This window comes from Pigmentiphaga sp. GD03639, from assembly GCF_029845405.1.
In the GTDB taxonomy this organism is placed as follows: domain Bacteria; phylum Pseudomonadota; class Gammaproteobacteria; order Burkholderiales; family Burkholderiaceae_B; genus Pigmentiphaga; species Pigmentiphaga daeguensis.
Window position 1 is genome coordinate 1 of the sequence record NZ_JAOCLR010000034.1, and the last position, 50,698, is coordinate 50,698.

Below are 50,698 nucleotides of genomic sequence, written 5' to 3' on the forward strand. Positions count from 1 at the left end.
ATCTTTCGGGTCGTCATGTAATCGACGATTGGCGATCATCTCGAAAGGAACGGTCATGGCCGCCCTCTTACTTACCTTTGCCAATCTCCAAGCCGTCAAAACTGCGGCACAACGAGCGTGGCCTGATGTGAAATCATCACACATCACTGAGGCCCTTGCCGCTGCGTATGGCTATCGTACTCATGCCGCGGCTCTGGCTGACTTAAATCGATCAGCCCACCCACCTCTAGTCCGAGCCAATCCTTCGGCTTTTTCTGAACGTCTATCCGATCTCGGGTACCCAGATCGAGGTAGCACCCCCCTAGTCCAGGCTGTCGACGAAGGCATTCCGGACGCAATCTGGAGCGTATGCACTAGTGGCGATATCAATGCGGCCAATCGCTGGTATGACCAGTGCCGCCGGCGGAACATCCCTCGCGTTCTGATCCAAACACGGCAGAAGTACTGCCTCTTGGAGTGGGACAGCATTACGATGGACGATAGCGTACTCCACCCGAAGATACGCTCGCCGGACACCCGTGACATGTTTCGCCGCTTTCAGGAAAAGATGCAACTTGGTGCGGGCGAGGGCAACCCCGAGTTTTACGGCAACGGGTTCGTTGGCTCAATTGATGGACTGCTGTTAAGCCCTGCCAGGGAACTGGCGGATGATTTCTTCGAAATGCTCTATGGCCCTCTTCGATCTGCAAACCTATAAAGCCGATTCAGACCATGTACAGGGGCTGTCGCTTTCGGTCGCAACTGACATGCTCAATGAGAGCGCCGAACTCAATCTCTGGAGTCAATACCGTACCAGACGGCTGGGCAAACACGCTCACACACGACAGGCGCTGAAGAGAGCTGGCCAGCAGTTGAATGTCATTGGCACGCCAAGCCGAGATACGAGCACCAAGCTTTACCGCCGGTGCAGGGTATCGTCCAGGCCTAACGCCAGCGTACCAAGTTGCCCGGGACATCGGGATAATTTGAAGAGCCTGCTTCAAGCGCGGGAAGTTGTCGAAAGCGTGCATTGCACAGCCTCCCTAAGAAAGAATCTTCTTCAGGTATCGGCTATGTCCCAAACATCGATGAGTAGATCGCTATCGGCCACACTCGAAGAAGTGCTCGCGAGTGACTCAAGCCATCATCCGGCAACGGCTCAGTAAGTATAGGAAGAACCCGGCAGAATGTAAGCAGCTATCTGCGTACACCTGCGGGAGTGGCAGGAAGGGATGACTGACCGCGCCTGGGCGGCCCTCCAAACCGGCGAGTCAGTTGCCCCACCGGGCAAACGGATTCATACCCTGACCGGGTACAGCTTTCCGTACCACTGGAAATCAAGCCGTAAGAAGATGCCTGATTTCATTGAGAATCTTTGGTGGGCGGTACTGGGTTCGAACCAGTGACCCCTGCCGTGTGAAGGCAGTGCTCTACCACTGAGCTAACCGCCCGAAGAGAACCTTCGGTTTGACTGCCGCATCCGCGACAGCCCATAACTATAGCATATCTTTTTTATGCAGTGGGAAGCGGTTCCCACTTCCTCCACAGGGTCTGCCCCTTGGATTCCTTGTCCAGGCCCGCCAGATAGGCCTGGTGGGCGGCCAGGTCGGCTTCGTCCACCGGCACCACCTGCAGGACCGAGGTATCGAAGGCGCCGAAGCTGGTCGTGGCCTGCCCGCCGGTATCGCCCAGGTCGATCACCAGGCTGTCCTGGCCGCGCGTCATGGCCAGCCAGACTTCGGCCAGCAGTTCCGAGTCCAGCAAGGCGCCGTGCAGCACCCGGTGGGCGTTGGAAATGCCGTAGCGGTCGCACAGGGAGTCGAGCGAATTGCGCTTGCCCGGATGCAGTTCGCGCGCATGCATCAGTGAGTCGACGACGCCCAGGCATTTGTCGCGGAAGCTGCCGCGCTGCAGCCGCGCCAGTTCGGCGTTCAGGAAGCGGATGTCGAATTCGGCGTTGTGGATGATGACGTGGCCGTCCTGGATGAAGTCCAGGAATTCGTCGACCTTGTCCTCGAACCGGGGTTTGTCGGACAGGAACTCGGTGGTCAGCCCGTGCACTTCCAGGGCGCCCGGGTCGCTGTCGCGGTCGGGATTCAGGTAGGTGTGGAAGTGGCGCTGCGTGACCCGGCGGTTGACGATCTCCACGCAGCCGATTTCGATGACGCGGTGCCCTTGGAGCGGATCGAGGCCGGTGGTTTCAGTATCCAGGACGACATAACGCATGCGGGGGCACCAGAGAGAAAATTGCGGAGGCCCCCAAGTTTAGGATATTTGGCCGAGCGAGTCGTCGGTAACCGCTTGCGGCCGGCGGGGCCCCACCCCCTCAGGGGCTGACGTAGCCGGTTTCGGCTGCGCCGAAACTTCCCGCGCCAGGCAGGCAAAACGGGGCGGGCGTGAACTCGCGCGGGGACAGTCCCCCGGACTGTCCCTACTGCCGCGCTCACACATGCACGCCCTTGCTTCCCCGTTTTGCCCGCCTGGCGCGGCGGCTCCGAACAGCCCCTGAGGGGGTGGGGCCCCGCCGGCCGCAAGCGGTTACCGACGACTCTTGCTTCCCTAACCCACCGATTCCGGGGCCGGCGCAACCGGGGCGGCGTGGGGATCGGGTTCCAGCGGGTGTTCGCCCACCGGCAGCGGGCGCTTGCGCTTGCCGGCCACCAGCGCGTACACGCAGGGCACGACGAACAGGGTCAGGAGCGTGCCCAGGCTCATGCCGCCCACGATCACCCAGCCGATCTGCACGCGGGACTCGGCGCCCGCGCCCGTGGCCACCGCCAGCGGGACGGCGCCCAGCACCATCGCGCCGGTCGTCATCAGGATGGGGCGCAGCCGCAGCACGCTGGCCTCGGACACCGCCTCGATCAGCTCCTTGCCCTGGTCGCGCAGCTGGTTGGCGAATTCGACGATCAGGATCCCGTGCTTGGTGATCAGGCCCACCAGCGTGATCAGGCCGATCTGGCTGTAGATGGACAGGGTTCCGCCCGAGAACCACAGTGCCAGCAGCGCGCCCGTCATCGACAGCGGCACCGACAGCATGATGATGAACGGATTGCGCCAGCTCTCGAACTGCGCCGCCAGCACCAGGTAGATGAACGCCACCGCCATCGCGAACACGAGGTAGATGCTGCCCGACGAATCGCGGAACTCGCGCGACTGGCCGTTCAGGTCGGTCTGCGCGGTGGCGGGCAGCACGCGCGCGGCGATGCCGTTCATCACGTCCAGCGCCTCGCCCAGCGCGTAGCCGGGCGCGAGCGACGCCGAGATCGTGACGGCGCGCATGCGGTTGAAGTGGTTCAGGGTCTGTGGCGACACGCCCTCGCGGACCGACAGCAGGTTGGCAAGCTGCACCATCTCGCCACTACGGGGCCGCACGTAGATGTCGGAGATGTCGGCCGGATTGGAGCGGTCGCGCGGGATCACCTGCACCAGCACGTCGTATTGTTCGCCGTTGTCCTTGAAGCGCGTCACCTGCCGGCCGCCCAGCATGGATTCGAGCGTGCGGCCGACGCGGTCCACGTCGACGCCGATGTCGGCCAGCTTGTCGCGATTGACCTGCACCCGCAGCTCGGGCGTGTTCAGGCGCAGGTCGGTCTGCACGTTCTGCACGCCGGGGTACTTCGACAGCTCGGCCAGGAAAGCGTCGGTCATCGTGGCCAGTTCGGGATAGGACACCTGGCTCATGATGACGAATTCGATGGGCGAGGAACGCGGCGACTGGCCCAGCGACGGGGGATTGGTGGGGAAGGCCTGCACGCCGGGCAGCGCGGCGAACTTCGGCTGGAGCGAGCGGGCGACCTCCTGCTGGCTGCGGGTGCGCTCCTCCCAGGGCTTGAGCCGCAGCACGGCGTTGCCCTCGGTCACCACCGGGAAGCCGGCCACCGCCTGGTAGGCGGCCATCTCCGGGATGTCCTTGTAGATTTCTTCCATGCGCTCGAGGTAGCTGGTGGTGTAGCCGACCGTGGCGCCCTGCGGCGCGACGATCCGGCCATAGATGACCCCTCGATCCTCGACCGGAGACAGCTCGCTCTTGATGATCTTGAACAGGGGCACGCTGCAGGCGCCCACGGCCAGGCCCAGCGCGATCACCCACCCGCGATGGGACAGCGCGAAGGACAGCGCGCGGCGATAGCCGCGCGTGAGCGCGTTCAAGCCGCTCTCGATGAAGTTGTACAGCCAGCCGTGCGACTCCTGGTGGCGCAGCATGAGCGAGCACATCATGGGCGTGAGCGTCAGCGCGACGAAGCCGGACACCAGCACGGCGCCCGCCAGGGCCAGCGCGAACTCGATGAACAGGCGGCCCGTGCGCCCGGTGGCGAAGGCCAGCGGCGCGTACACGGTGACCAGCGTCAGCGTCATGGCGATGACGGCGAAGCCGATTTCGCGCGAGCCCAGCAGCGCGGCCTGCATGCGCGACTTGCCTTCCTCGATGTGGCGGAAGATGTTCTCGAGCACGACGATGGCGTCGTCCACCACCAGGCCGATGGCCAGCACCATGGCCAGCAGCGTGAGCGTGTTGATGGAGAAGCCGAACGCATACATGAGCGTGCAGGCGCCGATCAGGGACACGGGAATGGTGACGATGGGGATCAGGCTGGCGCGCAGGTTGCGCAGGAACAGGAAGATCACCAGCACCACCAGCACGATGGCCTCGCCGATGGTGTGGAACACCGACTCGATGGACTTCTCGATGAAGACCGAGGTGTCGTACGCCATGTTCAGCTTCATGCCGCTGGGCAGCGTGGCGTTCATTTCCTCGATCTCGGCCCGCACCGCCTTGGACAGGTCCAGCGGGTTGGCCGTGGACTGCTTGACCACGCCGATGTTCAGCGCCGGCTTGCCGTTGAAGCGCGAGGTGACGCGCTCGTCCACCGGCCCCAGGCCGACCGAGGCGACGTCGCCGACCCGCACGCTGTAGCCGCCGACGTTGGCGATGATGACGTTCTCGAACTGTTCCCTGGTGCGCAGGTTGGTGGCGGCGACGATGGAGAACTCGCGCGCCATGGACTCGATCCGTCCCGAGGGGATCTCGACGTTCTGCTTGCGCAGCGCGTCCTCGACGTCCTGGACGGTCAGGCGGTAGGCGGCCAGTTTCCCGCGATCGACGTTGATGCGCATGGCCGGCAGGCGCTCGCCGAACACCCGCACCTCGGCCGCGCCCGGCAGCACGGACAGCCGGGGCTTGATGAAGCGGTTGATGTAGTCCGAGGTTTCCATCGCCGACAGCGACCCGGATTCCACGGCCAGGTACATGACCGGCTGGGAGTCGGCCTCGACCTTGGCGATGATGGGCTCGTCGATCTCGTCGGGCAGGCGGCCGCGCACGCGCGCGACCTTGTCCCGCACGTCGGCCGCCGCCGCGTCGGGAGATATCGACAGGCGGAAGCGGACGTTGATGTTGCTGCGCTCGGACCGGCTGGTGGAGGTCATGACCTCCACGCCCTCGATGCCCGACAGGGAATCCTCCAGCGGCTTGGTGATCTGGGACTCGATCACCTCGGCCGACGCGCCCTTGTAGACGGTGCTGACGGACACGACCGGCTCGTCGATCTGCGGATATTCGCGCACGGTCAGGCGGGAATACGAGATCAGGCCCACCAGCAGGACCAGCAGCGACAGCACCGTCGCGAACACGGGCCGCTTGATGCAGACTTCGGACAGGACCATGTGCCGGGCCTCAGAGCGCGGACGCCGTGGCGCCGGCGAGCTTCACCGGCACGCCGTCGCGCAGCTTCTGCGCGCCGGCCACCACGATCACGTCGTCCTCGGCCAGGCCGGAGACGATCTCGACCATGGCTTCGCGCCGCTGGCCGACCTCGACCTGCACCCGCTCGGCACGCCCGTTCTGCACGCGGTAGACGAACTGGTCGTCGCCCACCGGAACCAGCGCCGCCTCGGGTACCGCCAGCGCCTGGGCAGGCGTATCCAGCAGCAGCTTCACGCGCGCGAACATGCCGGGACGCAACTGGCCGCCGGGGTTCTTGACCTGGGCGCGCATGACGATGGAACGGCCGCCCGTGTCGATGAGCGGGCTGATGGCGTAGACGGTGCCGCCGAAGGACTTGTCCGGCATGGCGTCGAGCGATATCTGCAGGGTCTGGCCGGTACGGATCTGCGACAGGTAGATTTCCGGGATGCGGAAATCCACCTTGAGCGGATCGATGGCCTCGAGCGCCACCAGGTCCTGGCCGGCGCCGATGTAGTCGCCCACCGAGACGTTGCGCAGCCCGATCACGCCGCCGAACGGGGCGCGGATGTCGTTCTTGTCGAGCCGGACCTGGGCCAGCACCATGGCGGCCTGCTGCACCTTCATGGCGTTGTCGGCCTCGTCCTTGGCCTGCTTGCTGATGAAGCCCTTCTGCTGCAGCTCGATGGAGCGGTCGTAGTTGCTCTTGGCCAGCGTGAAGTTGGCGCGGGCCTGCTCGAACTCGGCGCGCGGCACGGAGTCGTCCAGGCGGATCAGCACCTGGCCCTTCTCGACCCGCTGGCCCTCGGTGAAGCGGATCTCGCTGATGCGGCCCGCCACTTCGGGACGCAAGGTCACGGACTCGTTGGACCGCAGGCTGCCGACGGCGGTGATGCCGCGCTCGAACGGCTTGCGCGAGACCTTCTGGGCTTCGACCAGGATGGCTTGCGGCCCCTTGGCCTTGGCTTCGTCGGGCGCCGCCGCGCCCGCGGGGGCGCCGGCATGGAACAGGCGCGGGGAGAAATAGCCGACTCCCGCCCCGACGGCGAGGGCAACCACCACGGCGGGAACTAAGGAACTCTTCTGCATACTGGCGAGCGGCAAACGCAACAAGGTGTATCGCTCACTGTAGCATCGGACCATGACGATTGCGCGGGATCCTGCGCATTTCCAGCCCCGCGAAAACCCTCGCTTTCCTTCGCTACTCGACCTTGCCTATCCGGCGGACGGCCTCGGCCAGCACCTGGGCGTCGGCCTGCCAGTAGGCGGCGAATTCCGGCGCGTCCATGTACATGACCGGGCTGCCCGCGCCCTGGATGGTCTTCAATACCTTGGGATCGGCAGCCGCGGCCTTGGCGGCGGCGCGCAGGCGATCGACCACCGGCGCCGGCGTGCCGGCCGGGGCGAACACGCCGGACCACTGGGCGAACTGTACCGGGTGCCCCAGTTCCGTCAGGCTGGGCACGTCGGGCAGGGACTCCAGGCGCCCGGTGCCCCAATGCGCCAGCGCCCGGACCTTGCCGCCCTTGATGTGCTGGAGCACCGAGGCCGGCCCCGTCGACAGGGCCTGGACCTGGCCGGCAAGCAGCGCCACGATGGCCGGCCCGGCGCCGGTATAGGGCACGTGCAGCAGGCGCAGGTTCGACTCGTTGCGCAGCATTTCCATCGGCACGTGCATGGTGCCGTAATTGCCCGAGGAGCCGTAGGCCACGTCGCGGTCGCCCTTCTTCTGCGCCGCGATGAACTCCTGCGCCGTCTTCCACGGACTGTCGGACCGCACCACCAGCACGGTCGGGTCGGCGGTGAAGCGCGCGATGGGGGTGAACTGGGACAACTGGTACATCGGCTCCCTGCCGAGCAGCTTGTCGGCCTCGGGCAGGATGGAGATGGACGACAGCGCCATCATGATGGTGTAGCCATCGGCCGCCGATTTGGCGACATGCCCCATGCCGACGCCGCCGCCGGCCCCTCCCCGGTTCTCGACCACCACGGCCTGGCCCAGGAAGCGGCTCATGGACTCGGCCACCGGCCGGGCAACGGTATCGGCCACGCCCCCCGGCGGGAAAGGCACGATCATGGTGATGGGCCGGGTCGGCCAGGATTCCTGCGCGGCGGCCGGCGCGCCGCCCAGGACGGCGCAGCAGGCCGCCCAGACCAGCAAGGTGCGTTTCATGTCGTCTCCTCGTTTCCCTTCGGGTTGCGCCCGCCCCCGTGTAGCCGGGGATGCCGGGCGGCGCGCGGCCTGCGCCCCGCGCCTTCAATCGACGGCGTTCTCCAGCACGCCTATGCCTTGCACTTCGATGCGGATCACGTCGCCGCGCTTGACGAAGCGGGGCGGATTGAAGCCTATGCCCACGCCCGCCGGCGTCCCAGTGGCGATCACGTCCCCGGGTTCCAGCGTGATGCCGGCCGAGATGGTCGCGATCAACGTCGGGATGTCGAAGATCAACTGCCGGGTATTGGCATTCTGGCGCAGCTCGCCGTTGACCCAGCAGCGGATGTCGAGATTGGCGGCATCCAGTTCGTCGGCGGTGACCAGCGCCGGCCCCATGGGGCAGAAACCGTCCAGCGACTTGCCCAGGAACCACTGGCGATGCAGCTTCTGCAGGTCGCGCGCCGTGAAGTCGTTGACGATGGTGTAGCCGAATACATGCTCGAGCGCGCGCTCGCGCGGGATGTTCCGGCCCGGCTTGCCGATGACCACGGCCAGTTCGGCCTCGTAGTCGAGCTGGGAAGTGACGCCCTCGTGCGAGGGAATGGCCGCGCCCGGCCCGATCACGGTGTTGTACGCCTTGGTGAACACCACGGGGGCTTCGGGCGCGTGCTCGCCCTCTTTCGCGCTGGAGTCGAAGCCCGATTTGCTGAATTCCGCGGCGTGTTCGAAATAATTCTTGCCCACGCAGAAGATGTTGCGCCGGGGGCGATCGATGGGCGCCAGCAATCGCGCGCCGGCCAACGGCCGGCCGGTGCCGCGCGGGGCGAGGCTGGAACGGAACTTCCCAAAATCCTGCACCAGTTGGATCATGTCGCCGGAGAACCCGGGGACCAGGTCGGCCAACGGCCAATAGTGCCGCATGTCGGCATCGACGAGAACGATGGCGGGTTTGCCGTCGGCAATCAGGTGAGCGAATTTCATGGTGCTTGCACAGGTCCAATTGGTAAATTCATATACCAATATAAAACCAAAATGGATCTCCATCAAGCATATGGCGCTTCGATATTTGACCAATTGGTACCATTGGATTAAGGTAGCGGCAGAACGAGGGACAGCCACCATGGACGAATCCGCAGCGCACAGCCCCATTTCGCGCGCCCCTGGAGCCAAGGAGCTCATGCATCACCTGCTGGGGGAAATATCGAGCGGCCGACTGCACGTCGGCGTCAAGCTGCCGCCAGAGCGGGAACTGAGCCAGCGCTTCGCGATTTCGCGCGGATCGGTACGCCGGGTGCTGGCCGACCTGCGCACCCGCGGCCTGATCGTCCAGTCGGTGGGCAGCGGCACCTTCGTCGCCGAGGGCGCGCAGGCGCTGGCCGGCGGCCCGGCGCCCGCGCCCGAGGTCAGCACCAGTCCGGCGGAACTCATGGAAGCACGGCTGCTGATCGAACCCCTGATGCCGGCCCTGATCGCGCGCAACGCCAATGCCGCCGACTTCGCCCGCATGCAGCAATGCGTGGAGGAATCCGAGCTCGCCGCCAGCATCGAGGCTTTCGAGCACTGGGACGGCGAACTCCACAAGTCATTCGCCGAAGCCACCCACAACTCGTTCTTCCTCCAGATCCTGGAGCTGACCAACCGCGTCCGCGAGCAAGGCGAGTGGGGCCGCCTCAAGCGCCGCTCGCTCACGCCGGAGCGGCGGGCGCAGTACCAGCGGCAGCACCGCGCCATCGTCGAGGCATTGAAGGACCGCGACGCCGCCCAGGCGCGGGATCTCCTGCTGGGCCACCTGCAGCAGATCCGGCAGAACCTGTTCGACGCCTGACGCCCGCGGGCGGCTTATCGCGAAGGTTCGCGCCCGGTCCGCAGCGGATGGACCTCCCGGGCCGTGGCCACCGCGGCCCGGCGCGGCGCCTTCTGCTTTTTCCAGGCGGGGCCGATCAGCCGCATGCCCACCGTGCGCTTGACCGCGGACACCACGTACAGCCCGCCGCATACCGGCCACCAGCGCTCGCCAGCGCTTTCCATGAAGGCGTAGCGGCGCAGCCATTTCTCGGTGCGGCAGGCCGGCGCATAGATGCCGAAGCGGCCGCCCTCGACCTCGAACGACAGCAGCTTGAGCCAGTCCTTGAGCCGCGCGGGGGACAGGGGCTGGATGCCCGGCGGCAGGAAGGACCGGCGGCGGCCCAGCAGGCGGCCGGCGCCCCACAGGCTCCAGGGATTGAAGCCGGTGATCACCAGCCGCCCTTCGGGAATCAGCACCCGCTCGGCCTCGCGCAGGACCTGGTGGGGATCGTCCGAGCATTCCAGGGTGTGGGGCAGGACCAGCAGGTCCAGGCTCTGCGAATCGAACGGCAGCGCCTCCAGGTCGGCCACCACGAACACGTTCCAGCGCGCCCGCTGCGGCTCGGACGGCATCGCGCCGGCGACATAGCCCTTGAAGGGCATGCGGTTGGCGCGCAGCGCGTCCAGTTCGGCCAGGCCGGCCTGCATGGCGTGGAAGCCGAATACGTCGGAGACCGCCTCGTCCAGCCGCGCCTGCTCCCAGGCGAGCGCGTGGCGGCCGGGATCGGACGCCAGCCACGCGGCAAGCTCTACAATCGGAGAATCCTGGACGTCAGACGGCAGCATCGGAATGAAAGACTCGAAAGGAAGCAAGCGATCGGCCGGCCCGCAAGATACCGGTCCGACGGCCGGCATAACCGGCATTCCCGCCTTCAATGACAACTACCTGTGGTTGATCCGGCAGGGCACGCTGGCAGCCGTGGTGGACCCCGGCGACGCCGCGCCGGTCCTGGCCTCGCTGCAGCAGCAGCGTCTCCAGCTTCGTGCCATTCTACTGACTCACCACCACAAGGACCATGTCGGCGGCGTCCTGGCGCTGGTCGAACGCACCGGCGCCACGGTGTTCGGCCCCGCGGGCGAGAAACTGCCCCATTGCGACCGCCGCCTCGCCCAGGGCGACCGGGTCACCCTGCCCGAGCTGGACCTGGACCTGGAAGTGCTGGACGTGCCGGGGCATACCGCCGGCCACATCGCGTACGCCGGCCGCGCGGCGGGCGTCGAACCGCTGGTGTTCTGCGGCGACACGCTGTTCGCCTCGGGCTGCGGCCGCCTGTTCGAGGGCACGCCGCAGCAGATGAAGGCCTCGCTGGACAAGCTGGCCGCCCTGCCGGCCAAGACGCGCGTGTATTGCGCGCACGAATACACCTTGTCCAACCTGGCCTGGGCCGCCGCGGTCGAACCCGACAACGCCGCGCTCCAGGTGTGGCACCAGCAGGCGCGCCACCTGCGCGAACAATCCCAGCCCACCGTGCCGACCACGCTGGACCTGGAGCGCCAGGTCAACCCGTTCCTGCGCACCGCCGTTCCCGAGGTGGCGGCCGCCGCGTCGGCCCACGCCGGCAGGCCACTGGCCGACGCCGTCGAGGTGTTTGCCGCGCTGCGCGAATGGAAGAACGATTTCCGGTAGAGCACGCCGCATCTTGCCTCGATTTCCGTTCAATGCCCGCCAAAAGCTTCGAATTTGTAAAAGCGGGTTGACGGAAACCATTCTCGATTCGTACTATGCCGCGCTAAATGCACCGTGAGCCGCGCCGGTCCCCCGAGCCGGGGCCCCGCCCCTTCCCGGGATCCCCCGCGGCTCCAAATTGAAACTGCCTCGCTGGGCCCCGTCCTCCGGGACGAGGCCCAGCGAGGCATGTGGTCAAGGACACGAAACATGCTATTGCGCCCCCGCGGCGTCTGGAATCTGCGGGCGGGCGTCCGCGATGGTCGTCCAGCCTCCCTGTACAAAATCCTGATCGCCGGGTGCGTGATGGTCCTGGCGGGCTGCGCTTCGATGGAACGCCCCGCGGCAACCGGCCAGGACATGCAAGGTGTGGCGTCCGCCGCCTCCACCGGCACCGACAACCCCGCCGGCTTCTCTTCCTCCCCGCGAATCGCCCAGTCCCCCCGTACCGCCGGCCGACGCATCGACGCCCCGCTGAGCCTGCAAACGCCCGATGATGGCCTGGAGCCGCGCATGGTCGACCTGACCGTGCAGCCGGCGGATATCTGGACCCGCATCCGGCGCGGCTACGCGGTGCCCAACATCGACACGCCGCTGGTCAAGGAGTGGGAGAACTTCTACGCCTCGCGCCCGGACTATATCCAGCGCACGGCCGAACGCGCCGGCAAGTATCTGTACTACATCGTCGAGGAAATCGACCAGCGCGGCATGCCGACCGAACTGGCGCTCCTGCCCTTCGTGGAAAGCTCGTACGACCCGTGGGCGCTGTCGCGCTCGCAGGCGTCGGGCCTGTGGCAGTTCATTCCCGCCACCGGCCGCGGCTTCAACCTGAAGCAGGACTGGTGGCGCGACGAACGGCGCGACCCCATCGCCTCGACCCGCGCCGCGCTGGACTACCTGCAATACCTGTTCGACTTCCACGGCGACTGGCACCTGGCGCTGGCCTCCTACAACTGGGGCGAAGGCTCGGTCAAGCGCGCCATCGACAAGAACACGGCCCGCAGCCTGCCGACCGACTACCTGTCGCTCGACATGCCGGACGAGACGCGCAACTACATCCCCAAGCTGCAGGCGATCAAGAACATCATCTCCAACCCGGCCGCCTACAACATCGCGCTGCCGTCGATCGACAACCAGCCCTATTTCGTCACCATCACCAAGAGCCGCAACATCGACGTGAAGCTGGCCGCCCAGCTGGCCGAGATGCCGCTCGAGGAATTCAAGGCGCTCAACCCGTCGTTCAACCGCGGCGTGATCCTGGGCAGCCACGAACCCACATTGTTGCTGCCGGCCGACCGCATCAGCATTTTCGAGGCCAACCTGCGCGCCTACAGCGGCTCGCTGTCGTCGTGGCACACGCATGAGCTGGCCCATGGCGAGACCCTGACCACCGTCGCCCGCAAGTACGGCACCTCGGTGGCGACGCTGCGCAAGGCGAACGGCCTGGGCACCCGCTCGCGCATCGGCTCCGGCGACATCCTCATGGTGCCCACCAGCCGCCAGGCCGAACCCACCCTGGTCGCCAGCGCCGGCATCACCCCCGTGCGCGCCACCGTCCAGAGCAACGGCCGCGCGAAAAAGACCGTCCAGGTCCGCACGTACAAGGTGCGCAAGGGCGACACCCTGAGCTCCATCGCCCGCCAGTACGATGTCTCGGTCGATCACCTGCGCGCCCTGAACCGCATCAAAGGCTCCGCCATCCCTGTCGGCCGCACGCTGAAGATCCAGTAAACTCGCACCTCCCACGCCCCCATCAGCCCCAGGCAGTTGCCCGGGCACCGTGGATCCGGCTCCGCCGGTCCACCAGTGCCGCCCCCTGGGGGCGCGCGCAGCGCGTAGGGGGGTACATTCTTTTTACAGGGACCCTCGACATGGGCTTTCTCGCCGGTAAACGCATCCTGGTCACCGGGGTGCTGTCCAATCGCTCCATCGCCTATGGCATCGCCAAGGCCTGCCGCCGCGAAGGCGCGGAGCTTGCCTTCACCTATGTGGGCGACCGCTTCAAGGATCGCATCACCGAATTCGCCGCCGAATTCGACAGCCAGCTCGTGTTCCCGTGCGACGTGGCCGACGACGCGCAGATCGAGGCCGTGTTCGCCGACCTGGGCAAGACCTGGACCAAGCTCGACGGCCTGGTGCACGCGATCGGCTTCGCGCCGCGCGAAGCCATCGCCGGCGACTTCCTGGACGGCCTGTCGCGCGAAGGCTTCCGCATCGCGCACGACATCTCTGCCTACAGCTTCCCCGCCATGGCCAAGGCCGCCCTGCCCCTGCTGCAAGGGCCGGAAGGCAACGGCACGGGCGCCGTGCTGACGCTCAGCTACCTGGGCGCCGAGCGAGTGGTCGACAACTACAACACCATGGGCGTGGCCAAGGCCGCGCTGGAAGCCGCCACCCGCTACCTGGCGACCTCGCTGGGCCCCAAGGGCATCCGCGCCAACGCCATCTCGGCCGGCCCCATCAAGACACTGGCCGCCGCCGGTATCAAGGATTTCTCGAAGATCCTGAACTTCGTCGAAACCTTCGCGCCGCTGCGCCGCAACGTCACCATCGACGACGTCGGCAATGTCGCCGCCTTCCTGCTGTCTGACCTGGCCGCCGGCGTAACCGGCGAAGTCACCCACGTGGACGCCGGCTTCTCCACGGTCGTCCCCGGTATAGGATAACCCCCCCTACGCGCTGAGGGGAAGCCCACCCCCTACGCCCTTCGGGCGCCCCCTCAAGGGGGCGGCGCTGGCGGACCGGCAAAGCCGGATCCGCGGCGCCCAGGATCAAAGCAAGAACGTGGTGCTCCGCACCGAGAACGACGATACAGACCACGACACGGTGGATCCGGCTCCGCCGGTCCACCGCCGTCGGCCCCCTGGGGGGCGCGCGTTAGCGCGTAGGGGGGGGCACATACCCCCCCCTGTCTATGCCGTGGCGTTGCAGCTTGTCGTAGAAAGTCTTGCGCGGGATGCCCAGGGTTTGCAGGGTGGCCTTGATGTCGCCCTGGTGGCGCGCCAGCGCTTCCCGGATCAGGTCGGCCTCGTAGCGCTCCACGCGCTGCGGCAGGGTCGCTTCGGTCTCGGGCGCCTCGGGCGCCGTCTCCTCCACCCCCAGCACCACGCGTTCGGCGTAGTGCATCAATTCCCTGACATTGCCGGGCCAGGCGTGGGACCGCAGGTGCTGGCGCACAGCCGGCGTGATCGCGGGCGGGTCGAGCTTGAAGCGGGCCGCCGCGCGGGAAACGAAGTACGAAAACAGCAGCGGGATATCGTCGCGGCGTTCGCGCAGGGGCGGGATGCGGACGGTCACCACGTTCAGCCGGTGGAACAGGTCTGCGCGGAACTGGCCGCGCTGCGCCGGGTCGCTCAGGTCGGTCTTGGTGGCCGCCACGACGCGCAGGTCCACCGGACGGACCTCGTTGGTGCCCAGGGGCGAGACCTCGCGCGTCTCCAGCACCCGCAGCAGCTTGATCTGCGCCGCCAGCGGCATGCTTTCGATCTCGTCCAGGAACAGCGTCCCGCCGCTGGAATGTTCGATGCGCCCGACGCGGCGGCGCTGTGCGCCGGTGAACGCGCCGGCCTCGTGGCCGAACAGCTCGCTCTCGATGACCGTATCCGGCAAAGCGCCGCAATTGAGTCCGACGAACGGCTGTCCATGCCGCGCCCCCCAGGCATGCAGGGCCTGGGCCACGACCTCCTTGCCCGCCCCGGTTTCGCCCAGCACCAGGACGTCGACGTCGGCGCTGGCCAGATGGCCCAGCGTCTTGCGCAGGCGCTGCATGACCGGCGTCTCGCCGATCAGCGGCAGGCTTTCGCCGGCGTCGCGGGCCAGCCGCTTCAGCCACCGGTTGTCCAGCACCAGGCGCCGCTTGTCCAGGGCGTTGCGGGCAGCGGTGGCCAACCGCTCTGCCGGATACGGCTTGGCAAGGAAGTCATAGGCGCCCTCGTGCATGGCGGCCACCGCCATCTCGACATCGCCGTGGCCCGTGATCAGGATGACGGGCAGGTCCGGATCCCGTTCGCGCAGCCGCCGGAACAGTTCCAGCCCGTCGACCACCGGCATGCGCACGTCGGTGACGACCACGCCTTCGAAATCGGCCGGGACCCGCTCCAGCGCCTCGGCGGCCGAGGCGGCGGTCTCGACGCGGAAGCCGGCCAGTTCCAGGGTCTGCTGATTGGACTCCCGCATGGCGGGATCGTCGTCGACGAACAGCACGCGGTCGACGGCGGTGTCGGTGCCCGCGGTCGCGCGGGCGATGGGGAAGGAAGCGTTCACGAAACAGCCTCGGGAAGACGGATGGTGAAGCACGCCCCGCGCCCCGGCCCGGTCTGCACGGACAACGTGCCGCCGAAGTCGGCGACGATGTCGCGGCTGATGACCAGCCCCAGGCCGAGGCCGCGCGGCTTGGTGGTGACGAAGGGCGTGTAGAGGGCCGCCATGACGCTGTCGGGCAGGCCGGGGCCGTTGTCGCCGACCTCGATGGCGACCTGGTCCGCGTCGCGCACGGCGCGTATCCATATCCGGGGGCCGGGCGTCTGCTCGAGCGCCTCGATGGCGTTCTGCAGCAGGTTGACCAGCACCTGCTCCAGGCGCACGCGCTCGGCGCGCACCGCCAGGCCGTCGCCGATGCCGGCGCGTTCCAGCGCGATGCCGTGCCGGCGCATCTGCGCACCGACCAGCGTCAGCGCGCCGTCGACCACGGCGGCCACCGGCACGGGACCGGAGGAAGCGCCGGAGGATTTGCGCGAGAAGGTTCGCAACTCGTCGGTGATGACGCCTATGCGCTGGGTCAGCGCGGCGATCGACGCCATGTTGCCGCGCGCCCGTTCGACGTTGCCGCGGTCCAGGTAGGCCGCCGAGTTGTCGGCATAGCTGCGGATGGCCGCGACCGGCTGGTTGATCTCATGCGCCACGCCGGCGGTGATCTGGCCCAGGAAGGCCAGCTTGTTGGCTTGCACCAGTTCTTCCTGCAATTTGTGCAGCTCGGCTTCGGCACGGCGCCGGTCTTCCATCTCGGCCCGCAGTTGATCGTTGGCGGCGCGCAGCTCGCCCGTGCGCGCCGCCACGCGCGACTCCAGTTCCTGGCGCGCGGCCGCCTGGGCAAGCACGAGATCGTGGGCACGGTGCCGGCGATGCAGCCAGATCCCCGCCACGAATAGGGCGCACAGCACCAGCAGCGCGGCGGCCACGCGGGCCGATGCGGCCGCCCGCGCCATGGCCTCGCGGGTCGCGCCCAACAGGTGGAACTGCCACGGCGTGCCCGGAACGGGCTCCTGGACGTGCACGAACTCCTGGACGGCCTGTCCGGGCAGGCTCGCCACCACCTGCCCCGGGCGGTCCGGGGCCGCCTGCACCGGCAGGGATGCAAGCGGCGCATCGCCGAACTGCAGGCTGGTCCGCAGCGCGTCCCGCTGCGCCGCCGACAGCGTGCCGTAGACCTGGAAGCGCCAGTCGTCCCTGGACGACAGCAGCACGACGCCGTGCTCGTCGGTCACGAACACCGGATCCGGGAAGCGCCGCCAACCGGCCTCGACGCCGTCGAACTCCACTTTCACGACCACCACCCCCAGTGTCCGGCCGTCCTGCTCCAGTTGCCGGCTCAGGTACAGGCCAGGGTGATTGCTGACATTGCCGAGCGCGAAATATTCCGCCTGGCCGGCATGCGCCGCCCCCTGGAAATAGGGCCTGAAGGCATAGTCCGAGCCCACGAAACTGGTGGGCTGGTTCCAGTTGCTGGCCGCCATGCTCACGCCGCGAGGATCGAGCAGGTAGATGACGGCGGCGCCGGTATCCCGGCTCAGCGCCTCGAACTTGAGATTCAGGGCGCCATAGCGCGCCGGGTCGCCGGTGGCGAGCGCTGCCCGGACCTCGGAATCCTGCGCCAGCACGAATGGCAGCGAACGCTGCTTGTCGAGTTCGGCAGTCAGCAGCGCGACCTTCAGCGCCGCCGCGTTGCGGGCCGCCGCCGCGACCTCCGCGTAGGCCTGCTCGCGGCCTATGCCTCCGGCCGCCCACAGCGCGGCCGCCAGCAGCGCGGCGCCGATCAGGACGAAACAGGCCCATGCGCGGCCATGACCGGGAACCCGGAAGGAAGGCGACGCGGAGGGCGCGTCCGGGCGCGGCGCGAAAGACGAGGACATGGCGACGGACGGGAAGGCAATGTGCGGATTTTCACACACCAAAACCATGAATGGGCGAAAAACCGCACAACCATCCCGGCAATAGGTGTTCAGCGGGAAAAAATATTCTATTGAATCAATGAGTTACGGATGCAAGACCGGCACCATGGGCCAGGCATGCCGATTGCATAACGAGCGTCAACGAAGCTCCAACGAGCTCGGCATCCGTTGAAAACGAGGCTGCGCGCGCCACGACACCCGGCGGGCAGGCAGCCACTGGAAGGGGACATCCCGATGATCGACATACCCGGCACGGAGCAGGCGCCCGTGCGCAAGAAGAAGTTCTACCAGATCCTGTACGTGCAGGTGCTGTTCGCCATCACGGTGGGCATCCTGCTCGGCCACTTCTACCCACAGATCGGGGAATCGATGAAACCCCTGGGCGATGCCTTCATCAAGCTGGTGAAGATGATCATCGCGCCGGTCATCTTCCTGACGGTCACGACCGGCATCGCCGGCATGCGGGACCTGCAGAAAGTGGGCCGCGTCGTGGGCAAGGCCATGATCTATTTCCTGACCTTTTCCACGCTGGCCCTCATCATCGGCATGGTCGTGGCCAACGTCGTCCACCCTGGCACCGGCCTGCACATCGATCCCGCCACGCTGGACTCGAAGGCGGTGGCCTCGTACTCGGCCAAGGCCCATGACCAGACCCTAGTCGGGTTCCTGATGAACATCATCCCGGACACGGTGGTCAGTGCCTTCGCCAGCGGCGACATCCTGCAGGTGCTGTTCTTCTCCGTGCTGTTCGGCATCTCGCTGGGCGCCGTGGGCGACAAGGGCGCGCCGGTCCTGAATTTCCTGCAATCCATCTCGTCCGCCTTCTTCAGGCTGGTCGCCATCCTGATGAAGGCCGCCCCCATAGGCGCCTTCGGGGCCATGGCGTTCACCATCGGCAAGTACGGCATAGGCTCCATCGCCAACCTGGCGCTGCTGGTCGGAACCTTCTACCTGACCTCGCTGCTGTTCGTGCTTGTGGTGCTAGGCGCGGTGGCCCGGTACAACGGCTTCTCCATCCTGAAGCTGATCCGCTACATCCGCGAGGAACTGCTGCTCGTGCTGGGTACCAGCTCGTCCGAGGCGGCCCTGCCCACGCTGATGGAGAAGATGGAACGCGCCGGCTGCTCCAAGCCCGTGGTCGGCCTGGTCATCCCCACCGGCTATTCCTTCAACCTGGACGGCACCAACATCTACATGACCCTGGCGGCGCTGTTCATCGCCCAGGCGACGGACATCCACCTGTCGCTGGTGGACCAGGTCCTTCTGCTGCTCGTGGCGATGCTCAGTTCCAAGGGCGCGGCGGGCATCACCGGCGCGGGCTTCATCACCCTGGCGGCGACGCTGTCGGTCGTGCCTGCGGTCCCGGTGGCCGGCATGGCGCTGATCCTGGGCATCGACCGCTTCATGTCCGAGTGCCGCGCGCTGACCAACCTGGTGGGCAACGCGGTGGCCAGCATCGTCGTGGCCCGCTGGGAAGGCGAGTTGGACAAGGAGCGCCTGGACCGGGCCCTGAGCGCCTCAGGCGCCCGCCAGATCGAAACCGACCTGGAAGGCGGCGACGCCCTGGTGGCCACGCACCGCTGATCGTATCGCCCCGCGGCCAGCCCGGCCGCGCCACGCAAAAGGCATGCGCGAGCATGCCTTTTTCTTTGTCCGTGACCGCCACCCGAATAATTAACGAATGAAACAATAAATACTCACCACCCCTGAATAATTCTAGGGTTTACACCTGATTCTGATTCATTTTTATTTAACTATATTAAATAAATGGCGATGAATTCCGCCATCCGCCGCGCCCCGAAGAAGCCCATCGACATTCCGCGCGGCCGCCCACGAGGAGGAGACAAGCATGAAGAAACGCTATCTGGCCGGCGGTATGCTCGCCGCCCTGGGAACGCTGCACGGCTGTGGCGGTTCCGACGATCCGGGGCCATCCGTTCAGGAACCCTCCGATCCGCCCCGCCTGGCCTGCGCCAAGATCACGGCGGCCGCGCTGGGGATCCCCCGCCTGGAACTGGACGCCCCCGAAACCGTCGCCGCGGCCGCCGCCGACAATCCCGCGCAGTCCGTTCCCGCCCACTGCCGCCTGAAAGGCCGGCTGAACCTGCGCAACAGCGACGTCGACGGCAAGACCTACGCCATCGGTTTCGAACTGCGCATGCCGGACACCTGGAACGGCCGCTTCTTCTTCCAGGGCGGAGGCGGCACGGATGGTGCCGTCAATCCGGCCCTGGGCGCGCTGACGGGGGCGGGCGCTTCCACCAACGCGCTGTCCATGGGATTCGCCGTCGCCAGCACCGACGGCGGCCATACCAGCGAAAGCGAACCCATCGTCGGCGGCTCGCTGTTCGGCCTCGACCCGCAGGCCCGCGTGGACTACGGCTATAACGCGGTCGGCACCGTCACCCCGACCGCGAAGGCCATCCTCAAGCGCTTCTACGGACGCGGCGCCGAGCACTCCTATTTCGTCGGCTGCTCGAACGGCGGCAGGCAGGCCATGGTGGCCGCCTCGCGCTTCGCCGACCAGTTCGACGGCATCGTCGCCGGCAACCCGGGCTTCAACCTGCCCCAGGCCGCCGTGCAGCACGCCTGGGACAACCAGGCCTTCGCCGCGGCCGCGCCGCGCACCGGCGAAGGCCGCCCCATCATCAGCCAGGCATTCTCGTTCCAGGACATGCAATTGGTGGCGGACCGGACGGTAGCCGCCTGCGACGCGCTGGACGGCGCGGCCGACGGCATGATCGACGATCCGGTGGCCTGCAAGGCCGTCTTCAAGCCCGAGACCCTGACCTGCGCCGGCGCCAAGACCGACGCCTGCCTCAGCGCGCCGCAGGTGGATGCGTTGAAGAAGGTATTCGGCGGCCCGAAGAACAGCAAGGGCGAGGCCTTGTACGCCGACTGGCCGTACGACGCCGGCGTGGCCACGATGGGCTGGCGTTTCTGGAAACTGGGCACGTCGACCACCGAAGTTCCCAATTCACTGATCGCGACCCTGGGCGGCGGCTCCCTGCCCTATGTGTTCACCACCCCGCCCACCCAGGTGCGCGGCACCGGCACGCAGGTCATCGACTACCTGTTGGGCTTCGACTTCGATACCGACGCGCCGAAGATCTTCGCGACCACCCCGGTCTACACCGAATCGCCGATGAGCTTCATGACGCCGCCCGATCCGACAAACCTGGGCACCCTGAAAGCCCGGGGCGGCAAGATGATCGTCTACCACGGCAACAGCGATCCGGTGTTCTCGGTGAACGACACCATCGCCTGGTACCAGGGCCTGCGCCGCGCCCATGCCGATGCCCCGGACTTCGCCCGCCTGTTCACGATACCGGGCATGAACCACTGCAGCGGCGGCCCGGCCACCGACAAATTCGACATGGTGGCGGCCATCGTGGACTGGGTCGAAAAGGGTGTCGCCCCGGCCTCGATCCCGGCCTCCGCCCGCGCAAGCTCCGACGCCCCCTGGCCCGGCCGCACCCGCCCCCTGTGCCCCTACCCCCAGCAGGCCCGCTACACCGGCAGCGGCTCGCTGGAAGACGCCAAGAACTTCCGCTGCACTACCCCCGCCTCCTGAAACATATCCGCTCTGTTGACCCCTAACGGGGCCGAGGCAAAAAAAAGCCCCCACGCAAGTGGAGGCTTTCAGACCATGGGCACGGTGGATCCGGCTCCGCCGGTCCACCAGTGCCGCCCGGGGGACCCGGCGCCGGGCCATCCCAAGGCGGGTCCCCGCCCCCTCGGGGGGCTGCCGCGTAGCGGCTGGGGGCTCACCATGCCGGGCGCGCGTAAGCGCGTAGGGGGACTAAACCATCAAGCCCGCTTAACTTTCTCGAGCATCTTGAAAATACCCTTCGGCGCCCCAACAAAAAGACGTTTGAAGGGCTTGCCCAGGCAACGGCGCTCAAGGGTGTTGCGGCGCGTGCGTTTCTTTTCCGCCATGTCGATCTCCAGTCATTGAATCCGGCTAACCCGCTATTCTAGCGGATTTTCTTGCATTTCCGTCAAGCCGTTCAATGCTGGACCGCGCCGCCGGCGACACCGCCGACGACTTCCGTCGTTTTCTGCTCGGCCTTGCCCAGAACCCGCCCCAGGGCCTTTTCGGTCTGGTGCGAAACGACCCGCCAGGTATGGCCGACTTCGGGAATGGTATGGACGGCGATGGTGCCGACCGTCAGGGCAAGCGCGATGGCGACCAGCACCGCCACGCGCAGGCTGCGCGGCGGAGGCGGGACGTCGCCGAGCGTGGGCGGCGGGATGTACATCCCGGCCTCGGCTCCCAACAGGTCCAGAGGTGAGGATTTGCGCTTGCTCATAAGCAATATCGTAACCCGGCCGCCCTTTTGCCGCCGTACCTTCCTGTTACCCAATCTTGTCAAACGTTGCGATTTTCGCAGCATCCGCTAAACGGCTACGATTGAAGAATCGCCGGCCTTCTTCCGGCACGTGAAACGAACGATGTCCTCCGCCCCCAACTCCCCCGATGCCCCCCAGGAAACCGCCGCCGAACCCGAGATCCGGGTGGTTGGCGCGCGCCAGAACAACCTGAAGAACCTGAGCCTGACCATCCCCACCAACGAACTCGTGGTGGTGACCGGTGTTTCCGGCTCGGGCAAGAGTTCGCTGGTCTTCGACACGCTGTACGCCGAAGGCCAGCGCCGCTACGTCGAGACCTTCTCGCCGTACGCGCGCCAGTTCCTGGATCGCATGGACAAGCCGCAGGTCGACCGCATCGAGGGCATCCCGCCGGCCATCGCGATCGACCAGACCAATCCGGTGCGCACGTCGCGCAGCACGGTCGGCACCATGACCGAGCTGAACGACCACCTGAAGCTGCTGTACGCGCGGGCCGGCCGGCTGTTCTGCCGCCAGTGCGCACGGCCGGTGCAAAAGGACACGCCCGATTCCATCCACGCGTCGCTGGCCCGCCGCTCGGCCGAAGCCGGCGACCCGCGTCTGGTCGTGACCTTCCCGGTCCAGGTGCCGGCCAACTACAGCGAGGACGAGATCCGCGGCTTCCTGGAACGCCAGGGCTACACGCGGGTGCACGCCAAGCGCAAGGTCGGCACCGGCAAGAACGCGGTGCAACTGCTGGACGTGGTCCAGGACCGGTTCCGTTTCGGCAATGCCGAGCGGGCGCGGGTGATGGAGGCGCTGGACGCCGGCCTGCGGCTGGGAGCCGGCCGGGTGGACGTGCGCGTGGTGGACGAGGAAGGCCAGGAAACCGCGCTGTGGAAGTTCAGCGACGAAATCCATTGCGCCGACTGCGACATCGCCTATTCCACCCCGACCCCCAGCTCGTTCTCGTTCAATTCGCCGCTGGGTGCCTGCGAGGCCTGCCGCGGCTTCGGCCGGGTGATAGGCGTGGACTACGGCCTGATCATCCCCGACGAGAGCAAGACCCTGCGCGGGGGCGCCATCCGCCCCTGGCAGACCGCCAGCTACAAGGAATGCCAGGACGACCTGGTGAAATACGCCGCCCGCGCAGGCATCCCCCTGGACGTACCCTGGCGCAAGCTGACCGAGGCCCAGCGGGAGTGGGTGCTGCAGGGCACGCCCGACTGGAAGGGCGGCAACGACGCCTGGAAACACCAGTGGTACGGCGTGAAGCGCTTCTTCGACTGGCTGGAGACCAAGGCCTACAAGATGCACATCCGCGTGCTGCTGTCGAAGTATCGCGCGTACACGCCGTGCACGGCCTGCAACGGCGCCCGCCTCAAGCCCGACTCGCTGCTGTGGCGGGTGGGCACCAAGGCCGAGGCCGACCAGGTGCTGCCCGAGTCCGACGGGCGCTATACCCGCTTCCGGCCGGTGAACGTGTCCTGGAGCAACGCCACCCTGGCGGCCCTGCCGGGACTGTCCATCCATGACCTGATGCTGCTGCCCATCGAGCGGGTGCGCGCCTTCTGCGACGCCCTGCACTTCGAGGGCGTGATGGATGCGGCCACCGAACTGCTGCTGCAGGAAGTGCGCGCGCGGCTGAAGTTCCTGTGCGACGTGGGCCTGGGCTACCTGACGCTGGACCGCCAGAGCCGCACCCTGTCGGGCGGCGAAGTGCAGCGGATCAACCTGACCACCGCGCTGGGAACGTCCCTGGTCAACACCCTGTTCGTGCTGGACGAGCCGTCCATCGGCCTGCATCCGCGCGACATGAACCGCATCGTCGAGGTCATGCACCGGCTGCGCGACGCGGGCAACTCGCTGGTGGTGGTGGAACACGATCCGCAGGTCATGCTGGCGGCCGACCGCGTCATCGACATCGGCCCGGGGCCGGGCGAGCGCGGCGGCAACATCGTCTTCAACGGTTCGCCGGCGCAATTGCGCAAGGCGCAGACGCTGACCGGCGACTACCTGTCGGGCCGCCGCCACGTGGCGGCCCCGCGTCCCATGCCGGTCAACGCCAACACGCCCCGGCTGATCGTCGAGGGCGCGCGCGAACACAACCTGAAGAACGTGACGGTGGAGTTCCCGCTGGGGCGCCTGGTGTGCGTGACGGGCGTGTCGGGATCGGGCAAGTCGACGCTGATCCAGGACGTGCTCTACCCCGCCCTGCTCAAGCTCAAGGGCAAGCCCACCGAGGCCGCCGGCGCGCACGACCGCATCCTGGGCGACGACTGGATCACCGAGGTGGTCATGGTCGACCAGTCCCCCATCGGCAAGACGGCCCGCTCCAACCCGGCCAGCTACGTGGGCGCGTTCGACGGCGTGCGCAAGCTGTTCGCGCAGGCGCGGCTGTCCAAGGAGCGCGACTACACGGCCGGCATGTTCAGCTTCAACGCCGGCGACGGCCGCTGCCCGACCTGCGGCGGCACCGGCTTCGAGCACGTCGAGATGCAGTTCCTGTCCGACGTGTACCTGCGCTGCCCCGACTGCGACGGCACCCGTTTCCGGCCCGAGATCCGCGAGGTCACCATCGAGCGCAAGGGCCGGGCGGCCTCGATCTCCGACGTGCTGGAAATGACCGTGACCGAGGCCCTGGACTTCTTCGAGGGCGAGCGCGACATCCAGTACGGCCTGGCGCCGCTGGCCGACGTGGGCCTGGAATACGTGCGCCTGGGCCAGCCGGTGCCGACCCTGTCGGGCGGCGAGGCCCAGCGCCTGAAGCTGGCCGGCCACCTGGCCGAGGCGGCGCGCTCGGGCATTTCCACCATCGGCGCCAAACTGTCGAAGAAAGGCAGCCTGTTCCTGTTCGACGAGCCCACGACCGGCCTGCACTTCGACGACATCTCGCGCCTGATGGGCGCCTTCCGCAAGCTGCTGGCGGCCGGCCACACGCTGGTCGTGATCGAACACAACCTGGACGTGATCCGGGCCTCGGACTGGCTGATCGACCTGGGTCCGGAAGGCGGCGACGCCGGCGGGGAAATCCTGGCCACCGGCACGCCGCAGGCCATCATGGACCACCCGGCCTCGCACACCGGCCGCGCGCTGCGGGAATACGAAGCCGAGATCGGCAGCCTGGCCGACGCCCAGGCCGCGGCCGCCGCGCCGGCAACCGCCGTGGCCGAGCGCTTCGAACCCTATGTGGTGGCGCGCAACGACGAGCCCGCGGGCGTGCCGCTGCAGAACCTGCTGTCCCGCCGCCGCCACGCCGCGCGCGCGATCGAGATCAAGAATGCCCGCGAGCACAACCTGAAGAACGTCGACGTCGAGATCCCGCGCAACACCTTCACGGTCATCACCGGCGTGTCGGGCTCGGGCAAGTCGACGCTGGCCTTCGACATCCTGTTCAACGAGGGGCAGCGCCGCTACCTGGAATCGCTGAACGCGTACGCGCGCTCCATCGTCCAGCCGGCGGGCAAGCCGGACGTGGACGCCATCTTCGGCATCCCGCCCACCGTGGCGATCGAGCAGCGCACCAGCCGCGGCGGCCGCAAGTCGACCGTGGCCACGATGACCGAGACCCATCACTTCATGCGCCTGCTGTACATGAAGCTGGGTACCCAGTACTGCCCCAATTGCGACATCCCGGTCGAGCCCCAGACCTTCGATCTGATCGTCAGCCGCATCATGCGCGAGCTCAAGGGCCAGCACATAGGCGTGCTGGCGCCGCTGGTCAGCGCGCGCAAGGGCTATTACACCGACCTGGCCAAGTGGGCGTCGAACAAGGGCTACACCCACCTGCGCGTGGACGGCGCCTTCATCCCGACCGCGAAGTGGCCCCGGCTGGACCGCTTCAAGGAACACGACATCGACCTGCCGGTGGCCGACCTGGTGGTCGATCCGGCCAACGAGGCCGCGCTGCGGGCCGCCGTGCACGAGGCGCTGGAACACGGCCATGGCGTGATGAGCGTGGCCTGGCCACTGCAGAAGCTGCGCGTGGAGATGGCCAGCGGCGTCGAGGCGCCGGCGCCCGACCTGGAACAACGCGTGTTCTCGGTCAAGCGCGCCTGCCCCTCGTGCGGCCTGAGCTTCCCCGAGCCCGATCCGCGCATGTTCTCGTACAACTCCAAGCACGGCTGGTGCCCGTCCTGCTTCGGCACCGGCGTCAAGCTGCAGGGCTTCGACGCCGAGCAGACCGGCGAGGAAACCGCCTGGAACGCCTGGTACGAAGGCGAGGTCCAGCCCTGCGGCGATTGCCACGGGCAGCGCCTGAACCGCAACGCGCTGGCGGTGCGCTGGCGCGATCGCTCCATCGCGCAATTGTCGTCGCTGGCCGTGCGCGATGCCGGCGCCTTCTTCCGCGACCTGGAAACCTCGGGCCGCGAGGCCGACATCGCGCGGGACATCCTGGCCGAGCTGCGCAGCCGGCTGGAGTTCCTGGAAGAAGTCGGCCTGGGCTACCTGGCGCTGGACCGCGCCGCGCCCACGCTGTCCGGCGGCGAGGCCCAGCGCATCCGCCTGGCCGCGCAGCTGGGCTCCAACCTGCAGGGCGTGTGCTACGTGCTGGACGAACCGACCATCGGCCTGCACCCGCGCGACAACCGCATCCTGCTGAACGCGCTGTCGCGGCTGGAAGGCAAGGGCAACACGCTGGTGGTGGTCGAGCACGACGAGGACACCATCCGGCGCGCCGCCCACGTGATCGACATCGGCCCGGGCGCCGGGGTGCGGGGCGGCACCGTGGTCGCCCAGGGCCGGGTGCAGGACATCATCGCCAATCCCGCATCGCTAACGGGCAAGTACCTGGCCCATCCCCTGCAGCATCCGCTCCAGCCCCGGCGCCCGGTGGGCGACGACACGCCGCGCATCGCGGTGCGCAAGGCGCGCCTGCACAACCTGCGCGACGTCGACGCCAGCTTCCCCGTCGGCCGGCTGACCGTCGTGACCGGCGTGTCGGGCTCGGGCAAGTCGACGCTGGCGCGCGACGTGCTGCTGGACAACCTGCAACGCCGCGTGGGCAAGGACGCCGCCGGGCAGAGCGGCTGGACCGGCTGCGCCGGCATCGATGGCTGGAAAGGCATCGACCGCGTGCTGGAGGTCGACCAGACCCCCATCGGCAAGACGCCGCGCTCCTGCCCCGCCACCTACGTGGGCTTCTGGGACACCATCCGCAAGCAGTTCGCCGACACGATGGAGGCGCGCATGCGCGGCTGGACCGCCGGGCGCTTCAGCTTCAACACCGGCGAGGGACGTTGCCCGGTCTGCGAAGGCCAGGGCATGCGCACCATCGAGATGAACTTCCTGCCGGACGTGAAAGTGCCCTGCGACGCCTGCAACGGCGCGCGCTTCAACCGCGAGACCCTGGCCGTGCACCTGCGCGGCAAGAGCGTGGGCGAGGTGCTGGCGATGGAAATCGACGATGCCGTCGAATACTTCGCCGCCCATCCGTCCATCCTGAACCCGCTGCAACTGCTGCAGAGCGTGGGGCTGGGCTACCTGACGCTGGGCCAGCCCTCGCCCACGCTGTCGGGCGGCGAGGCGCAGCGCATCAAGCTGGTGACCGAGCTGGCCAAGGCCAGGCTGGACGAAGGCACGATGCGCACCGGCCGCGCCTACAAGGCGCCGCACACGCTGTACGTGCTGGACGAACCCACCGTGGGCCTGTCCATGGCGGACGTGGAAAAGCTGATACGCGTGCTGCACCGGCTGGTGGACGCCGGCAACACGGTGGTGGTGATCGAGCACAATCTCGACGTCATCGCCGAGGCCGACTGGCTGCTGGACATGGGTCCCGAGGGCGGCAACGAGGGCGGCCAGGTGGTCGTGCAGGGCACGCCCGAACACGTCATGGCGCAGCGCGCGCGCTCGCATACCGGCCGGGTGCTGGCCGAGTTCATGGTGCCGCAGGAAGCGGCCGCCAAGGCGTCCTGAGCATGCGGCCGCAGTTGATCGAAACCATCCGGGTCGAGGACGACGGCCGCATGCCGCTGCTGCCCTGGCACCTGGAGCGGCTCGGCGCCTCGTGCTCCGAACTGGCCTACCACTGGTCGGTGGACGCGGTGCAGCGGGCCATCGCCCGGGCCGCCGCCGGGCTGCCCGAAGGCGTCGGGCATCGCATGCGCGTGCTGGTCGCGGACAACGGCAGCGTCGAGGTCGAGACCTCGGCGCTGCCGCCGCTGCCGCCCCGCCCCCGCGTGGCGCTTGCCCCCGAACGCCTGGACTCGGGCACGGCGCTCCTGCGCCACAAGACCACGTGGCGGCCCTGGTACGAAAGCGCGGCGGCCTGGCTGGCCGGCCACCCCGACCACTTCGACCTGCTGTACCTGAATGAACGCGACGAGCTGTGCGAAGGCAGCCGCACCAACGTCCATCTGCTGCTGGACGGCCGCTGGGTCACGCCGCCGGTATCCTGCGGCCTCTTGCCCGGCGTGCAGCGCGCCGCGCTGCTGGACGAGGAAAAGGTGGAAGAAGCCGTGGTGACGCGCGCCGACCTGGGCCGGGCGCAGGGGCTGCGGCTGTCCAACGCCCTGCGCGGCTGGTTCGACGTGATCCTGGATTAGCGCGCCGCCGGAAACACCACCCGCAGCACCTCATGCGCCGCCGCCAGCCCCATGGCGGCGGTCACGGTGACCGCCGAGCCGTAGCCCGCGCAGGACAGGCCCTGCGGCGCCCCGGCCGGCGCGTCCACGTCCTGGGACCAGGCCGCCGGAAGCCGCGCGGGCTGGTCCACCCACAGGGAACGCACCTTCATCTTCGGCACCCGGCGCGCCGGTTTGCCCGCGGCGGTCGATGCCTTGGGATAGCCGTGCTGGCGCCGGAGCTGGTTGCGGATCTTGGCCAGCAGCGCGTCGTTGACCGCTTCCGACAGGTCGCCCGCGCGCAGCGCCAGGGGATCCGTCTTGCCGCCCGCCCCGCCGCACACCACCAGCGGCGCGCCGCTGCGCCGGACATGCAGGATCATGGCGATCTTGGCCGACACCTGGTCAGTGCAATCCAGCACCACGCTGGCCTCGTCCGCCAGCAGCCGCGCGACATTGCCGGGATCGAGGAAATCGTCGACCAGGTTCAGCACGCACTGCGGGGAGATGTCGCGGATGCGGTCGGCCATGGCCTCGACCTTGGACTGCCCCAGCGTGCGGCCCAGGGCATGGACCTGGCGGTTGATGTTGGATTCGGCGATGTGGTCCAGGTCGATCAGCGTCAGCGTGCCGATACCGCTGCGGGCCAGCGCCTCGGCCGCCCACGATCCCACCCCGCCCAGCCCCACCACGGTGGCGCGCGCGGCGCGCAGCGCGTCCAGGGCGCCCGCCCCGTACAGGCGGTCCAGCCCGCCGAAGCGGCGCTCGCTGTCGATGTCGCAGCTCATGACGGAAACTCCGGAAGGGGAAGGCGAGAAGGCATGGGAACGGCGCGCGCGGCCGGAACGAAGACGGCTCCGATGTTAGCAGCCCGCCGGACCGCCCTCTTCGCGGGCCCCGGGGGTTAGAATGGACCCACCACAAGAAACCGCCGCGAGACCACGGCGACATTTTTCCCGCCCCCTCCCATCTTGCCTGCACCCACGCCGCGCCAGGACGCCCCCGCCCCCGAGCCGCACGCCGCGCCGCTCGACGACCGCGGTGTCGCCGTCTTCTGCACGCTGGCGATCCTGAGCCACATGGCGCTGACCGGCGGCCGGGTGACGGTCTCGCTGGGCGCGCTGGCGCAGGGCGCCTCCAGTTTCACCGTGGGCGTGCTGATGGCGCTGTTCGCGCTGGTCCCCATGCTGTTGTCGGTCCACACCGGCCGCTGGGTCGACCACATCGGCGCGCGGCGCCCGCTGCGCATGGGCGTGGGCCTGCTGATCGCGGGCAGTCTGCTGCCCTTCCTCCTGCCCCGCACGCAGGTGCTGTTCCTGTCCAGCTGCCTGACCGGCATAGGCTGCATGGTGTGCCAGATCGCGGTGCAGAACGTCATGGGCATCCATGCCACGCCCGACCGGCGCATCCTGAATTTCTCGCGCCTGTCCCTGTCGCTGTCGATTTCCGGCTTCGGCGGCCCGCTGGTGGCCGGCCTGTCCATCGACCACCTGGGCGTGCGCTGGGCCTTCGGCGTGCTGCTGCTGTGCCAGCTGGGCGCGCTGGGATTGCTGCTGCGGCAGCAGCACCGGCTGCCGCGCGCCGCCGGCAACACCCGGCCGGCCTCGCGCGAACAGGTTAGCGACCTGCTGGCCAGTCCCACGCTGCGCCGCGTGTTGATCGCCACGGCCCTGTTGTCGGGCGCCTGGGACCTGAACTCCTTCATGGTGCCGATCTTCGGCGCCTCGATCGGCCTGTCGGCCACGACCATAGGCGTCATCCTGTCCGCCTTCGCCGTGGCCACCTTCGTCATCCGCATGCTGCTGCCGTGGATACAGCGGCGCATGGCGCCCTGGACCCTGCTGCGCACCGCCATGTTCACCGCCAGCGCGGTCTACGTGCTGTACCCGTTCTTCCGCGACGTTCCCATCCTGATCATGCTGGCCTTCCTGCTGGGCCTGGCGCTGGGCAGCGGCCAGCCCAGCCTGCTGGCGCTGCTGCACACGCATGCGCCGCCCGGCCGCGCCGCCGAGGCGCTGGGGCTGCGCATGGCGACCATCAACGGCGGCCAGTTCGTGCTGCCGCTGGCCTTCGGCAGCCTGAGCGCGCTGGCCGGCCTGGGACTGCCCTTCTGGACCGTCGCCGCCTGCCTGCTGGCGGGCGGCATCTTCAACCGCTCGCCCAAGCGCCCCGTGGCCACGCGGCGCGGCCCGGCCAACTGAGGCGCCAGGCCCGCGCCTAGGCCTGCTGGGCCCGTTGCACCATGCGCAGGGCACGCTGCCGCAGTTCGCGCGCCGCCGGCTCGATCCTGGGATCGACCATGCGGCCGCCGGTCTTCACCACGCGGCCGTCGACGATGACCGTATCGATATCGGCGGGCGTCGCCTGCAGCACCAGGGTGCCGACCGGATCCAGCATGGGGGCGGTCGCGACGCTGTCGCTGCGGATCAGCAGCAGGTCGGCCCGCTTGCCCGGGGTGATGGAGCCCGTCACGTCGCCCAGCCCCAGCGCCTTTGCGCCATCGGCCGTCGCCAGGCCCAGCATGTCGCGCGCCGACACCGCCTTGGCGGCCGGCGCCTTGCCCGTCTCGGCGAAGGACTGCGCGTTCAGGCGCGCGATCTCGGCGGCCAGGGCGGTGCGCATCTGCGTCATCATGCCGCCGCCGAAGGCCGACGGGATGTCCGTTCCCAGGCTGACGGGCATGCGGCCGCGCGCGGCCTTCCAGATTGCCGGATGCCCGTGGCCGCAGTGCAGTTCTGCCTCGGGGGTGCTGACCAGGCAGGCGCCCTGGTCCGCCGCCAGCCTGAACTCGCCGGCATCCAGGTCGTTGGCGTGCACCAGTTGCAGCCTGCCGTCCAGGAGGCCTTGCTGCGCCAGCGTGGCGATCAGCCCCTTCTTGCGCTGCGCGTAGATGGGCGCCGCGCAATGGAAGGACGTCAGTACCTGCAGGTCGCGCAGCATGCGCATGTCGGCGAAGGCGGGCTCCAGCGGCATGAAGTCGGGCCCGGGCAGGCAGGCTCCCAGCATCACGCGCCCCTGGTCGGACGACAGCCGCCCCACGCGCAGCGAACGGGCGTGCTCCAGCATGCGGCGCAGCGGCGCGTCCGAGCCCTGCGGCGTACGGGCGGCGATGCTGTAGGCGAAGATAGCCCGCACGCCGGAATCCAGCAGGCCGTCCACCGCCGCTTCCGCATGCTCGGGCGTCATGGCCTCGCGGTTCCAGTCCATCAACGTGGTGGTGCCCAGCGACATCTGCTCCAGCGCGCCCACGTACTCCGCCAGCCGCACGTCGTCCGGGCTCATGCGGTTGGAATACTTGAGCACCAGCGTGCTGTAGTAGTCCGCGAAGGTATGTTCCGTGGATACGCCGCGCTGCATGGTCTGGGCAAGGTGGATATGGCCGTTCACGAATCCGGGCGACACGATCATGCCGGTGCCGTCGATGACCGCGGCGCCCGACGGCGCGGACAGGTTGCGGCCGACCTCGGCGATGCGGCCATCCACGACCAGGACGTCGGCCATCGGCATGTCGCCCAGGCGGGCGTCCATGGAAACCACATACCCGCCGCGCACCAGGAAATCGCGCCGGGCGGGGCGATCCGCCGCAGGGGCGGCTGCCGCCCAGGCCGGCCAGACGGTGGCCGCGCCGGCGGCGGCCTTCATGAAGCTCCTGCGTTCCATCTCCTCTCCTTTTTTGGTCTATAAGAATAATTTGCAATCGATAGCATTTATAATGCTATCGATTGCAAATGGAAATCCTATCGTTTCCACCAGCCCGCCGCCGGGCCGGCGCGGGCGGCCCTAAAATGAAGGCGTCTGCCGCCTTTTCGAACACCGCGTGTCCCCCGAGACGTTTCCCCCCGAATACCACCCGTTGCTGCTTACCGAAGCCCAGCGCCAGGCTTCCATGGACGCGGCCCTGAGCGCCTGGCGCCCGGGCGACGACGTCTGGCTGTACGCCTATGGCTCGCTCATCTGGAACGCCGGCTTCCCCCTGCAGGAACGGCGCCAGGCGGTCGTGCGCGGCTACCACCGTTCGCTGTGCCTGTGGTCGCGCATCAACCGGGGAACGGTGTCCGCGCCGGGCCTGGTATTCGGCCTGAACCGGGGCGGCAGTTGCCGGGGCTTCGTGCTGCGCATCGCCGCCGCCGACGTCCGGCCCGTCTTCGCGGTCTTGTGGGAACGCGAGATGATGATGGGTTCCTACCTGCCCCGCTGGCTGCGTTGCGAGACCGCCCAGGGGCCCGTCGACGCGCTGGCCTTCGTGATCGACCGGCGCGGCACGGGCTATGCCGGCGGCCTGCAGGAAACGGAGCTGCTGGCTGCCATCCGCCGGGGCCACGGGCGCTACGGCGCCTGCGTGGACTACGTGCTGGACACCGCGCGGGCGCTGCGCACCCACGGGATACGCGATCGCGCGCTGGAACGCCTGGCGCGCCGCCTGGCCGCCACGGGCGAGGACGGCGGCGGCGACCCGGTATAGTGAGGGCTGTAGTCTTTTCTTTCCGCCGACCATGTCCATCGCCGACATCCGCCAGAACTACCAGCAGGGCGCCTTGCTGGAAGCCGACGCTCCCGCCTCGCCGTTCGAATTGTTCGGAGCCTGGTTCGGCCGCGCCGTCACCGACCAGTTGCCCGACCCCAATGCCATGACGCTGGCCACCGTGGACGAACGCGGCCGCCCGGCCGCGCGCACCGTGCTGCTCAAGGGCTACGACGAACGCGGCTTCGTGTTCTATACCAACTACCAGTCGCGCAAGGGCCGGGACCTGGCCCACCTGCCCTATGCCAGCCTGCTGTTCTTCTGGCCCGTCCACGAACGGCAGATCCGTATCGAGGGCCGGGTGGAACGGACCTCGGACCAGGAGTCGGACACCTATTTCCACAGCCGGCCGCTGGCCTCGCGCATCGGCGCCTGGGCCTCGGACCAGAGCACCGAAATCCCCGACCGCGACGTGCTGCGCGCGCGGGAGACGCAATTGCGGGCCGAGCTGGGCGAGCATCCTCCGCGCCCCGCCCATTGGGGCGGATACCGCGTGGTGCCGGACTCCATCGAGTTCTGGCAGGGCCGGCCGTCGCGCCTGCACGACCGGCTGGTCTATCGTCCCCTGGCCGCAGGGGGCTGGCGCATCGTGCGCCTGGCGCCTTGATCGCCGCATGACCCCGCAGGACCAGTCTCCCGGTCCGGACGAGGCGGCGGACGACGAGAACGGCGCACAGCGCTCGTTCTTCGACGACGCGCCCGCCAGGCCGCCCGCCAAGGCCAGGGGCCGGGCCAGGACGATTCCCGCCGCCGAGCATCCCGACGCGCTGCGCCAGCTCGGCGCCGCGATGCCCGCACAGTTGCACCTGGGAACCTCGTCCTGGGCCTTCGCCGGCTGGAATGGCATCGTCTACGGCGCCAAGGCCAGCGAATCGCTGCTGTCGCGCGAAGGCCTGCCGGCCTACTCGTCCCATCCGCTGCTCAATAGCGTCAGCCTGGACCGCACCTTCTACGCGCCGCTGACCGCCGAACAGTACGCCCACTACGCGAACCAGGTGCCCACGGGTTTTCGCTTCGTCGTCAAGGCGCCCAACCTGGTGACCGACGCCGTCCTGCGCGACGATCGCGGCGCGCCGGCCGGCCCCAATCCCAGCTTCCTGGACCCGGTGCTGGCCACCGACCATTTCGTGACGCCCTGCCTGGAGGGCCTGGGCACGAAGGCGGGTCCGCTGGTGTTCCAGTTCTCGCCGCTGCCCCCCGAGATCCTGGGCGATCCCGCCGGCTGGGTCGCCCGCCTGTCGGCGTTCCTGGCCGCGCTGCCTGCGCTGCCCGCCTCGCAGGGCCACGAACGCCCGTTCTACGCGGTGGAGTTCCGCGACCCGCAGGCGGTCACGCCGCGCATGATGAAGATGCTGGCGGAGCGCGGCGTGCGCTACTGCGTCGCCATCCATGCGCGGATGCCGTCGGCGGCGCGCCAGATGCAGGCCGTGGCGGCGACCGGCCCCGGCCCGCTGGTGGTGCGCTGGAGCCTGCTGGCGGGCCAGCGCTACGAAGCGGCCAAGGCGCGCTTCTCGCCCTTCGACAAGATCCAGGTCCAGGATCCCGAAACGCGGCGGGTCCTGGCCGAAGCCGCGCTGGCCGCCCACGCCGCGGGCCAGCCGGCCTGGATCGTGGCCAACAACAAGGCCGAGGGCAGCGCGCCCCTGACGCTCGAGCTGCTGGCAAGGGAAATCGCGACACGCTCCGCGCCGCCCGGATAGAATGAGGGATTACAGCAACATCAGCCACGCAACCCGCGACCTGGGTGCGTCAGCCCTCCCCCCTGGATGCCCGCAGCTCTTCCGGACTTCGACTCCACCGCCTTCCGCTCCGCCCTGGGCCGCTTCGCCACCGGTGTGACGGTCGTCACCGCCATGGGCCCCGACGGCCATCCTGTCGGCCTGACGGTCAGTTCATTCAATTCGGTGTCGCTATCGCCGCCGCTGGTGCTGTGGAGCCTGTCGCTCACCTCCGGATCCCTGCAGGCGCTCGAAGCGGCCAGCCATTACGCGGTGAACGTGCTGGCGGCCGACCAGATCGACGTCGCCCGGCGCTTCGCCACGCGCGGCCATGCCGCCGACCGCTACGCGCACGTCACCTGGCGGCCCGGCAGGCATGGCGCCCCGCTGATAGACGGTTGCACGGCGTGGTTCGAATGCTATAACCGCAGCAGGTACCGCGAAGGCGATCACTGCATCTTCGTCGGCGAAGTCGAGCATTGCGGTCACACCGATGCCATGCCGCTGGTGTTCCATGCCGGAGGCTTCGACCTGACGCCGCAGCGCACGCGCAAGACTCCTTGACCCCATGACCGCCAGGCTTTCCATGCATCGTCGCACCGTCCTCGCCCTGCTCTGCGCCCTGTCCCTGACCGCCTGCAACGGCTATTTCGGCTCGTCCGACGATGACAGCGGCGGCGGCGGTGGAGGCGGCGGGGGCAACAGCGACGCCCAGGGCATCTGGACCGGCAACCTCACCAGCGACACCTTGTCGCTGAGCATGCTGGTCACGCCCAGCAACGAACTGTGGGCCATGTCCTGGAGCGAGGGCTTCAGCCAGGTGCGGCGCATGACCCGCGGCACCGGGTCCCTGAACGGCAAGGCCTTCACCGGCACGGGCAAGACCTTCGGCACCGGCGACACCACGGTCGAGACGGCTAACCTGACCGGGACGGTCACCAGCGCGTCCAGCTTCGACGGCAACCTGGGCCAGAACGTGACCTTCACGTCCAGCTTCAACAGCCAGTACAACGATGCCTTCGACCTGGCCAACTACGCCGGAACGTGGACGGGCCGCGACAGCACCAGTTCCGCCGTCACGATCACCGTGCAGTCCAATGGCGATTTCTCGGCCCGCTCGTCCATCAGCGGCCGGCCGGACACCTGCAACATCAACGGCGCGCTGGCCAGGGCTTCCTCGGGCAAGAACTACGCGACCACGACCTTCTCGTTCGGCAGCGCCACGAACTGCCTGAGCCAGCACGCGGGCGCCAGCATGCAGGGCGTGGCGATACGGTTGACGGAAAAGGACAAGCAGCCGCTGCTGCTGATCATGGCGACCAACAGCGGCCAGTCGGCGGGCTGGTTCGCCTACGCGCGCAAGCAGTAGATCAGGCCTCGCCCGACCCCACGGCCGCCCGTCCCAGGCGGTCGCGCACCGCCGTCCAGGCGGGCGCCGCGGGCGGCTGCTCGAACAGCAGGACATCCACTCCCTTGCCGTCCAGTTCGCGCAGGGTCGCGTACAGCGCCTGCGCATAGCGTTCGGGATCGGCGGGCGCCTCTAGCCAGCAGGCCGCGCCGCCCGGATCCTGGCGGGACCAGACCCCCGCCGAGCGGCCACGCGCCGCCTCGGCGGCGATCTCGTCCGCGAGCCGGCCGGCGTCGACCAGCCTGAGCGGCGTGCGCGGCGCATAGTGCGCCGACAGCGATCCCGATACGCGCGGCACCGGGCGTTGCGCGTCCATCTGGGCGCGGGTCAGCACGGGGCTGCCCAGCACCTCGGACAGGGCCAGGGCCGAGACATGGCCCGGACGCAGCAGGATGGGGATCTGGGTGGAGACGTCGACGATGGTCGACTCGATGCCGACTTCGCAGGGCCCGCCGTCCAGCACCAGCGGCACCGCGTCGCCGAACTCGTCGGCCACGTGAGCCGCCGTGGTCGGGCTGACCCGGCCGAAGCGGTTGGCCGACGGCGCGGCCAGGCCGCCGCCGAACGCGGCCAGGAGGGCCTGCGCGGCCGGATGCGAGGGACAGCGCAGCCCGACCGTGTCCTGCCCGCCCGTGACGGCATCCAGCACCCCGGCGGCGCGCGGCAGGATCAGCGTCAGCGGCCCGGGCCAGAATGCGTCCATCAGCCGGCGGGCGGCCTCCGGAATGCTGGCGGCCCAGCGCGACAGGTCGGCGCCGGCCGCGACGTGCACGATGACGGGATGGTCGTTGGGCCGGCCCTTGGCGGCGAAGATGCGCGCCACCGCCTCGGCGTCCGAGGCATCGGCGGCCAGGCCGTAGACCGTCTCGGTGGGCATGCCCACCAGTTGTCCGGCCTGGAGCAGCGCCACCGCTTGCGCGATGGCTTCCGGCGTGGGCGGCAGGATGCGCGCGCTCATGCGGCTACGGATAGGCGATGCCCAGCGCCGCCGCCACCTGCGCGGCACTGCGCTCGGCCTGCGCGCGGTCCGCGCCCAGGCAGGTCACGTGGCCCATCTTGCGGCCGCGCCGTGCCTCGGTCTTGCCGTACAGGTGCAGCTTGGCGGTGGGTGCCTGCAGGGCCCGGCCCCAGGCCGGTTCGGCGGCCTGTTCGCCCGCCTGGAACCAGATGTCGCCCAGGATGTTGAGCATGACCGACGCGGCCAGCGCATCGGACGACCCCAGCGGCTGGCCCGCCAGCACCCGTACCTGCTGCTCGAACTGGCTGGTGACGCAGGCATCGATGCTGTAGTGGCCGCTGTTGTGGGGCCGTGGCGCGATCTCGTTGACGATCAGGCGATCGCCCGGCAGCACGAAGAACTCCACGCACAGCACGCCGCAATACTCCAGCCCGGCCGCGACCTGCAGCGCCGCGGCGCGGGCGCGGCGCACGATGTCCTCGGAAGCGCGCGGCGACGGCACGGTCGAGATCGCCAGGATGCCGTCGCGATGCACGTTCTCGGAGACCGGATAGGTCACCACTTCGCCGTCGAAGCCGCGCGCGACCACGACGGAGATTTCGAACTCCAGCGGCAGCCTGGCCTCGAGCACGCAGGGCACGTTGCCGAACGAGGCGAACGCGGCGCGCGCCTGCTCGGCCGACTCGACCCGGGCCTGGCCCTTGCCGTCGTAGCCCAGGCGCGCGGCCTTCAGGATGCCCGGATACAGCGAGGCGGGCGCCGCGGCGATGTCGGCCTCAGCGCGGATCTCGGCATAGGGCGCCACGGGCACGCCTATCGAGGCGATGTAGCCCTTCTCGGCGATGCGGTCCTGGGCGATGGCCACCGCGCCGGCAGCCGGACTGACCTGGCAGCGCAGGGCCAACTTCTCGAGGCTGGCGGCCGGGACGTTCTCGAATTCGGTGGTAACGGCGGCGCAGCGCTCGGCCAGTTGCGCCAGGCCGGCCTCGTCGTCGTAGCCGGCACGGATGTGCAGGTCGGCCACCGCGCCGGCGGGACAATCGGCGATCGGATCCAGCACCGCCACGCGGTACCCCATGCTTTGCGCGGCATGGCAGAACATCCGGCCCAGCTGGCCGCCGCCCAGCAGCCCCAGCCAGCCGCCCGGCTGCACCACGCGCGCCTTCGCCTTGCCTTCGCTCATGCCTGTGCCCCCGGAGGCAGCGCCATCGCGCGCGCGGCCTCGGTCTGGCGGGCACGAAAGGCCTCGAGCTTCTTGCGCAGCGCTGGATCGGTACAGGCCAGGTTGGCCACCGCATGCAGCGCCGCGTTGGCGGCCCCGGCTTCGCCGATGGCGAAGGTGGCCACCGGCACGCCCTTGGGCATCTGCACGATGGAAAGCAGGGAGTCCTCGCCGCGCAGGTACTTGGACGGCACCGGCACGCCGAACACCGGCACCGGCGTCAGCGCCGCCAGCATGCCCGGCAGGTGGGCCGCGCCGCCGGCGCCCGCGATGATGGCGCGCAGGCCCCGGCGGGTGGCCTCGGCGCCGTACTCGACCATGTCGAGCGGCATGCGGTGGGCCGACACCACGCGGGCTTCATGCGCCACGCCGAACTCGTCGAGCACGGCGACGGCATGCTTCATGATCTCCCAGTCGCTGGAAGACCCCATGACGATGCCGATCTGCACCGCCTCGGGGGAAGAAGAGGAAGAAGGGGAACTGGACATGTGGGACCTTGCGGGCACCCGGCGTGCCGGGGCAGCGGGCGAGCGTCGAAAAGCGCGATTTTAACCCGCCACGGCATCGCCGCAGCGGGATGCCCGCCCCCTTGGGCGATCCCGCAACAGGACCTAGCCGATCAACGCATTGACCAGCGCGCCGCCGCCCACCAGCCAGACGAACAGCAGCCCGGCCAGCAGCAGCGGGCGCAAGCCGGCGCGGCGGATCGCGCCGACGTGGGTGGTCAGCCCCAGCGCGGCCATGGCGATGGCCAGCAGCAGGGTATCGAAGTCGATCGCGGCCGACATCAGCCAGTCGGGAATCGACACCAGCGAATTGAATACCACCATGGCGATGAAGCCCACGGCGAACCAGGGAATGCACAGGCCGCTGCCCTCGCCCTTGCCGTCGGCCTTGCCGCGCGCGCACTCCCAGGCCAGCCAGGCGGACAGCCCCAGCAGGAACGGAGCCAGCATCATGACGCGCACCATCTTGGCGATCACGGCGGTGTCGGCCGCTTCGGTTCCCACCGCGCGGGCCGCGGCGATGACCTGGGCCACCTCGTGCACCGTGGAGCCGACGTAGACGCCGAAGCCGTGCGTGCCGCCCGGGATCAGGCCCCACTGCTGGTTCAGTTCGTACAGGAAAGGATAGAGGAACATCGACACCGTGCCGAACACCACCACGGTCGCGACCGCCACCGCGACCTGGTCGGCCTTGGCGCGCAGGACCGGCGCGGTCGCCATGACCGCGGCCGCGCCGCAGATGGAGCCGCCGGCGCCGATCAGCCAGGCCGACGTCCGGTCGAGCTTGAACACCCGCGTGCCCACCAGCCATGCCAGGCCGAAGGTCGACAGCAGCATGACCGCGTCGATGGCCACGCCCGCGGCGCCGACGCCGCCTATGTCCTGCCACGTCAGGCGCAGGCCATACAGGATGACGCCCGCACGCAACAGGGTCTGCTTGGCCACCCCCACCCCGGCCGCGCTGGGCGCGGCGATGCGCGGATAGACGGTGTTGCCCACCAGCATGCCCAGCACGATGGCCAGCGTCAGCGCGCTGAACCCTCGGCTGGCGAAGAATTCCCAGCCCGCCAGCCTCATCGCGGCCACCCCGATGGCCGTGGCCAGGAGGAGGCCGGGGCCCGCCTGCCGGAAGAATCCGGCCTTGCCCTGAGACGGGCGGCCGGCGGCGGCGATGGAGGTAGCAGACGAATTCGACATAAGCTAATAACTTCTGGAATGAACGCCCTCCACTCTAAGCACGCTCTTCGATCCGTCAAAACGGTTTATTTTTGTATATTCAAGCTGGAAAACCGGTAATTCGAGTTATATGGAAGCCCTGCGCCTGACCCTGCGCCAATTGCAGATATTCGCCGCCGTCGCCGACACCGGCAGCACCAGCGCCGCCGCCGCGGCCGTGGCGCTGTCCCAGTCCGCCACCAGTGCGGCGCTGAACGACCTGGAGCGGGCCCTGGACATGGCGTTGTTCGACCGGGTGGGCAAGCGCCTGGTGCTCAACGACAACGGCCGGGAACTGCTGCCCCAGGCGCGCGAGCTGCTGGACCGCGCCACCGCGATCGAACGCTGGGCCCGCGACGGCCAGGGCCACGTGGGCGTGCTGCGCATCGGCGCCAGCACCACCATCGGCAACTACGTGCTGCCCACCCTGCTGGCGGGCTTCCAACGCGACCTGGCGGACAGCGGCCAGCCGCAATGGACGGCTCATGTCGCCATCGCCAACACGCTGGCCATCGCCACCCAGGTGGTGAATTTCGAGCTGGACCTGGCCCTGGTCGAGGGGCCGTGCGAACAGCCCGAACTGACCGTCGAGCCCTGGCTGACCGACGAACTCGTGATCGTGGCTGGCGCGCGCGACCCCATCGTGCCGCCGGCGGGCGGCCGGGTCTCGACCGCCCAGCTGCGCGCCGCCACGTGGCTGCTGCGCGAGGAAGGCTCCGGTACCCGCGAGACCATACGCGAGGCGCTGACCCCGCACCTGCACCACATGAAGTCGGGCATCGAGTTCGGCAACTCGGAAGCGATCAAGCGCGCCGCCGCGGGCGGGCTGGGCATTACCTGCCTGTCGCGCTGGGTGGTCAGCGACATGCTGGCGACCGGGGAACTGGTCGAGCTGCCCACGGGGCTGCCGCGCCTCGACCGCTCGTTCTACCTGATCTCCCACGCGCGCAAGCTGGCCACGCCCGGCGTGCGGCGCCTGACGGCCTACCTGCGGGCCTTCGCGCAGGATACGGCGGCGTAGGCGCGTCGCCCCGGACAGCACGGCCCCCCGAAGCGAAAAATCAAGCACAATCTCTTTTTGCTTACCGCTTCATAGCCATAGGATTCCCGGTATGGATGTCACGCTAGCCAATTTCGAAAGCGAGGTCTTGCAGGCCTCGCGCGACAAACCGGTCCTGGTCGATTTCTGGGCCCCGTGGTGCGGCCCCTGCCGGTCCCTGACCCCGACCCTGGAAAAGCTGGAGCGCGACTATGGCGGCGCCTTCAAGCTGGTCAAGGTCAACGTCGACGAGAACCAGCAGCTGGCCGCCCACTTCCAGGCGCGCAGCATTCCGCTGGTCGTCGCCATCCTGGGCGGCCGGCCGGTGGACCAGTTCACCGGCGCAATGCCCGAAGGCCAGATCCGCGCCTTCATCGACCGCCTGCTGCCGCTGCCGCACGAACAGGAACACCAGCAGGCCATGGCGGCCATGCAGGCCGGGGACGTCCCCACCGCCGAGAAGCACCTGCGCGCGGCGCTGGTCCTGGACGCGGCCTACGATCCGGCGCGCATGGACTATGTCGAGCTCTTGCTGACCACGGGCCGCCCCGAGGACGCCAAGGCCCAGTTCGCGCTGCTGACGCCGCAGGCCAAGGCCGACCCCCACTACGCCAACCTGGAGACCGCGCTGAACGCGGTCGAGCAGGCGCAGGATTCGCCCGAGGAAACCGAGCTGCTGGCCCGTATCCAGCAAAACCCCGGCGACCTGCAGGCGCGCCTGGACCTGGCCAACAAGCGCATCGCGCGCCGCGCCTGGGCCGGCGCGATGGACGAACTGCTGGAAATCGTCCGGCGCGACCGCAGCTTCCAGGACGAGATCGGCCGCAAGACCATGATCGCCGTCTTCGACATGGCCTCGGCCCAACCCGAGCTGGTCTCGCAGTACCGCCGGAAGCTGTCGACGGTATTGTTTTAGCCCCCCAGGGGAAGCCCACCCCCTACCCGCTGACGCGGGCCCCCTCAAGGGGGCGGCGCTGGCGGACCGGCAAAGCCGGATCCGCGGCGCCCTGGGTCTAGTGCCTGTTTCTTGGTACGCCACACCGTTGCTACCGCGGGCAGCCAGCGATAGCAACCGTGCTTCAGTCCAAGATACTTTCTCTAGACCCAGGAAACCGCGGATCCGGCTTTGCCGGTCCGCCGGTTTCGCCCCCTGGGGGGCGCGCGTCAGCGCGTAGGGGGGTCCTCTTCTTCTATTCGAGTTTTATGCCGGTTTCGGCCACGACCTTGCCCCAGCGCTGCGTTTCGTCGGCGACCAGCTTGGCCAGTTCGGCGGGTGACGAGGGGGCCGGGTCGGCGTAGACGCCGGACAGTTTCTCCGTCACGGCGGGCTCGCGCAGCGCGGTCGCCACCATTTTCGACAATGCATCCACGGCGGACTGGGGCGTGCCCGTGGGGGCGAACAGCGCGAACCAGCCGCCCGACTCCAGGCCCGACACGCCGGATTCGGCGAAGGTGGGAATGTCCGGCGCGAAGCGCGAACGCTGGGTGCCCGTCACGGCGATGGCCTTGATGCGGCCGTCCTTGAGCAGCGGCATGGCCGGCGGCAGGCCGGCCACCACCAGGTCCAGTTCGCCGCGCGCCAGCGCCGGCAGGGCCTCGGCGAAGCTGCGGCTGTACGGGATGTGCAGCAGCTTGAGCCCATAGTTGCTTTGCAGGTAGGCGGCGGCCAGGTGCAGGTTGGTGCCGACGCCGGGCGTGCCATAGCGCAGTTCCTTCTGCCTGGCCAGGGCCAGGAACTCTTGCGGGTTCGAGGCCGGCAGCTTGGGGCTGGCCAGCAGCACGTTCTGGATGCGGGCCAGCAGCGCGACGGGCGCGAAGTCCTTCTCGGGCTTGATGCGCCAGTCGGGATAGAGATGGGTCAGGATGCCGTGCGTGTCCTTGCCGCCCAGCAGCAGCGTATAGCCGTCGGCCTTGGCGTCGGCCACGGCCTCGGTGCCTATCTTGCCGCCGGCGCCCAGTTTGTTCTCGACCACGAAGGATTGGCCGGTCTGGCGCGACAACTGTTCGCTCACGACGCGCGCGATCAGGTCCGGCGCCGTGCCCGGCCCATAGGGCACGACCACGCGCACGGGCCGGTCGGGATAGGAAGGTTTCTGGGCCGCCGCGGACGCGCAGACGAACAGGGCGGCGAGCGCGCAACGCGCGATGGATCGGTGCATGGAAGTCTCCTCGTATACGCACGCCCGTGTCTTTCGAATGGAGGGTCCGGCATGCGCAGACTCGATGCTAAACCTCTAAAACTCAAAAATCTATACTTTTGATTTTTTGAGGTCTAGAATGGGCGCCGATGATCGAACCGCAGGAGCATCATGGCCCGCTTACCCATCACCATCGCCACCTGGGACTATGACCGGGTCCGTCCGCTGCTGGACGGCCGCGTCACCGTCGAAGGCTGCGAGGTCAACTACCTTCCCATGCCGGTGGAAGAGTGTTTCCATCGCGCCTATTTCCACGGAGAATTCGACGTCGCCGAGATCGGCTTCAGTCCGTTCCTGATCGCGCTGTCGCGCGGCATCGCGCCCTACGTCGCCCTGCCCGTCTTCCTGTCGCGCACCTTCCGCCACTCCGCCATCTACATCCGCAATGACCGCGCCATCGCCAGCGCGGCCGACCTGCGCGGCAAGCGCATCGGCCTGCCCGAGTACCAGATGTCCGCCGTGCTGTGGGTGCGGGGTTTCCTGAAGGACGAGTACGGCATCGAGGCCGCCGACATCGAATGGGTCCAGGGTGGCCTGGAACAGTACGGCCGCAAGGACAAGTTCCCGCTCAATCTTCCGCCGGGCTTCCCGCTGTCGAGCGCGCCCCAGGGCCGCTCGCTGTCCAGCCTCCTGGCCAACGGCGAACTCGATGCCGTCATCTCCGCCCGAGCGCCTTCCTGCCTGCTCGACGGCCACCCCCGGGTGCAGCGCCTGTACCCCGACTATCGCGCGGTCGAGCAGGCGTACTACGCCCGCACCGGCCTGTTCCCCATCATGCACGCGCTGGGCGTGCGCCAGGACCTCGCCCAGGCGCATCCGTGGCTGCCCTCCAGCCTGTACAAGGCGTTCGCCCAGGCCAAGGAAATCGCCGAGCGCGACCTGCGCGAAGTCACCGCGCTGAAGATCGGGCTGCCGTGGGTGACCGCCGAGCTGGAAGCGACCGAGGCGGTCATGGGCCGGGACTTCTGGCCCTATGGCGTGGAAGCCAACCGCAAGACGCTGGAAGCGATGACGCGCTATTCGTACGAACAGGGGCTGGCCGTCCGCCAACTGGGCGTGGACGAACTGTTCGCGGCCAGCACGCTCGACCCCGTCCACATCTAGGAGCCGTCCATGCCCGCGCAACTGATCTGCTGTTCGCACAGTCCGCTCATGCTGGCGGATATCGAGGCGTCCGACCCCGAGGGCCAGCGCGCCTTCTTCGACCAGATGGAAACGGTCTCGCGCGAGGTCCATGCCTTCGCGCCGGACCTGGTGGTGAGCTTCGGCCCCGACCATTTCAACGGCTTCTTCTACGACCTGATGCCGGCGTTCTGCCTGGGCCTGGCGGCACACGGCACGCGCGACTGGGGACTGCCCGGCGGCCCGCTGCGCGTGCCCACCGAGCTGGCGCTGGAGTGCGCCCGGGCGCTGCATCGGCAGGACCTGGATACCGCCATTTCCTACGACATGTGCGTGGACCACGGCAACGCCATCTCGCTGACGCAACTGACGGGCGCGCTGGCGCGCTACGACGTGCTGCCCATCTTCCTGAATTGCGCCGCCGATCCGCGGCCGTCCATGCGCCGATCGCGCCTGTTCGGCGAGGCCGTGGGCCGCTTCCTGGCCACGCGCGGCCTGCGCGTGACCATCATCGGCTCGGGCGGCCTGTCGCACGATCCTCCCACGCCGCGCCTGCGCCAGGTGCCGCACGACATCGCGCAACGGCTGGTCAAGCGGCATACCCCCACGGCCGAGGAACTGGCCGCGCGCGAGGCCCGCGTGATCCAGGCCGGCCGCGACCTGGTCGCCGGCAAGGGGCCGTGCATGCCGCCCGACCGCGACTGGGACGAGGCCTTCATGGCCAAGCTGTGCGCGTACGACGTCGATGCCCTGGATGCCATCGACGATGCCGAGATCGACCGCAAGGCCGGCTTCGGCGGGCACGAGATCCGGGCCTGGGTCGCGGCCGCGGCCGCCGCGCGCGCGATCGAGACCCATCCCATGCAGGTGCGCTACTACCGGATCATTCCCGAGTGGCTGACGGGCATGGGCATCGTCACCGCCGGCTGACCCACCGACCACGAACCGACCAGGACACACCATGGCCCCCATTGCCCATCGCACCGGCACCGCCCGCAGCGGCGACGTCGAGATCTTCTATCGCCGCTTCGGCGCCCCCGGTGCCACGCCCGTCCTCATCGCGCACGGCCTGTCCTACTTCTCGTACGACTGGACCGGCATCGCCGAGGCCCTGGCCACCGATCGCGAAGTGGTCGCCGTCGACCTGCGCGGCTTCGGCGACTCCACCCGCAGCCTCGAGCGGCACTACGACCTGCGCGACTTCGCCGGCGACCTCATCGCCGTGCTCGACCATCTGCAGTGGCCGCGCGCGGTGCTGGCCGGCCACTCCATGGGCGGGCGGATCTGCCTGTGCACCGCGCACTGGTATCCCGACCGCGTGGTGGCGCTGGCCTGCCTGGACTTCGCGCCCGACGTGGCCGCCGCGGGCCGCCGCAATGTCGCCCTGCGCATCGGCAACCAGCCAGACGTCTTCGTATCCGTGGACGAGGCACTGGCCTACCACGGCCTGCCCGCCGGCCTGCCCGCGGACGCTCCCGCCAGGAAACGCTACGAAGCTTTCCTGCGGCCCGTTCCCGGCGGCTACGAGCTCAAGCGCGACCTGCACTTCCGCGACAGTTTCCGCCAGACCCTGCAGGGCAAGCCCGCCGCGCCGGGACCGGACCTGTGGGCCATGGTCAGGGAACTGCGGATACCGGCACTGTTCGTGCGCGGCAGCCGGTCCGACATGTTCGAGGCGCCCACGCTGGACAAGCTGCGGCTGGCCAACCCGCGTTGCCGCGCGGAAGAAATAGACGGCAGCCACGACCTGGCCGGCGACAACCCCGGGGACCTGGCGCGCGTGCTGCGCGCCTTCCTGCCCGCCGGCTGAACCGGCCGCCGGCCCGATACGACACGACGACACCGAACCAGGAGGAAGACCATGTCCATCGAAAAACTGCTCCCCCGGCACCGCGACCTGTATTACGGCGGCGCCTGGCATCGCCCGGAAGGCGGCTATGCCGACTCCTTCAGCCCGTCCACCGGCGAGAACCTGGGCCCCTGCGCGGTGGCCAGCCGCGCCGACGTCGACGCCGCCGTGCGCGCCGCCCACGAGGCCTATCGCTCGTGGCGTCGCACCTCGCCCGGCGAACGCGCCACGGTGCTGCGCCGCATCGCCCAGGTCATGCGCGAGCATCGCGAGGAACTGGCCATGATCGACGCCATCGACTGCGGCAATCCCGTGTCCGCGCTGATGAACGACGTCGACATCGCCACCCAGCTCATCGACTATTTCGCGGGACTGGTCTATGAGCTGCGCGGCTCCACCATTCCCATGGGCGAAGGCGTCATCGACATGACGGTGCGCGAGCCCTACGGCGTCTGCGCCCGCATCGTCGCCTACAACCACCCCATGATGTTCACGGCCAGCCGGCTGGCGGCGGCAGTGGCGGCCGGCAATACCGTCATCATGAAACCGCCGGTGCAGGCGCCGCTGTCGGCCTACCGGCTGATGGAACTGATAGACGGCATCGCGCCGCCCGGGGTCATCAACGTGCTGTCGGGCGGGACCGAGTGCGGCCAGGCGCTGGTGGACCACCCGCTGGTGCCCAAGGTCACGCTGATCGGCAGCATCGCCACCGGCAAGGCCATCGCGCGCGGCGCGGCCGAGCACCTCAAGCACGTCAGCCTGGAACTGGGCGGCAAGAACGCGCTAGTTGTCTATCCCGACGCGGACCTGGAACGGGCGATCAAGGGCGCCGTGGCCGGCATGTGCTTCACCTGGTGCGGCCAGGCGTGCAGCTCGACCACGCGCCTGTTCGTGCACGAGTCGGTGTACGACCAGGTGGTCCAGGGCGTGCTGGAAGGCGTGCGCGCCTACCGCCCCGGCCTGCCCACCGACAAGGCCACGACCATGGGCGCCATCGTCTCGCGCGAGCAGTACGACAAGATCATGCACTACATCGAGCTGGGCAGGCAGGAAGGCGCCCGGCTGGCCGCGGGCGGCAGGCATCCCGACGGCGCCGAGCTGGCCAACGGGCACTTCATCGAACCCACCGTGTTCACCGACGTGACCATGGACATGCGCATCGCGCGCGAAGAGATCTTCGGCCCGGTGCTGTCCATTCTCAAGTGGTCGGACGAGGACGAGATGTTCGAACAGGTCAACTCGCTGGAGTACGGACTGGCCGCCGGCGTCTACACCACGCGCCTGGACACGGCCCACCGCGCCGCCGGCCGCTTCGAGGCGGGCTACGTCTGGGTCAACAACGCCGCCAAGCATTTCTTCCCCGCACCCTTCGGCGGCTACAAGCAGTCGGGCAACAACCGCGAGGAATCCTTCGAGGAACTGGTGTCCTACACGCAATTGAAGAACGTCTACATCACGCTTTGAACCAGGAAGAGACAAGCATGCAATTCGATCAGTTGAAGAACGTCAAAGTCGAGATCGCCAACGGCATAGGCTGGGTCACGCTGAACCGCCCCGACAAGCGCAACGCGATGAGCCCGGACCTGCACTTCGAGATGGTGGACGTGCTCAAGGAGCTGGCCGAGGAGCCGTCGGTGCGCGTGCTGGTGCTGACCGGCGCGGGCGACAGCTGGTGCGCCGGCCAGGACATAGGCCTGTTCTTCCGCGCGCTGGACGACAAGCCCAAGCAGCGCCACCTGGCCCGTCTGGCCAACCACGAATGGCGCTGGACCCTGCTCAGCAGCTTTCCCAAGCCCACCATCGCCATGGTGAACGGGCACTGCTACGGCGGCGCCTTCGTGCAGTTGTTCGCCTGCGATTTCGCCATCGCGGCGGACGAAGCGCAGTTCGGCCTGTCCGAGGTGAACTGGGGCATCCTGCCCGGCGGCCTGGTCGGCAAGGTCATCGTCGACGGCCTGGCCTACCGCGACGCGGTCTACTATGCGATGACGGGCGATCCCTTCAATGGCAAGGTGGCCGCGCAGATGCGGCTGGTGACCGAGTCCGTGCCGCTCGAGCGGCTGCGCGCGCGCACCGAGGAACTGGCTGCCACGCTGGCGCGCAAGAATCCGCAGACGCTGCGCACCATCAAGGAAAGCCTGCGCCTGGTGCGCGGCATGAGCGTGGACCAGGCCGCCGACTACCTGCTGGCCAAGGAACGCGAGATGCGCTTCATGGATACCGAGGGCGGGCGCGAACAGGCGATGACCCAGTTCCTGGACGAGAAGACCTATCGCCCCGGCTACGGCGAATACCGGCGGGACGCGCAATGAGCGCCGCGTCCGCGCCCGCCTCCGGCGACGTGCTGCAAGGCATCCGGGTGCTGGAGCTGGGCAACTTCATCACCGGCCCCTACGCCGGCCTGATGCTGGCCGACCTGGGCGCCGACGTGATCAAGGTCGAGCGGCCGGAAGGCGACCCCTTCCGCGCCTTCCGCGACGGCCAGTACAGTCCGAACTTCGTCGCCTTCAACCGCAACAAGCGCAGCGTCAGGCTGGACCTGGGCAGCGCGGCCGGGCGCGACGCCCTGCTGCGGCTGGTGGACACGGCGGACGTGCTGATCGAGAACTTCCGCCCCGGCGTCATGGACCGGATGGGACTGGGATGGGAAACGCTGCGCGCCCGGCGGCCGCAGCTGGTCTATTGCGCCATCGGCGGCTTCCTGCCCGGCAGCCGGCACGAGGGCCAGCCGGCCTTCGACACCATCGGGCAGGCCCTGAGCGGCATGCTGGACACCTTCCTGGATCCGTCCGATCCGCAGGTGCGCGGCCCCACCATCTCGGACCAGCTGGCGGGCATGTACGCGTGCCAGGGCATCCTGGGCGCGCTGTTCGCCCGCCAGGCCAGCGGGCGGGGCCGGCTGGTGGAGGTCAACATGATCGAAGCCTCCATGTCCTTCATGCCCGACTTCTTCGCCAGTTATACCCGCGACGGCACGCGCATGCAGTCGACCACGCGCGCGTCCTATTCGCACAGCCTGGCATTCGAGTGCGCCGATGGCGCGCGTATCGGCCTGCAGCTCTCGTCGCCGCCGAAATTCTGGGAAGGCCTGGTGCGGGCGGTGGACATGCCCGAACTGCGGGACGATCCGCGCTTCGCCACCCGCGGCGCGCGCATCGCCAACTTCGAGGCGCTGTCGGGCCTGCTGCGCGAGCGCTTCCGCACGCGGCCGCGGGAGCACTGGCTGGCCGCGCTGCGCGCCGCCGACGTCCCGCACGCGCCGGTCCTGACCGTGCCGGACATCCTGGACGACCCCGAGTTCGCGGCCGCCGGCAGTTTCCACCAGTTGCATCATCCGGAGATGGGCCCGGTGCGTGCGCTGAGCCGGCCCATCCGCTACGACGGCCAGCGTCCGCCCAGCCGCCATCCTCCTCCCACGCTGGGCGAACAGACCGCCGCGATCCTGGCCGAGGCCGGCCTGTCGGAACAGGAAATCGCCGCCGCCCGGGGACCGACCGCCTAGAGCCGTCCGTTTGCAAAAGAAAAGGAGACACCCCATGCCAGACCATCGCGACACTTCCATCACCCGCCGCGGCTTCATCGCCGCCGGCGCCGGCCTGGCCCTGGCCGCGGCCGGCGCCGCGCGCGGCCAAGGCGACACCTACCCGAGCCGCGCCATCCGCGTCATCGTGCCCTTCCCCGCCGGCGCCGGGGCCGACTCCAACGCCCGGCTGGTAGCCCAGCAATTGGCGGAAAGACTGGGCCAGCCGGTGGTGGTCGACAACCGGCCCGGCGCCAACGGCCTGATCGGCACCGAGGCCGTGGCCAAGGCCGCGCCCGACGGCTATACCCTGCTGTTCGTCGACCGCGGCGCGCTGGGCATCAACCCCAGCCTGTACAAGAAGCTGCCCTACGATCCGTTGAAGGATTTTTCCTACGTAGGCATCGCGGTCTGGGGCCCCTATGTGCTGGTGGCCGGCTCCAAGCAGCCCGCCAAGACCATCCAGGAGTTCGTCGCCGCCGCCCGCAAGCAGCCCGGCCGCCTGACCTATGCCAGCTTCGGCAACGGCAGCATGACCCAGCTGGGCACCGAGTCGCTGTGCTCGCTGCTGGGCATACAGCTGACCCACGTGCCCTACAAGGGCGGCGCCCCGGCGCTGACCGCGGCCATGGCCGGCGAGGTGGACATGGCCCTGGTCACGATCGGACCCGCCCTGGGCGCGATCCGCGAAGGCCGCGTGCGGCCGCTGCTGGTGGGCGGCGGCCGCCGCTTCCCGCTGCTGCCGGACGTGCCCGCCGTGAGCGAGATCGGCGGCGACGAGAACACCATCCCCAACACCTATTTCGGCTTCGCCCTGCCGGCCGGCACGCCCGCCGCGATCCGCGACCGCCTCTCGGGCACCATCCGCCAGGTGCTGGCCGATACGGCCATCCGGGCAAAACTGGCCGACAGCGGCTTCCAGCCTGCCCAGGGCACCCCGGAGGAGATGCGGTCCACGGTGGAACGCGACATCGCGGCCTTCGGCCGGCTCGCGCGCGAACTGAATATCCGGCCCGAATGATGGA

The 50,698-nt window shown here is 68.6% G+C and carries 40 protein-coding genes, 1 tRNA gene and 2 pseudogenes; 24 read left to right on the top strand and 19 right to left on the bottom strand.

Annotation, left to right across the window (positions count from 1 at the left end; translation table 11 throughout):
- Positions 1-697 (top strand): annotated as a pseudogene (locus N5K27_RS24700) (hypothetical protein); the annotation flags it as partial.
- 7 nt (positions 698-704) lie between these two features.
- On the opposite strand, the gene N5K27_RS24705 reads toward N5K27_RS24700, so the two are convergent.
- The 7 genes from N5K27_RS24705 to N5K27_RS24735 form a co-directional block, all read right to left on the bottom strand.
- Positions 705-1,010, bottom strand: a complete 306-nt coding sequence (locus N5K27_RS24705) for an AlpA family phage regulatory protein (protein ID WP_279819853.1) — start codon at positions 1,008-1,010, stop codon at positions 705-707.
- A 345-nt stretch (positions 1,011-1,355) separates the two neighbouring features.
- A tRNA-Val gene (locus N5K27_RS24710) sits at positions 1,356-1,430 on the bottom strand.
- Between the two features lie 61 nt (positions 1,431-1,491).
- Positions 1,492-2,205 (bottom strand): DNA polymerase III subunit epsilon, encoded by a 714-nt coding sequence (gene dnaQ, locus N5K27_RS24715; protein ID WP_087837909.1) that lies wholly within the window; start codon positions 2,203-2,205, stop codon positions 1,492-1,494.
- Positions 2,206-2,538: 333 nt separating this feature from the next.
- A complete protein-coding gene (locus tag N5K27_RS24720; protein ID WP_279819856.1) occupies positions 2,539-5,646 on the bottom strand; it encodes an efflux RND transporter permease subunit in 3,108 nt (1,035 codons plus the stop codon).
- 10 nt (positions 5,647-5,656) lie between these two features.
- The gene (locus tag N5K27_RS24725; RefSeq protein WP_132979832.1) at positions 5,657-6,754 is read right to left on the bottom strand and encodes an efflux RND transporter periplasmic adaptor subunit; all 1,098 of its coding nucleotides are present in this window, start codon (positions 6,752-6,754) and stop codon (positions 5,657-5,659) included.
- Positions 6,755-6,866: 112 nt separating this feature from the next.
- Positions 6,867-7,838: a tripartite tricarboxylate transporter substrate binding protein gene (locus N5K27_RS24730; RefSeq protein WP_132979831.1), complete on the bottom strand. Its 972-nt coding sequence runs from the start codon at positions 7,836-7,838 to the stop codon at positions 6,867-6,869.
- Positions 7,839-7,922: 84 nt separating this feature from the next.
- Complete coding sequence (locus N5K27_RS24735; protein ID WP_087837913.1) at positions 7,923-8,801, bottom strand: fumarylacetoacetate hydrolase family protein; 879 nt, start codon at positions 8,799-8,801, stop codon at positions 7,923-7,925.
- A gap of 139 nt (positions 8,802-8,940) precedes the next feature.
- Between N5K27_RS24735 and N5K27_RS24740 the strand changes: the two genes are divergently transcribed.
- The gene (locus N5K27_RS24740; RefSeq protein WP_279819868.1) at positions 8,941-9,645 is read left to right on the top strand and encodes an FCD domain-containing protein; all 705 of its coding nucleotides are present in this window, start codon (positions 8,941-8,943) and stop codon (positions 9,643-9,645) included.
- Between the two features lie 14 nt (positions 9,646-9,659).
- Here N5K27_RS24740 and N5K27_RS24745 read toward each other — a convergent pair whose 3' ends face one another.
- Entirely contained in the window at positions 9,660-10,451 is a 792-nt protein-coding gene (locus tag N5K27_RS24745; protein WP_087837915.1) for a class I SAM-dependent methyltransferase, read from the bottom strand.
- 4 nt (positions 10,452-10,455) lie between these two features.
- Between N5K27_RS24745 and gloB the strand changes: the two genes are divergently transcribed.
- The 3 genes from gloB to fabI all read left to right on the top strand — a co-directional run bounded on the left by gloB (position 10,456) and on the right by fabI (position 13,997).
- A complete protein-coding gene (gene gloB / locus N5K27_RS24750; protein WP_132979830.1) occupies positions 10,456-11,292 on the top strand; it encodes a hydroxyacylglutathione hydrolase in 837 nt (278 codons plus the stop codon).
- A gap of 249 nt (positions 11,293-11,541) precedes the next feature.
- Complete coding sequence (locus tag N5K27_RS24755) at positions 11,542-13,062, top strand: LysM peptidoglycan-binding domain-containing protein (protein WP_243724525.1); 1,521 nt, start codon at positions 11,542-11,544, stop codon at positions 13,060-13,062.
- 140 nt (positions 13,063-13,202) lie between these two features.
- The gene (gene fabI, locus N5K27_RS24760; RefSeq protein WP_087837917.1) at positions 13,203-13,997 is read left to right on the top strand and encodes an enoyl-ACP reductase FabI; all 795 of its coding nucleotides are present in this window, start codon (positions 13,203-13,205) and stop codon (positions 13,995-13,997) included.
- Positions 13,998-14,208: 211 nt separating this feature from the next.
- Here the strand turns inward: fabI and N5K27_RS24765 are convergent, their stop codons facing one another.
- Both N5K27_RS24765 and N5K27_RS24770 read right to left on the bottom strand, forming a co-directional pair.
- Positions 14,209-15,507 carry a sigma-54 dependent transcriptional regulator gene (locus N5K27_RS24765; RefSeq protein WP_279819917.1) on the bottom strand — a complete coding sequence of 433 codons (1,299 nt, stop codon included), beginning with the start codon at positions 15,505-15,507 and terminating at the stop codon, positions 14,209-14,211.
- An 83-nt stretch (positions 15,508-15,590) separates the two neighbouring features.
- The gene (locus N5K27_RS24770) at positions 15,591-17,459 is read right to left on the bottom strand and encodes an ATP-binding protein (RefSeq protein ID WP_279819874.1); all 1,869 of its coding nucleotides are present in this window, start codon (positions 17,457-17,459) and stop codon (positions 15,591-15,593) included.
- Between the two features lie 273 nt (positions 17,460-17,732).
- Here N5K27_RS24770 and N5K27_RS24775 point away from each other — a divergent pair, with 273 nt between their 5' ends.
- Both N5K27_RS24775 and N5K27_RS24780 read left to right on the top strand, forming a co-directional pair.
- Positions 17,733-19,082: a dicarboxylate/amino acid:cation symporter gene (locus tag N5K27_RS24775; protein ID WP_132979829.1), complete on the top strand. Its 1,350-nt coding sequence runs from the start codon at positions 17,733-17,735 to the stop codon at positions 19,080-19,082.
- Positions 19,083-19,347: 265 nt separating this feature from the next.
- Complete coding sequence (locus N5K27_RS24780) at positions 19,348-21,072, top strand: tannase/feruloyl esterase family alpha/beta hydrolase (protein ID WP_279819876.1); 1,725 nt, start codon at positions 19,348-19,350, stop codon at positions 21,070-21,072.
- Positions 21,073-21,308: 236 nt separating this feature from the next.
- Here N5K27_RS24780 and N5K27_RS24785 read toward each other — a convergent pair whose 3' ends face one another.
- Together N5K27_RS24785 and N5K27_RS24790 are read right to left on the bottom strand one after the other, a co-directional pair.
- The gene (locus tag N5K27_RS24785; RefSeq protein ID WP_254914568.1) at positions 21,309-21,437 is read right to left on the bottom strand and encodes a hypothetical protein; all 129 of its coding nucleotides are present in this window, start codon (positions 21,435-21,437) and stop codon (positions 21,309-21,311) included.
- A 71-nt stretch (positions 21,438-21,508) separates the two neighbouring features.
- Positions 21,509-21,811 carry a hypothetical protein gene (locus N5K27_RS24790; protein ID WP_087837921.1) on the bottom strand — a complete coding sequence of 101 codons (303 nt, stop codon included), beginning with the start codon at positions 21,809-21,811 and terminating at the stop codon, positions 21,509-21,511.
- Positions 21,812-21,953: 142 nt separating this feature from the next.
- Between N5K27_RS24790 and uvrA the strand changes: the two genes are divergently transcribed.
- Together uvrA and N5K27_RS24800 are read left to right on the top strand one after the other, a co-directional pair.
- Positions 21,954-27,749 carry an excinuclease ABC subunit UvrA gene (gene uvrA / locus N5K27_RS24795; RefSeq protein ID WP_279819879.1) on the top strand — a complete coding sequence of 1,932 codons (5,796 nt, stop codon included), beginning with the start codon at positions 21,954-21,956 and terminating at the stop codon, positions 27,747-27,749.
- 2 nt (positions 27,750-27,751) lie between these two features.
- A complete protein-coding gene (locus N5K27_RS24800; protein WP_087837923.1) occupies positions 27,752-28,378 on the top strand; it encodes an aminotransferase class IV in 627 nt (208 codons plus the stop codon).
- Here the strand turns inward: N5K27_RS24800 and N5K27_RS24805 are convergent.
- Positions 28,375-29,184, bottom strand: a complete 810-nt coding sequence (locus N5K27_RS24805; protein WP_087837924.1) for a tRNA threonylcarbamoyladenosine dehydratase — start codon at positions 29,182-29,184, stop codon at positions 28,375-28,377. The two genes, N5K27_RS24800 and N5K27_RS24805, sit on opposite strands and share 4 nt — an antisense overlap.
- A 183-nt stretch (positions 29,185-29,367) precedes the next feature.
- On the opposite strand from N5K27_RS24805, the gene N5K27_RS24810 reads away from it, so the two are divergent.
- Positions 29,368-30,597, top strand: a complete 1,230-nt coding sequence (locus N5K27_RS24810) for an MFS transporter (RefSeq protein WP_243724524.1) — start codon at positions 29,368-29,370, stop codon at positions 30,595-30,597.
- A gap of 16 nt (positions 30,598-30,613) precedes the next feature.
- Here the strand turns inward: N5K27_RS24810 and N5K27_RS24815 are convergent, their stop codons facing one another.
- A complete protein-coding gene (locus tag N5K27_RS24815; RefSeq protein WP_279819883.1) occupies positions 30,614-32,056 on the bottom strand; it encodes an amidohydrolase family protein in 1,443 nt (480 codons plus the stop codon).
- Positions 32,057-32,213: 157 nt separating this feature from the next.
- Between N5K27_RS24815 and N5K27_RS24820 the strand changes: the two genes are divergently transcribed.
- The 5 genes and pseudogenes from N5K27_RS24820 to N5K27_RS24840 all read left to right on the top strand — a co-directional run bounded on the left by N5K27_RS24820 (position 32,214) and on the right by N5K27_RS24840 (position 36,005).
- The gene (locus tag N5K27_RS24820; protein WP_243724523.1) at positions 32,214-32,858 is read left to right on the top strand and encodes a gamma-glutamylcyclotransferase; all 645 of its coding nucleotides are present in this window, start codon (positions 32,214-32,216) and stop codon (positions 32,856-32,858) included.
- 31 nt (positions 32,859-32,889) lie between these two features.
- Entirely contained in the window at positions 32,890-33,525 is a 636-nt protein-coding gene (gene pdxH / locus N5K27_RS24825; RefSeq protein WP_087837926.1) for a pyridoxamine 5'-phosphate oxidase, read from the top strand.
- A 181-nt stretch (positions 33,526-33,706) separates the two neighbouring features.
- A pseudogene (locus tag N5K27_RS24830) lies at positions 33,707-34,618 on the top strand (DUF72 domain-containing protein); the annotation flags it as partial.
- Positions 34,619-34,684: 66 nt separating this feature from the next.
- Entirely contained in the window at positions 34,685-35,200 is a 516-nt protein-coding gene (locus N5K27_RS24835) for a flavin reductase family protein (RefSeq protein WP_087837928.1), read from the top strand.
- A gap of 22 nt (positions 35,201-35,222) precedes the next feature.
- Positions 35,223-36,005 carry a hypothetical protein gene (locus N5K27_RS24840; protein WP_087837929.1) on the top strand — a complete coding sequence of 261 codons (783 nt, stop codon included), beginning with the start codon at positions 35,223-35,225 and terminating at the stop codon, positions 36,003-36,005.
- A 1-nt stretch (position 36,006) separates the two neighbouring features.
- On the opposite strand, the gene N5K27_RS24845 is transcribed toward N5K27_RS24840, so the two are convergent.
- The 4 genes from N5K27_RS24845 to N5K27_RS24860 all read right to left on the bottom strand — a co-directional run bounded on the left by N5K27_RS24845 (position 36,007) and on the right by N5K27_RS24860 (position 39,927).
- On the bottom strand, positions 36,007-37,002 hold the full coding sequence (locus tag N5K27_RS24845) for an L-threonylcarbamoyladenylate synthase (protein WP_279819890.1): 996 nt from the start codon (positions 37,000-37,002) through the stop codon (positions 36,007-36,009).
- Positions 37,003-37,006: 4 nt separating this feature from the next.
- Positions 37,007-38,185: a 5-(carboxyamino)imidazole ribonucleotide synthase gene (locus tag N5K27_RS24850; protein WP_279819892.1), complete on the bottom strand. Its 1,179-nt coding sequence runs from the start codon at positions 38,183-38,185 to the stop codon at positions 37,007-37,009.
- Positions 38,182-38,712, bottom strand: coding sequence for a 5-(carboxyamino)imidazole ribonucleotide mutase (purE, locus tag N5K27_RS24855; RefSeq protein ID WP_279819895.1), 531 nt, complete (start codon positions 38,710-38,712; stop codon positions 38,182-38,184). Before purE ends, N5K27_RS24850 begins: the two co-directional genes overlap by 4 nt.
- A 123-nt stretch (positions 38,713-38,835) precedes the next feature.
- Entirely contained in the window at positions 38,836-39,927 is a 1,092-nt protein-coding gene (locus N5K27_RS24860; protein ID WP_279819897.1) for a YeiH family protein, read from the bottom strand.
- A gap of 109 nt (positions 39,928-40,036) precedes the next feature.
- Between N5K27_RS24860 and N5K27_RS24865 the strand changes: the two genes are divergently transcribed.
- A complete protein-coding gene (locus N5K27_RS24865) occupies positions 40,037-40,966 on the top strand; it encodes a LysR family transcriptional regulator (protein ID WP_279819899.1) in 930 nt (309 codons plus the stop codon).
- Positions 40,967-41,057: 91 nt separating this feature from the next.
- Positions 41,058-41,900, top strand: a complete 843-nt coding sequence (gene trxA / locus N5K27_RS24870) for a thioredoxin (protein WP_279819901.1) — start codon at positions 41,058-41,060, stop codon at positions 41,898-41,900.
- A 274-nt stretch (positions 41,901-42,174) separates the two neighbouring features.
- Here the strand turns inward: trxA and N5K27_RS24875 are convergent, their stop codons facing one another.
- Positions 42,175-43,143, bottom strand: a complete 969-nt coding sequence (locus tag N5K27_RS24875; RefSeq protein WP_279819904.1) for a tripartite tricarboxylate transporter substrate-binding protein — start codon at positions 43,141-43,143, stop codon at positions 42,175-42,177.
- A 150-nt stretch (positions 43,144-43,293) separates the two neighbouring features.
- On the opposite strand from N5K27_RS24875, the gene N5K27_RS24880 reads away from it, so the two are divergent.
- The 7 genes from N5K27_RS24880 to N5K27_RS24910 are packed head-to-tail and all read left to right on the top strand — an operon-like array spanning position 43,294 to position 50,694.
- Entirely contained in the window at positions 43,294-44,286 is a 993-nt protein-coding gene (locus N5K27_RS24880; protein ID WP_087837935.1) for a 4,5-dihydroxyphthalate decarboxylase, read from the top strand.
- A 9-nt stretch (positions 44,287-44,295) separates the two neighbouring features.
- Positions 44,296-45,234, top strand: a complete 939-nt coding sequence (locus N5K27_RS24885; RefSeq protein WP_087837936.1) for a 3-carboxyethylcatechol 2,3-dioxygenase — start codon at positions 44,296-44,298, stop codon at positions 45,232-45,234.
- A 31-nt stretch (positions 45,235-45,265) separates the two neighbouring features.
- Positions 45,266-46,114 carry an alpha/beta hydrolase gene (locus N5K27_RS24890; protein ID WP_279819908.1) on the top strand — a complete coding sequence of 283 codons (849 nt, stop codon included), beginning with the start codon at positions 45,266-45,268 and terminating at the stop codon, positions 46,112-46,114.
- A gap of 51 nt (positions 46,115-46,165) precedes the next feature.
- Positions 46,166-47,617 (top strand): aldehyde dehydrogenase family protein, encoded by a 1,452-nt coding sequence (locus N5K27_RS24895; RefSeq protein WP_279819911.1) that lies wholly within the window; start codon positions 46,166-46,168, stop codon positions 47,615-47,617.
- 17 nt (positions 47,618-47,634) lie between these two features.
- Complete coding sequence (locus tag N5K27_RS24900; protein WP_087837939.1) at positions 47,635-48,465, top strand: p-hydroxycinnamoyl CoA hydratase/lyase; 831 nt, start codon at positions 47,635-47,637, stop codon at positions 48,463-48,465.
- On the top strand, positions 48,462-49,655 hold the full coding sequence (locus N5K27_RS24905) for a CoA transferase (protein ID WP_087837940.1): 1,194 nt from the start codon (positions 48,462-48,464) through the stop codon (positions 49,653-49,655). Before N5K27_RS24900 ends, N5K27_RS24905 begins: the two co-directional genes overlap by 4 nt.
- Before the next feature lie 34 nt (positions 49,656-49,689).
- The gene (locus tag N5K27_RS24910) at positions 49,690-50,694 is read left to right on the top strand and encodes a tripartite tricarboxylate transporter substrate binding protein (protein ID WP_279819915.1); all 1,005 of its coding nucleotides are present in this window, start codon (positions 49,690-49,692) and stop codon (positions 50,692-50,694) included.
- Positions 50,695-50,698: the final 4 nt, after the last annotated feature.

Excerpts from the sequence above, each read along its gene's own strand:
- N5K27_RS24705 (WP_279819853.1), bottom strand. The coding sequence starts at position 1,010 with ATGCACGCTTTCGACAACTTCCCGCGCTTGAAGCAGGCTCTTCAAATT.
- dnaQ (WP_087837909.1), bottom strand. The coding sequence starts at position 2,205 with ATGCGTTATGTCGTCCTGGATACTGAAACCACCGGCCTCGATCCGCTC.
- N5K27_RS24720 (WP_279819856.1), bottom strand. The coding sequence starts at position 5,646 with ATGGTCCTGTCCGAAGTCTGCATCAAGCGGCCCGTGTTCGCGACGGTG.
- N5K27_RS24725 (WP_132979832.1), bottom strand. The coding sequence starts at position 6,754 with ATGCAGAAGAGTTCCTTAGTTCCCGCCGTGGTGGTTGCCCTCGCCGTC.
- N5K27_RS24730 (WP_132979831.1), bottom strand. The coding sequence starts at position 7,838 with ATGAAACGCACCTTGCTGGTCTGGGCGGCCTGCTGCGCCGTCCTGGGC.
- N5K27_RS24735 (WP_087837913.1), bottom strand. The coding sequence starts at position 8,801 with ATGAAATTCGCTCACCTGATTGCCGACGGCAAACCCGCCATCGTTCTC.
- N5K27_RS24740 (WP_279819868.1), top strand. The coding sequence starts at position 8,941 with ATGGACGAATCCGCAGCGCACAGCCCCATTTCGCGCGCCCCTGGAGCC.
- N5K27_RS24745 (WP_087837915.1), bottom strand. The coding sequence starts at position 10,451 with ATGCTGCCGTCTGACGTCCAGGATTCTCCGATTGTAGAGCTTGCCGCG.
- gloB (WP_132979830.1), top strand. The coding sequence starts at position 10,456 with ATGAAAGACTCGAAAGGAAGCAAGCGATCGGCCGGCCCGCAAGATACC.
- N5K27_RS24755 (WP_243724525.1), top strand. The coding sequence starts at position 11,542 with ATGCTATTGCGCCCCCGCGGCGTCTGGAATCTGCGGGCGGGCGTCCGC.
- fabI (WP_087837917.1), top strand. The coding sequence starts at position 13,203 with ATGGGCTTTCTCGCCGGTAAACGCATCCTGGTCACCGGGGTGCTGTCC.
- N5K27_RS24765 (WP_279819917.1), bottom strand. The coding sequence starts at position 15,507 with ATGCGGGAGTCCAATCAGCAGACCCTGGAACTGGCCGGCTTCCGCGTC.
- N5K27_RS24770 (WP_279819874.1), bottom strand. The coding sequence starts at position 17,459 with ATGTCCTCGTCTTTCGCGCCGCGCCCGGACGCGCCCTCCGCGTCGCCT.
- N5K27_RS24775 (WP_132979829.1), top strand. The coding sequence starts at position 17,733 with ATGATCGACATACCCGGCACGGAGCAGGCGCCCGTGCGCAAGAAGAAG.
- N5K27_RS24780 (WP_279819876.1), top strand. The coding sequence starts at position 19,348 with ATGAAGAAACGCTATCTGGCCGGCGGTATGCTCGCCGCCCTGGGAACG.
- N5K27_RS24785 (WP_254914568.1), bottom strand. The coding sequence starts at position 21,437 with ATGGCGGAAAAGAAACGCACGCGCCGCAACACCCTTGAGCGCCGTTGC.
- N5K27_RS24790 (WP_087837921.1), bottom strand. The coding sequence starts at position 21,811 with ATGAGCAAGCGCAAATCCTCACCTCTGGACCTGTTGGGAGCCGAGGCC.
- uvrA (WP_279819879.1), top strand. The coding sequence starts at position 21,954 with ATGTCCTCCGCCCCCAACTCCCCCGATGCCCCCCAGGAAACCGCCGCC.
- N5K27_RS24800 (WP_087837923.1), top strand. The coding sequence starts at position 27,752 with ATGCGGCCGCAGTTGATCGAAACCATCCGGGTCGAGGACGACGGCCGC.
- N5K27_RS24805 (WP_087837924.1), bottom strand. The coding sequence starts at position 29,184 with ATGAGCTGCGACATCGACAGCGAGCGCCGCTTCGGCGGGCTGGACCGC.
- N5K27_RS24815 (WP_279819883.1), bottom strand. The coding sequence starts at position 32,056 with ATGGAACGCAGGAGCTTCATGAAGGCCGCCGCCGGCGCGGCCACCGTC.
- pdxH (WP_087837926.1), top strand. The coding sequence starts at position 32,890 with ATGTCCATCGCCGACATCCGCCAGAACTACCAGCAGGGCGCCTTGCTG.
- N5K27_RS24835 (WP_087837928.1), top strand. The coding sequence starts at position 34,685 with ATGCCCGCAGCTCTTCCGGACTTCGACTCCACCGCCTTCCGCTCCGCC.
- N5K27_RS24840 (WP_087837929.1), top strand. The coding sequence starts at position 35,223 with ATGCATCGTCGCACCGTCCTCGCCCTGCTCTGCGCCCTGTCCCTGACC.
- N5K27_RS24845 (WP_279819890.1), bottom strand. The coding sequence starts at position 37,002 with ATGAGCGCGCGCATCCTGCCGCCCACGCCGGAAGCCATCGCGCAAGCG.
- N5K27_RS24850 (WP_279819892.1), bottom strand. The coding sequence starts at position 38,185 with ATGAGCGAAGGCAAGGCGAAGGCGCGCGTGGTGCAGCCGGGCGGCTGG.
- purE (WP_279819895.1), bottom strand. The coding sequence starts at position 38,712 with ATGTCCAGTTCCCCTTCTTCCTCTTCTTCCCCCGAGGCGGTGCAGATC.
- N5K27_RS24860 (WP_279819897.1), bottom strand. The coding sequence starts at position 39,927 with ATGTCGAATTCGTCTGCTACCTCCATCGCCGCCGCCGGCCGCCCGTCT.
- N5K27_RS24865 (WP_279819899.1), top strand. The coding sequence starts at position 40,037 with ATGGAAGCCCTGCGCCTGACCCTGCGCCAATTGCAGATATTCGCCGCC.
- trxA (WP_279819901.1), top strand. The coding sequence starts at position 41,058 with ATGGATGTCACGCTAGCCAATTTCGAAAGCGAGGTCTTGCAGGCCTCG.
- N5K27_RS24875 (WP_279819904.1), bottom strand. The coding sequence starts at position 43,143 with ATGCACCGATCCATCGCGCGTTGCGCGCTCGCCGCCCTGTTCGTCTGC.
- N5K27_RS24880 (WP_087837935.1), top strand. The coding sequence starts at position 43,294 with ATGGCCCGCTTACCCATCACCATCGCCACCTGGGACTATGACCGGGTC.
- N5K27_RS24885 (WP_087837936.1), top strand. The coding sequence starts at position 44,296 with ATGCCCGCGCAACTGATCTGCTGTTCGCACAGTCCGCTCATGCTGGCG.
- N5K27_RS24890 (WP_279819908.1), top strand. The coding sequence starts at position 45,266 with ATGGCCCCCATTGCCCATCGCACCGGCACCGCCCGCAGCGGCGACGTC.
- N5K27_RS24895 (WP_279819911.1), top strand. The coding sequence starts at position 46,166 with ATGTCCATCGAAAAACTGCTCCCCCGGCACCGCGACCTGTATTACGGC.
- N5K27_RS24900 (WP_087837939.1), top strand. The coding sequence starts at position 47,635 with ATGCAATTCGATCAGTTGAAGAACGTCAAAGTCGAGATCGCCAACGGC.
- N5K27_RS24905 (WP_087837940.1), top strand. The coding sequence starts at position 48,462 with ATGAGCGCCGCGTCCGCGCCCGCCTCCGGCGACGTGCTGCAAGGCATC.
- N5K27_RS24910 (WP_279819915.1), top strand. The coding sequence starts at position 49,690 with ATGCCAGACCATCGCGACACTTCCATCACCCGCCGCGGCTTCATCGCC.